General features: G+C 69.8%; 54 protein-coding genes (2 of these 54 only partly in view). 20 read left to right on the forward strand and 34 right to left on the reverse strand.

The window, feature by feature from the left end; translation table 11 throughout:
• The 4 genes from ACXIZN_RS13310 to ACXIZN_RS13325 form a co-directional block, all read right to left on the reverse strand.
• Positions 1-253 carry the 5' portion of a phosphoribosyl-ATP diphosphatase gene (locus tag ACXIZN_RS13310; RefSeq protein WP_034306611.1) on the reverse strand. It extends 11 nt beyond the left edge of the window, so the window shows 253 of its 264 coding nt (coding positions 1-253); its start codon is at positions 251-253; its stop codon lies beyond the left edge, outside the window.
• A gap of 72 nt (positions 254-325) precedes the next feature.
• The gene (locus ACXIZN_RS13315; RefSeq protein WP_457954680.1) at positions 326-817 is read right to left on the reverse strand and encodes a methylated-DNA--[protein]-cysteine S-methyltransferase; all 492 of its coding nucleotides are present in this window, start codon (positions 815-817) and stop codon (positions 326-328) included.
• 15 nt (positions 818-832) lie between these two features.
• Positions 833-2,296 (reverse strand): AlkA N-terminal domain-containing protein, encoded by a 1,464-nt coding sequence (locus tag ACXIZN_RS13320; RefSeq protein ID WP_457954681.1) that lies wholly within the window; start codon positions 2,294-2,296, stop codon positions 833-835.
• Between the two features lie 56 nt (positions 2,297-2,352).
• Positions 2,353-3,033: an HAD family hydrolase gene (locus ACXIZN_RS13325; RefSeq protein ID WP_457954682.1), complete on the reverse strand. Its 681-nt coding sequence runs from the start codon at positions 3,031-3,033 to the stop codon at positions 2,353-2,355.
• A gap of 179 nt (positions 3,034-3,212) precedes the next feature.
• Here ACXIZN_RS13325 and ACXIZN_RS13330 point away from each other — a divergent pair, with 179 nt between their 5' ends.
• Positions 3,213-4,112, forward strand: a complete 900-nt coding sequence (locus tag ACXIZN_RS13330) for a PAC2 family protein (protein WP_457954684.1) — start codon at positions 3,213-3,215, stop codon at positions 4,110-4,112.
• 283 nt (positions 4,113-4,395) lie between these two features.
• Here the strand turns inward: ACXIZN_RS13330 and ACXIZN_RS13335 are convergent, their stop codons facing one another.
• The 3 genes from ACXIZN_RS13335 to ACXIZN_RS13345 are packed head-to-tail and all read right to left on the reverse strand — an operon-like array spanning position 4,396 to position 7,055.
• Positions 4,396-5,220: a metallophosphoesterase family protein gene (locus tag ACXIZN_RS13335; protein ID WP_457954686.1), complete on the reverse strand. Its 825-nt coding sequence runs from the start codon at positions 5,218-5,220 to the stop codon at positions 4,396-4,398.
• Between the two features lie 15 nt (positions 5,221-5,235).
• Entirely contained in the window at positions 5,236-6,480 is a 1,245-nt protein-coding gene (locus tag ACXIZN_RS13340; protein WP_457954688.1) for an MFS transporter, read from the reverse strand.
• Positions 6,477-7,055 carry an ArsR/SmtB family transcription factor gene (locus ACXIZN_RS13345; protein WP_457954689.1) on the reverse strand — a complete coding sequence of 193 codons (579 nt, stop codon included), beginning with the start codon at positions 7,053-7,055 and terminating at the stop codon, positions 6,477-6,479. Before ACXIZN_RS13345 ends, ACXIZN_RS13340 begins: the two co-directional genes overlap by 4 nt.
• Before the next feature lie 151 nt (positions 7,056-7,206).
• Between ACXIZN_RS13345 and ACXIZN_RS13350 the strand changes: the two genes are divergently transcribed.
• On the forward strand, positions 7,207-7,677 hold the full coding sequence (locus ACXIZN_RS13350) for a MarR family winged helix-turn-helix transcriptional regulator (RefSeq protein ID WP_457954690.1): 471 nt from the start codon (positions 7,207-7,209) through the stop codon (positions 7,675-7,677).
• A 148-nt stretch (positions 7,678-7,825) separates the two neighbouring features.
• Positions 7,826-9,433: an ABC-F family ATP-binding cassette domain-containing protein gene (locus tag ACXIZN_RS13355; RefSeq protein ID WP_457954692.1), complete on the forward strand. Its 1,608-nt coding sequence runs from the start codon at positions 7,826-7,828 to the stop codon at positions 9,431-9,433.
• 49 nt (positions 9,434-9,482) lie between these two features.
• On the opposite strand, the gene mshC is transcribed toward ACXIZN_RS13355, so the two are convergent.
• The 4 genes from mshC to ACXIZN_RS13375 all read right to left on the reverse strand — a co-directional run bounded on the left by mshC (position 9,483) and on the right by ACXIZN_RS13375 (position 14,932).
• Positions 9,483-10,721 (reverse strand): cysteine--1-D-myo-inosityl 2-amino-2-deoxy-alpha-D-glucopyranoside ligase, encoded by a 1,239-nt coding sequence (gene mshC / locus ACXIZN_RS13360; protein ID WP_457954694.1) that lies wholly within the window; start codon positions 10,719-10,721, stop codon positions 9,483-9,485.
• Positions 10,722-10,795: 74 nt separating this feature from the next.
• Positions 10,796-11,560, reverse strand: a complete 765-nt coding sequence (locus tag ACXIZN_RS13365) for a MerR family transcriptional regulator (protein ID WP_457954697.1) — start codon at positions 11,558-11,560, stop codon at positions 10,796-10,798.
• A 19-nt stretch (positions 11,561-11,579) separates the two neighbouring features.
• A complete protein-coding gene (locus ACXIZN_RS13370; protein ID WP_457954699.1) occupies positions 11,580-13,538 on the reverse strand; it encodes a vWA domain-containing protein in 1,959 nt (652 codons plus the stop codon).
• Positions 13,535-14,932: an ATP-binding protein gene (locus ACXIZN_RS13375; RefSeq protein ID WP_457954700.1), complete on the reverse strand. Its 1,398-nt coding sequence runs from the start codon at positions 14,930-14,932 to the stop codon at positions 13,535-13,537. The genes ACXIZN_RS13370 and ACXIZN_RS13375 overlap by 4 nt, the downstream gene beginning before the upstream one ends.
• Positions 14,933-15,063: 131 nt before the next feature.
• Here ACXIZN_RS13375 and ACXIZN_RS13380 point away from each other — a divergent pair, with 131 nt between their 5' ends.
• Entirely contained in the window at positions 15,064-15,861 is a 798-nt protein-coding gene (locus tag ACXIZN_RS13380) for a hypothetical protein (protein WP_126732024.1), read from the forward strand.
• A 4-nt stretch (positions 15,862-15,865) separates the two neighbouring features.
• Here the strand turns inward: ACXIZN_RS13380 and ACXIZN_RS13385 are convergent, their stop codons facing one another.
• Positions 15,866-16,501 (reverse strand): VC0807 family protein, encoded by a 636-nt coding sequence (locus ACXIZN_RS13385; RefSeq protein WP_457954702.1) that lies wholly within the window; start codon positions 16,499-16,501, stop codon positions 15,866-15,868.
• Positions 16,483-17,367 carry an alpha/beta fold hydrolase gene (locus ACXIZN_RS13390; RefSeq protein ID WP_457954703.1) on the reverse strand — a complete coding sequence of 295 codons (885 nt, stop codon included), beginning with the start codon at positions 17,365-17,367 and terminating at the stop codon, positions 16,483-16,485. Before ACXIZN_RS13390 ends, ACXIZN_RS13385 begins: the two co-directional genes overlap by 19 nt.
• A gap of 87 nt (positions 17,368-17,454) precedes the next feature.
• Here ACXIZN_RS13390 and ACXIZN_RS13395 point away from each other — a divergent pair, with 87 nt between their 5' ends.
• On the forward strand, positions 17,455-18,027 hold the full coding sequence (locus tag ACXIZN_RS13395) for a TetR/AcrR family transcriptional regulator (RefSeq protein ID WP_457954705.1): 573 nt from the start codon (positions 17,455-17,457) through the stop codon (positions 18,025-18,027).
• A gap of 385 nt (positions 18,028-18,412) precedes the next feature.
• Here the strand turns inward: ACXIZN_RS13395 and ACXIZN_RS13400 are convergent, their stop codons facing one another.
• Positions 18,413-19,459 carry a ferrochelatase gene (locus tag ACXIZN_RS13400; protein WP_457954707.1) on the reverse strand — a complete coding sequence of 349 codons (1,047 nt, stop codon included), beginning with the start codon at positions 19,457-19,459 and terminating at the stop codon, positions 18,413-18,415.
• An 85-nt stretch (positions 19,460-19,544) separates the two neighbouring features.
• Between ACXIZN_RS13400 and ACXIZN_RS13405 the strand changes: the two genes are divergently transcribed.
• From ACXIZN_RS13405 to ACXIZN_RS13415, 3 genes are all read left to right on the forward strand, one after another.
• Positions 19,545-20,129: a TetR/AcrR family transcriptional regulator gene (locus ACXIZN_RS13405; RefSeq protein ID WP_457954709.1), complete on the forward strand. Its 585-nt coding sequence runs from the start codon at positions 19,545-19,547 to the stop codon at positions 20,127-20,129.
• 69 nt (positions 20,130-20,198) lie between these two features.
• Positions 20,199-21,380 carry a Cmx/CmrA family chloramphenicol efflux MFS transporter gene (locus ACXIZN_RS13410; protein ID WP_457954711.1) on the forward strand — a complete coding sequence of 394 codons (1,182 nt, stop codon included), beginning with the start codon at positions 20,199-20,201 and terminating at the stop codon, positions 21,378-21,380.
• 8 nt (positions 21,381-21,388) lie between these two features.
• Positions 21,389-21,790, forward strand: coding sequence for a nuclear transport factor 2 family protein (locus tag ACXIZN_RS13415; RefSeq protein WP_457954713.1), 402 nt, complete (start codon positions 21,389-21,391; stop codon positions 21,788-21,790).
• Here ACXIZN_RS13415 and ACXIZN_RS13420 read toward each other — a convergent pair.
• The 3 genes from ACXIZN_RS13420 to fabG all read right to left on the reverse strand — a co-directional run bounded on the left by ACXIZN_RS13420 (position 21,787) and on the right by fabG (position 23,805).
• Positions 21,787-22,197 carry a nuclear transport factor 2 family protein gene (locus tag ACXIZN_RS13420; RefSeq protein WP_457954715.1) on the reverse strand — a complete coding sequence of 137 codons (411 nt, stop codon included), beginning with the start codon at positions 22,195-22,197 and terminating at the stop codon, positions 21,787-21,789. The two genes, ACXIZN_RS13415 and ACXIZN_RS13420, sit on opposite strands and share 4 nt — an antisense overlap.
• Before the next feature lie 83 nt (positions 22,198-22,280).
• Positions 22,281-23,048: an enoyl-ACP reductase FabI gene (gene fabI / locus ACXIZN_RS13425; RefSeq protein WP_061986623.1), complete on the reverse strand. Its 768-nt coding sequence runs from the start codon at positions 23,046-23,048 to the stop codon at positions 22,281-22,283.
• A gap of 52 nt (positions 23,049-23,100) precedes the next feature.
• On the reverse strand, positions 23,101-23,805 hold the full coding sequence (gene fabG, locus ACXIZN_RS13430; protein WP_016334125.1) for a beta-ketoacyl-ACP reductase: 705 nt from the start codon (positions 23,803-23,805) through the stop codon (positions 23,101-23,103).
• 191 nt (positions 23,806-23,996) lie between these two features.
• Here fabG and ACXIZN_RS13435 point away from each other — a divergent pair, with 191 nt between their 5' ends.
• From ACXIZN_RS13435 to ACXIZN_RS13460, 6 genes are all read left to right on the forward strand, one after another.
• On the forward strand, positions 23,997-25,355 hold the full coding sequence (locus ACXIZN_RS13435) for an MFS transporter (RefSeq protein ID WP_457954717.1): 1,359 nt from the start codon (positions 23,997-23,999) through the stop codon (positions 25,353-25,355).
• Positions 25,356-25,371: 16 nt separating this feature from the next.
• Complete coding sequence (locus ACXIZN_RS13440) at positions 25,372-26,034, forward strand: response regulator transcription factor (protein WP_457954718.1); 663 nt, start codon at positions 25,372-25,374, stop codon at positions 26,032-26,034.
• Positions 26,035-26,037: 3 nt separating this feature from the next.
• Positions 26,038-27,441 carry a sensor histidine kinase gene (locus ACXIZN_RS13445; protein ID WP_457954719.1) on the forward strand — a complete coding sequence of 468 codons (1,404 nt, stop codon included), beginning with the start codon at positions 26,038-26,040 and terminating at the stop codon, positions 27,439-27,441.
• Entirely contained in the window at positions 27,438-28,379 is a 942-nt protein-coding gene (locus ACXIZN_RS13450) for a TAXI family TRAP transporter solute-binding subunit (protein WP_457954721.1), read from the forward strand. Before ACXIZN_RS13445 ends, ACXIZN_RS13450 begins: the two co-directional genes overlap by 4 nt.
• A gap of 145 nt (positions 28,380-28,524) precedes the next feature.
• Positions 28,525-29,811 (forward strand): alpha/beta hydrolase family protein, encoded by a 1,287-nt coding sequence (locus ACXIZN_RS13455; RefSeq protein WP_457954722.1) that lies wholly within the window; start codon positions 28,525-28,527, stop codon positions 29,809-29,811.
• Positions 29,812-30,226: 415 nt separating this feature from the next.
• On the forward strand, positions 30,227-30,658 hold the full coding sequence (locus ACXIZN_RS13460) for an acyl-CoA thioesterase (protein ID WP_457954724.1): 432 nt from the start codon (positions 30,227-30,229) through the stop codon (positions 30,656-30,658).
• Here ACXIZN_RS13460 and ACXIZN_RS13465 read toward each other — a convergent pair.
• Positions 30,646-32,241: an alkaline phosphatase D family protein gene (locus ACXIZN_RS13465; RefSeq protein ID WP_457954726.1), complete on the reverse strand. Its 1,596-nt coding sequence runs from the start codon at positions 32,239-32,241 to the stop codon at positions 30,646-30,648. The two genes, ACXIZN_RS13460 and ACXIZN_RS13465, sit on opposite strands and share 13 nt — an antisense overlap.
• A 111-nt stretch (positions 32,242-32,352) precedes the next feature.
• Between ACXIZN_RS13465 and ACXIZN_RS13470 the strand changes: the two genes are divergently transcribed.
• Complete coding sequence (locus tag ACXIZN_RS13470; protein ID WP_457954728.1) at positions 32,353-32,814, forward strand: tRNA (cytidine(34)-2'-O)-methyltransferase; 462 nt, start codon at positions 32,353-32,355, stop codon at positions 32,812-32,814.
• Positions 32,815-32,928: 114 nt separating this feature from the next.
• Here the strand turns inward: ACXIZN_RS13470 and ACXIZN_RS13475 are convergent, their stop codons facing one another.
• From ACXIZN_RS13475 to ACXIZN_RS13495, 5 genes are all read right to left on the reverse strand, one after another.
• Complete coding sequence (locus ACXIZN_RS13475) at positions 32,929-33,909, reverse strand: VWA domain-containing protein (RefSeq protein ID WP_034306538.1); 981 nt, start codon at positions 33,907-33,909, stop codon at positions 32,929-32,931.
• The gene (locus ACXIZN_RS13480) at positions 33,906-34,790 is read right to left on the reverse strand and encodes a DUF58 domain-containing protein (RefSeq protein WP_221473007.1); all 885 of its coding nucleotides are present in this window, start codon (positions 34,788-34,790) and stop codon (positions 33,906-33,908) included. Before ACXIZN_RS13480 ends, ACXIZN_RS13475 begins: the two co-directional genes overlap by 4 nt.
• A 66-nt stretch (positions 34,791-34,856) precedes the next feature.
• On the reverse strand, positions 34,857-35,927 hold the full coding sequence (locus tag ACXIZN_RS13485) for an AAA family ATPase (RefSeq protein WP_034306533.1): 1,071 nt from the start codon (positions 35,925-35,927) through the stop codon (positions 34,857-34,859).
• Positions 35,928-36,043: 116 nt separating this feature from the next.
• Positions 36,044-36,586 carry a molybdenum cofactor guanylyltransferase gene (mobA, locus tag ACXIZN_RS13490; protein ID WP_457954730.1) on the reverse strand — a complete coding sequence of 181 codons (543 nt, stop codon included), beginning with the start codon at positions 36,584-36,586 and terminating at the stop codon, positions 36,044-36,046.
• Between the two features lie 2 nt (positions 36,587-36,588).
• A complete protein-coding gene (locus ACXIZN_RS13495) occupies positions 36,589-37,944 on the reverse strand; it encodes an NlpC/P60 family protein (protein ID WP_457954731.1) in 1,356 nt (451 codons plus the stop codon).
• 341 nt (positions 37,945-38,285) lie between these two features.
• Between ACXIZN_RS13495 and acnA the strand changes: the two genes are divergently transcribed.
• The gene (gene acnA / locus ACXIZN_RS13500; RefSeq protein ID WP_457954733.1) at positions 38,286-41,093 is read left to right on the forward strand and encodes an aconitate hydratase AcnA; all 2,808 of its coding nucleotides are present in this window, start codon (positions 38,286-38,288) and stop codon (positions 41,091-41,093) included.
• Positions 41,094-41,169: 76 nt separating this feature from the next.
• Complete coding sequence (locus ACXIZN_RS13505) at positions 41,170-41,973, forward strand: alpha/beta fold hydrolase (protein WP_457954734.1); 804 nt, start codon at positions 41,170-41,172, stop codon at positions 41,971-41,973.
• Positions 41,974-42,008: 35 nt separating this feature from the next.
• On the opposite strand, the gene ACXIZN_RS13510 is transcribed toward ACXIZN_RS13505, so the two are convergent.
• Both ACXIZN_RS13510 and ACXIZN_RS13515 read right to left on the reverse strand, forming a co-directional pair.
• Positions 42,009-42,485, reverse strand: coding sequence for an MgtC/SapB family protein (locus ACXIZN_RS13510; RefSeq protein ID WP_457954735.1), 477 nt, complete (start codon positions 42,483-42,485; stop codon positions 42,009-42,011).
• Positions 42,486-42,620: 135 nt separating this feature from the next.
• The gene (locus tag ACXIZN_RS13515) at positions 42,621-43,574 is read right to left on the reverse strand and encodes a LysR family transcriptional regulator (protein WP_126732047.1); all 954 of its coding nucleotides are present in this window, start codon (positions 43,572-43,574) and stop codon (positions 42,621-42,623) included.
• A 144-nt stretch (positions 43,575-43,718) separates the two neighbouring features.
• Between ACXIZN_RS13515 and ACXIZN_RS13520 the strand changes: the two genes are divergently transcribed.
• Entirely contained in the window at positions 43,719-45,137 is a 1,419-nt protein-coding gene (locus ACXIZN_RS13520; protein WP_457960509.1) for an MFS transporter, read from the forward strand.
• A gap of 19 nt (positions 45,138-45,156) precedes the next feature.
• On the forward strand, positions 45,157-45,504 hold the full coding sequence (locus tag ACXIZN_RS13525) for a darcynin family protein (protein ID WP_457954737.1): 348 nt from the start codon (positions 45,157-45,159) through the stop codon (positions 45,502-45,504).
• Positions 45,505-45,788: 284 nt separating this feature from the next.
• Here the strand turns inward: ACXIZN_RS13525 and ACXIZN_RS13530 are convergent, their stop codons facing one another.
• The 7 genes from ACXIZN_RS13530 to ACXIZN_RS13560 form a co-directional block, all read right to left on the reverse strand.
• A complete protein-coding gene (locus tag ACXIZN_RS13530) occupies positions 45,789-47,393 on the reverse strand; it encodes an alpha/beta hydrolase (protein ID WP_457954738.1) in 1,605 nt (534 codons plus the stop codon).
• A 156-nt stretch (positions 47,394-47,549) separates the two neighbouring features.
• Complete coding sequence (locus ACXIZN_RS13535; protein WP_457960510.1) at positions 47,550-47,972, reverse strand: nitroreductase family deazaflavin-dependent oxidoreductase; 423 nt, start codon at positions 47,970-47,972, stop codon at positions 47,550-47,552.
• A 46-nt stretch (positions 47,973-48,018) separates the two neighbouring features.
• Entirely contained in the window at positions 48,019-48,996 is a 978-nt protein-coding gene (gene egtD / locus ACXIZN_RS13540; protein ID WP_457954739.1) for an L-histidine N(alpha)-methyltransferase, read from the reverse strand.
• Positions 48,993-49,757, reverse strand: a complete 765-nt coding sequence (gene egtC / locus ACXIZN_RS13545) for an ergothioneine biosynthesis protein EgtC (RefSeq protein ID WP_457954740.1) — start codon at positions 49,755-49,757, stop codon at positions 48,993-48,995. Before egtC ends, egtD begins: the two co-directional genes overlap by 4 nt.
• A gap of 5 nt (positions 49,758-49,762) precedes the next feature.
• Positions 49,763-51,112, reverse strand: coding sequence for an ergothioneine biosynthesis protein EgtB (egtB, locus tag ACXIZN_RS13550; protein ID WP_457954741.1), 1,350 nt, complete (start codon positions 51,110-51,112; stop codon positions 49,763-49,765).
• Entirely contained in the window at positions 51,109-52,371 is a 1,263-nt protein-coding gene (locus ACXIZN_RS13555) for a glutamate-cysteine ligase family protein (RefSeq protein ID WP_457954742.1), read from the reverse strand. The genes egtB and ACXIZN_RS13555 overlap by 4 nt, the downstream gene beginning before the upstream one ends.
• Positions 52,372-52,486: 115 nt before the next feature.
• Positions 52,487-53,425 carry a LysR family transcriptional regulator gene (locus ACXIZN_RS13560; protein WP_192744463.1) on the reverse strand — a complete coding sequence of 313 codons (939 nt, stop codon included), beginning with the start codon at positions 53,423-53,425 and terminating at the stop codon, positions 52,487-52,489.
• A gap of 161 nt (positions 53,426-53,586) precedes the next feature.
• On the opposite strand from ACXIZN_RS13560, the gene ACXIZN_RS13565 reads away from it, so the two are divergent.
• On the forward strand, positions 53,587-54,774 hold the full coding sequence (locus tag ACXIZN_RS13565) for a Glu/Leu/Phe/Val dehydrogenase dimerization domain-containing protein (RefSeq protein WP_457954744.1): 1,188 nt from the start codon (positions 53,587-53,589) through the stop codon (positions 54,772-54,774).
• 69 nt (positions 54,775-54,843) lie between these two features.
• Here ACXIZN_RS13565 and pip read toward each other — a convergent pair whose 3' ends face one another.
• Both pip and ACXIZN_RS13575 read right to left on the reverse strand, forming a co-directional pair.
• Complete coding sequence (gene pip, locus ACXIZN_RS13570; RefSeq protein WP_457954746.1) at positions 54,844-55,791, reverse strand: prolyl aminopeptidase; 948 nt, start codon at positions 55,789-55,791, stop codon at positions 54,844-54,846.
• A gap of 148 nt (positions 55,792-55,939) precedes the next feature.
• Positions 55,940-56,110: the final stretch of an ESX secretion-associated protein EspG gene (locus ACXIZN_RS13575; protein WP_457960511.1), read on the reverse strand. It continues 561 nt past the right edge of the window; 171 of the gene's 732 nt are visible here — the last part of the coding sequence; its start codon lies beyond the right edge, outside the window; the stop codon is at positions 55,940-55,942.

The following is a 56,110-nucleotide window of genomic DNA, read 5'->3' on the forward strand; positions in this document are numbered from 1 at the left end:
GGTACACGTCCTCTGTCGACAGTCCTCGGCCGAGCATGAGCACCTGTACGCGGTACAGCAGCTGTGAGATCTCCTCGGCGAGCCTGTCGTCGGATTCGTGCTCGGCGGCGATCCACACCTCGCCCGCCTCTTCGAGCACCTTCTTGCCCTGCGCGTGCACTCCCGCGTCGAGCGCGGCGACGGTGCCGGAACCGTCGGGCCGCGTGCGGGCGCGGTCGGCAAGCTCGGCGAACAGCTCATCGAAGGTCTTCACAGTCTGGAGATCCTTCCATCCGCGCCCGCGCCGCGCTGCCCCGGGCCGGTGTGGTGCCGGTCGCGTCACACTTCAGAACAGCGCCGCGCCACCTCGCTCGAAGTCGAGCAGCCGCCGCTTCCGTTCGACGCCGCCGCCGTAACCGGTGAGATCGCCGGTGGAGCCGATCACCCGATGGCACGGCACGATGATGCTGATCGGGTTCTTCCCGTTCGCGAGGCCGACCGCGCGCGACGCGGTGGGCCTGCCGAGCCGGTCGGCGAGCTGCCCGTAGGAGACCGTCTCGCCATACGGGATCCCGAGCAGACCTTCCCAGACCATCCGCTGGAACGCGGTGCCGCCGAAGCTCAGCGGGAGATCGAAGTCCTTACGCTGACCGGCGAAATACTCCTTCAGCTGTTTCTCGGTGTCCACGAAGATCGGCGAGCCCGGATCCGGATGGCCGAACGTCTCCTCGGGCGGGCGATGCCGCTGCTGGACCATGTAGACCCCGCAGAGGCTCTCGCCGTCCGCGACCAGGGTCAGCTTGTCGTACGGGCTGTCGATGAAGGTGTGCGTGCGCATGGCGCTCCTCGGGACTCAGGCGGCGGGCAGCCGGTTGATGGGGTGATCTCCGGTCGCCCAGAGGTGTTGCACGGCGTAGGCGCGCCACGGTCGCCACCGTTCGGCGTGCGCGGCGAACGCGGCCGGGCCGAGCCCGAGACCCTTCGCGGCGACCTTGACGCCGAGGTCGGTCGGCAGGAAGGCGTCCGGATCGCCGAGCGAGCGCATCGCGATGCTCTCGACGGTCCACGGGCCGAAGCCGGGCAGCGCGTGCAGTCGCTCGCGGGCTCGCTGCCAGTCGCTACCCGCGCCGAGGTCGAGGTCGCCTTCGTTCAGTTCGGCCACGAGGCCGAGCAGGGTCCGCTTGCGGCTCTGCGGCATAGCGAGGCTTTCCGGGTCGATGTCCGCGAGCGCGGCGGCGTCCGGGAAGACGTGCGTGAGGCCACCGTCCGGGTCGTCGATGGCGGCACCGTGCGCGAGGACCAGCCGGGCGGCGTGGGTGCGGGCCGCGGCGGTGGACACCTGCTGGCCCAGGACGGCGCGTACGGCGAATTCGTCGCCGTCGACGGTCCTCGGCACCCGCCTGCCCGGCGCGGCGGCCACGAGGGGCGCGAGCAGCGGGTCCGCCGCCAGCGCTTCGTCGACCGCGACCGGATCGGCGTCGAGGTCGAGCAGGCGGCGGCAACGGCTGATCGCGGTCGAGAGGTCCCGCAGGTCCGACAGGGTGAGCCGGCAGCCGATGTAGCCGTCCTCCGGCTTGAGGGCGACGACGGCGGGGCCGTGCGGGAGCCGCAGGGTGCGGCGATACGCGCCGTCGCGCCATTCTTCGACGCCGGGGACACCTGTCGCGACGAGATGCCCGAACAGGTTGTCCGGGAACAACGGCTTCCGGTACGGCAGGCGCAGGTTCAGCGTCCCGGGCGCGGTGGCAGGCGCGGTCCGGACACGGGCCCGCAGTTCCGTCGGGGACAGCGCGAAGACCTCGCGGACGGTGTCGTTGAAGGTCCGGACACTGCCGAACCCCGCGGCGAGGGCGACGTCGATCATCGACAGCCCGGTCGTCTCGATCAGCAGCCGCGCCGTCTGCGCCCGCTGGGCGCGGGCGAGGCTGAGCGGGCCGGCGCCGAGTTCGGCGCGCACATGCCGCTCCACCTGCCGGACGCTGTAGCCCAGCCGGGCGGCCAGCCCGCGCACGCCGTGGGTGTCGACGACGCCGTCGGCGATCAGCCGCATCGCCCTGGCCACCAGGTCCGCGCGCTCGTTCCACTGCGGCGAACCCGGGCTCGCGTCCGGGCGGCAGCGCTTGCACGCCCGGAACCCGGCCTCCTGCGCGGCCGCCGCGCTCGGATAGAACGTCATGTTCTCCGGTTTGGGCGGGACGACCGGGCAGCTCGCCCGGCAGTAGATCCGCGTCGTCAGGACCGCGGTGAAGAACCAGCCGTCGAACCGGGCGTCGTTCGACTGGACCGCCCGGACACAGCGCTCGAAATCCTCATGCACCCGGCAAGCATCACCGACCGCACCGGGCGGGGTCTAGCGGAAATGCGACATGGCGGTCAGGGCAGGAGCGCGGTCAGCGCGGGCACGTCGAGACCGACCAGCGACGAGCGGAACACGCGCCGCTCACCCGGTTCGACGTCGACGTCGTTCGGGACCACCACCACGGTGCAGCCCGCCGCGGCAGCGGAAGCCGCGCCCGGTGGCGAATCCTCGACCGCGACGCACCGGGAAGCCGGGACTCCCAGCAACTCCGCGGCCAGCTGGTACGGCCGGGCGTTCGGCTTGTTCAGACCATCGACCTCGTCACCGCAGACCGTGGCGGCGAAGTACTCGCGGCCGATCGTGTTGAGCGCGAGTTCGGTCAGCGAGCGTTCGGTGGAGGTGACCAGCGCCATCGGGACACCGTTGGCGCGCAACAGTTCGAGCAGCTCCTGAGCGCCGGGGCGCCACGGGAGCGGGCCGTCGAAGAGGTTGGCCGTGCGGCGGCGGATCCACACCCCCATCTCCGCGATCGACTCGGGCGTCACGGGCTTGGCGCACACTTCGAGGAGGAACGCGGCCGTGTCGTCCATATTGGACCCGACGAGACTCAGGCGCTGCTCCTCGGTCAAGGTGCCGCCGAGGCTTTCGACGGCCTCGTAGAGCGCGACGTCCCACAGCTTCTCCGAGTCGACCAGCGTGCCGTCCATATCCCACAGCACGGCGGCGAGTCCGTCCAGTGTGGACGGTTCGGTCACGGTTCCCCCTCACGTTCGGATGGGCCTTCTCCGACCCCACGGTAGCCGAGACGGATTCACGTCGGCGGTGAGGTCACTGCCCGAAATGTCGCGTTACGTCGGCTCGGTGCGGTTCACCCCGGCGAAACGCCACCGGACATGCCCAACGCCACCTGGCCGCCTGGTCGTAGGCTGGTCCGGTGAGTGAGCCCGTCGACGAGACCCAGCGGCCCGGCCGCGACCACCCGGATGACAGCAAGCCGATCATGATCGTCGCCTTCGAAGGATGGAACGACGCAGGTGACGCGGCCAGCCGGGCGGTCGAGCATCTCCAGCTCAACTGGGATGCGACCCCGCTGAGCGAGCTGAGTCCTGACGAGTACTACGACTTCCAGGTCAGCAGACCGACCGTGCGCATGGTGGACGGCGTCACCCGGAGGGTCGACTGGCCGACCACCCGGCTCTCGGTGTGCCGCCCGGAGGGCGTCAACCGGGACATCGTGCTGGTCCAGGGGCCCGAGCCCAATATGCGCTGGCGGGCCTTCTGCGCCGAACTGCTGGAGCACATCCAGCAGCTGGAAGTCGCCACGGTCGTCACCCTCGGCGCGCTTCTGGCCGACACCGCACACACCCGTCCCGTCCCGGTCACCGGGACGGCGTACGACAAGGACACCGCTTCGCAGTTCGGCCTGGAGCTGAACAACTACCAGGGGCCGACCGGCATCGTCGGGGTCCTGCAGGACTACTGCGTGCAGGCGGGCGTCCCGGCGGTGTCGATCTGGGCCGCCGTGCCGCACTACGTCTCGCATCCGCCGTCGCCCAAGGCCACGCTGGCGCTGCTGCACAAGCTCGAAGACGTCCTCGACGTCGAGATCCCCCTCGGCGCCCTGCCCGAGCAGGCCGAGGAGTGGCAGCGGACGGTCACCGAGATGGCCGAGGAGGACGAGGAGATCAGCGAGTACGTCCGGGGGCTCGAGGAGCGCGGAGACGCGGAGACCGAGTTCACGCTGGACGACGTGAGCGGGGACAAGATCGCGGCCGAGTTCGAGCGGTACCTGCGGCGACGGCGTCCCGGCCAGGACGGTCCCGGTCGGGGCTGAGCCAGCCCGAAGTCCGTGAAGGCCTCATTGAGGGACTCTGGGTCCCTCAATGAGGCCTTCACGGACTGGGAACACAAGGTATGCGGCGTGTGTCAAGGCGTAACTCGCGTGATCAGGCGCGTAACTCGCGTGTCTGGAAGCGACACTCGCGAGTTACGCCGCTGATCACGCGAGTTACGCCTTCAAGCACGCGAGTTACGCCTTCAAGCACGCGAGTGCGGCGCCACCGCACGCCTCGTGAGTGGCTAGGACGGTTCTAACCGTCCTAGCCACTCACGAGGCGTCAGAAGATGCGCCGCAGCGGAATCGGCCCCCGCGACCGCTTCCGCCACTCACGCGGATAGCCGAGCGAAACCTCCTCGAAGCGCACCCCGTCCGCCTCCGTGGAGCGCGGGATGTGCAGGTGCCCGTAGACGGCGACCTCCGCCCGGAAGCGCCGGTGCCAGTCCTCGGTCTCCGTCGTCCCGCACCACAGCGCGAACTCCGGGTAGTACAGCGGCTCGGTCGGGTGGCGATGCAGCGGCCAGTGCGACATGAGGATCGTCCCGTGGTCCTCGGGGATCGCCTCCAGCCGTTCCGTGCTGATCTTCACCCGGTCGGCGCACCACGCCTGCCTGCTGGGATACGGGTCCGGGTGCAGGAAGAACTCGTCCGTGCACAGCACGCCTGCCTCCCGCGCCTGCTCGATGGCCGCCAGCATGGGCAGGCCGTCGGCCGAAGGGGTGCGCCAGCTGTAGTCGTACAGCACGAACAGCGGGGCGATCGTCAGCGGCTTGTCCTGGTGTTCCCACACCGGGTACGGGTCCTCCGGGGTGAGGACGTCGATCTCGCGGCAGCGTTCGACCAGGTGCTCGTAGCGCGCCAGTCCTCGTAGCTGACATTCATCCTTCTGGGTGGTCCACAGCTCGTGGTTTCCGGGCACCCAGACGACCTTCGCGAAGCGTTCGCGCAAGGTCCTGAGCACCCCGATCACGGATTCGGCGCGTTCGGCGACGTCACCGGCCACGAGCAGCCAGTCGTCGGGGGTCCGGGGGACGACCTCGTCGACGAGCGGGGCGTTGCCCTCATGGGTGACGTGGAGGTCGCTGGTGGCGAAGAGATGCGGCACTCCACCACCGTAGCTTCACCCGGACCGGGGAACCGCCGGAATCGTGTCATGGCGCAACCTGCCCGACGCCGAGACACCCAGCACGACCAACGCCGAGACGGTGTGCAGGCCCGCCTGGACGTTCAGCAGGACGCCGGTGCCCAGCACGTCGAGCAGGACGCCCGTCAGCAATGCGCCCAGCGCCGTGAACCCCGCCGTCCCGGCGAAGACGGTGCTCAGGACGCGACCGGCGCGCTCAGGGGACGCGGCGGTCTGGACCAGCGAGAGCAGCCCGGAGCCGGCGAGCACACCGGGAGCGCCCACTAGGCCGAACAGTCCGATGAAGACACCCAGTGGCAGCGACACCGTGAGCGCCGGCAGATTCCAGATCACCGCCGAAAACAGGCCGAGCGCCAGCCCGCCCCAGCCGAGCAGGGCCACGGGCGCGACCTTGCGGGCGACGGTGGCGACGGCGAACCCCGCGGCCAGCCCGCCGAGGGCCTGCACGCCGCGCAGCAGGCCGACGTCACCTTCGGTTCCGTCGAGGATGTCGAGCACGAAGACCACGAACAGCACCAAGAACATCCCCTGCGCCAGGGACGTCAGCACCACGACGACACCGGCGAGCCGAAGGCGCCCTTCGCGGCCGATCTCGCGAAGCCCGTCGATCCAGGCTCGCACCACCGGTTCGTGCGGTCCGGCCGCTTTCGGCGCGGCGACACGCGGAAACGGGCGCGCCAGCAGGGCCGAGCCGATCACCAGCACGCCGAGATACGCCACCACGACCCAGCCCAGACCGCCGAAGCCGAGCAGGAGGCCACCCGCCCAGCCGCCGGCGAGGCGGGCGACGCTGCCGTTGATGCTCATCAGGCCGTTGGCGCCGATCAGGTCGCCGGGGGCGACCAGCTCGGGCACGAGCGCGTTGCGGGCGGGTTCGAACAACGAGGCCAGACCCGCCTGCGCGGCCATCACCCCGTAGATCACGAAAACCGGGCCGCCGGACGCGACGAACAGCAGCGGCAGCGCCACGAACGCCTGCCCCGCGCACACCACGCACAGCACCAGCCGCCGGTTCCAGCGGTCCGCGACCACGCCGGCGATCGGGCTCAGCAGCACCGCGGGCACCAGGCCGAGGACGATGCTCAACGCCGTGGTGGCCGCCGAACCGGTCGCCTGGAAGACGAACACCGGCAGCGCGATCTGCAGCATCCACTCGGCGGTCTCGGAGAAGAAGGCGGCGATCCACAACCGCGCGAAAGCGGGTTCTCTCAACGGTTTCATCTGCTCGGCTTCCCCTCGGCGTCGATGCGGAGGAACGCCCGCAGTCCCAAGTGGACCGGGAGGGCCTCCGCGGGAGCGTCATCACGGATCGCACCGACGTAGGGCCGCACGAGCGCGTCGATCGCCCGGACAAGTTCCTCCAGCTCTCCGGCGGTGACCCGCAGCGAGTAGTTGTTGATCCCCGACGCGTCCCGCCACTCCTTGTCGAGCCGGTCGGCGGCGTCGAGATAGCGCTCGGTCAGCTCCTTTTCCCGCGCGAGGGTGGTGCCGACGACCGCCAGCTGCGCTCCGTGCAGCTCCGGGTCGTCGCCGAACTCGATGCCGACCTGGCACGCCCGCCACGGCCGCTCGCGTCCGTCCTCCCCGTCGACCCGCTCCACGAGACCGTGCTGCGCCAGCTGGCGCAGATGCCAGCTGCAGTTCGACGCCGTCGAGCCGACGGCCGCCGCGCACTCGCTCGCGGTCCGCGGCCCGACCGCCATGAGGTGGTCCACCAGCGCCGAACGCAGCGGATGCGCCAGCGCCCGCATCAGCTCGACGTCTTCGATCCGCTTACGCGGCGGCAACCCGGTCATCGCCCGATCCAATCTGAAAGGACTCTTTCGAAAGTTCTCTTTCAGATTCACAGGTGGCCGACGGGATGTCAAGTAAGCATCGATACCCTTGCCGGAGAAGCTGCTGCACAGCACAGTAACTGCACAGTTCAACTACTGAGCGAGGAAACACATGCCTGACCAGCGAGAACTCGCCACCGCGGCGGCCTTGGAGATCCCCCGGTTCGTCAGTGCGACCGTCCTGTTCCAGACGGCCATGGCGGAGCGGCTCGGGATCAGCGCCACCGAACTGCACGGGCTCCAGCTGGTCATCAGCGGCGCCGCGGCCTCGCCGACCGGCCTGGCGCGAGCACTCGGCATGACCACGGGCGCAGTGACCCGGATGCTCGACCGCATGGAGGCGCAGCGCCTGATCGAACGCGTCGCCGATCCCGCGGACCGCCGCCGGATCGCGATCCGGCCGCTGCCCGACCGGCTCGACGACGTCGCCGAGCTCTACTCCCCCATGGCCCGCTTCTTCGGCGACCGCCTCGGCAGGCTCGACCGCCGCCAACTGGCCGCGCTTCTCGGGGTCATGACCGACGGGCGCGCGTTCGCCGAACAGGAGGCCGCTCGGCTGCGATCCGAAAAGGGGGTTGACTAACGCTACATAGGTTGCGTTAGACTGCTCGCATCATGGACAACTGACATCACGCCTTCCCCGCTCCGAGGCGGCTCCGGTCGAGCACCGCTCCCGTAAGCCACGAGGCCCGGCGGGGTTCCCTCACGCCCGAGAAGCGCGGTGATGTCGTATGTCTCTTTCCCTGATCGCCAAGGACCTCGTCCACTCCTACGGTGCCCGCGTCGTCCTCGACGGCGTCGACCTGACCGCTTCGGCCGGACAGCGGCTCGGCCTGGTCGGTGAGAACGGCGTCGGCAAGTCCACGCTCCTGCGGCTGCTGGCCGGGGTGGAAGAGCCGCACGGCGGCGAGGTGCTGCGCGGCGACGACGTCGGATTCCTCTTGCAGGAGCTGCCTTTCGCGCTCACCGCGCGGTTCTCCGACGTCATCGACGACGCGCTCGCCGAGATCCGGCAAGCGGCGGCGAGGCTCGACGAACTGACCGCGGCGCTCACCGATCGTCCCGACGACAAAGCCGTGCTCGACGAGTACGGCACCGTCCTCGAATGGGCCCAGGCACATGACCTGTGGGACGCCGACCGGCGGGCCGAGGTCGTGTGCGCGGGCCTCGGGCTCGCCGGGATCGACCCGGCGCGCGAACTGGGCACACTGTCGGGAGGGCAGCGGTCGAGGCTCGGGCTGGCCGCACTGCTGATCCGGCGGCCGGGCACGCTCATCCTGGACGAGCCGACGAACCATCTCGACGACGCCGCGATGGAGTTCCTGGAGCAGCATCTCGCGTCGCTGACCGGGGTTCTCGTGCTGTCGTCGCACGATCGCGTGTTCCTCGACGCGGTGTGCACCGACATCGTCGACCTCGACCCGGCGCTGGGCGGCCCGACCCGGTACGGCGGCACGTATTCCGACTACCTGGACCAGAAACGGGCCGAACGGGCGCGCTGGGAACAGCGCTACGCCGAGGAACAGGACGAGCTCAAGGAACTGCGCGAATCGGTGGCCGTCACCGCGCGCAACGTCGCCCACAACCGCCCGCAGCGCGACAACGCCAAGATGCTCTACGACTTCAAGACCGGGAGGGTGCAGAAACAGATCTCACGCCGGGTCCGCAACGCCCAGCTGCGCCTCGCCGAACTGGAACGCGACCAGGTGCGGAAACCGCCCGCGCCGCTGCGGTTCCAAGGCGGTCTGACCGGCGAGCCCGGAGAGGGCAAGACGGCGATCTCCGTGCGGGACATCGAGATCGCCGGACGGTTGCGGCTGGCGACCTTGGACGTCACCACGACGTCGAGGCTCCTGATCACCGGCGGGAACGGCGCCGGGAAGTCGACGCTGCTGTCCGTCCTCGCGGGCTCGCTGACGCCCGACTCCGGAACCGTCCTTTCCGGACGCGGTGTGCGGATCGGCATGCTGGCTCAAGATGTCGTGTTCGCCGAACCGGAGAAGACAGCGCAGCGGACCTATGCCGAAGCCCTCGGCGAGGACGCTCCCCCGTTGCGCGGTCTGGGTTTGCTGGCTCCGCGCGATCTCGGGACCCGCGTGGGCGCGTTGTCGGTCGGGCAGCGGCGGCGGCTCGCGCTGGCGTTGCTGATCGCCGACCCGCCGGAGGTGCTCCTGCTGGACGAGCCGACGAACCACATCTCGCTCACGTTGGCCGAGGAGTTGTTCGCCGCGCTCGATTCCGCGCCGGGTGCCGTCGTCATCGCTTCGCACGACCGGTGGCTGCGGCGCGACTGGGCGGGCGACCACCTCCGGCTGGAAGCCGGCCGCGTCGCCGTGTAGGGCGTTATACACAGTGCCGGGGCGGGGGTTCCCGCCCCGGCACTGTTCGTCAGAGCTCGATGCCGAGCAGCGCGTCGACGGCGTTCCGGATCAGCCCGGGCGCGGCCGGGTCGGTGCCGGAACGGTCGAGCGCCTGCTCCGCCCAGGCGTCGACGGCCGCGAGCGCCTTGGGCGTGTCGAGGTCGTCGGTGAGGTGGTCACGCAAGCGTGCGACCGTGTCCTCCGCCGCCGGGCCGGTGCCGAGGGACACGGCTTCGCGCCAGCGCGCGAGGCGTGCTTCGGCGTCCGCCTGCAGCTGCGCGGTCCACGGCCGGTCTTCGCGATAGTGGCCGGCGAACAGCGCGAGCCGGATCACGCCGGGGTCGACCTTGTCGGCCCGCAGCCGCGAGACGAACACGAGGTTCCCGCGCGACTTCGACATCTTCTCGCCGTCGAGGCCGATCATCCCGGCGTGCACGTAGTGCCGCGCGAACGGCCTGTCCCCCGCGACGGCCTCCGCGTGCGCGGCGCTGTACTCGTGGTGCGGGAAGATCAGGTCCGAACCACCGCCCTGGACGTCGAAGCCGAGGCCGAGCCTGTTGACCGCGATCGCGCTGCACTCGATGTGCCAGCCCGGCCGTCCCGCCCCCAGTTCGGACTCCCACGACGGCTCACCCGGCCGCGCCATCCGCCACAGCAACGCGTCCAGCGGGTGCCGCTTGCCGGGACGGTCCGGGTCGCCGCCGCGTTCGGCGAAGAACTTCGCCATGGTCTCGGCGTCGTAATTCGACTCCGAACCGAAATGCCCGGTCGCGTTGTGCTCGAAGTAGATGTCCGGGTACTCCGCGTCGTCCGCACGGTAGGCGCTGCCGTTCGCCACCAGTTTGGCGATGACCTCGACGATCTCCGGGATGCTCTCGACCGCGCCGACGAACTGCCGCGGCGGCAGCACCCGCAGCGCGGTCATGTCCTCGCGGAACAGCGCGGTCTCGCGCATACCGAGGACGACCCAGTCGTCCTTGTCCCGCTCGGCGCGCTCCAACAGGGGCTCGTCGATGTCCGTCACGTTCTGCACGTAGTGGACCTCGTGCCCGGCGTCCCGCCACAGGCGGTTCACCAGGTCGAATGTCAGGTACGTGGCGGCGTGCCCCAGATGGGTGGCGTCGTACGGCGTGATGCCGCAGACGTACATCCGGGCGGTCGACCCGGGCGCCGTGGGGCGGATCTGCCCCGTCGCCGTGTCGTGGAGCCGCAGCGGACGGGGGGTGCCGGGGATACGGGGCACGTCGACCGATGACCAAGTCTGCATACCCCGACTGTAAGCGGAGCCGCCGCGCCGTTCCCGTCCGGTGGGAGACGAACACGGCCGGAGTAATCGATTCGCTATCCGGTGACCCGTCCGGCGTTGGCGTGGATCGCGTCGCGGATGTACTCGCCGAGGCCTGGCCGCTGGTCCGGCTCGCGCACCAGGAAGCCGAGCTGGACCGGCTCGGTCGCGTACAGCCTGGCGAGCTCCCGGTGCGTCGCGAGGTCGCAGTCCCCCATGAACGCCGAGAGCATCCGCCGGTGCTCCTCGGCTAGGTCCATCGCCTCAGGGCTGTCCGCGGGCGCGCCGGAGTCGAAGACGGCGAGCAGCCGCCGGACCCACTCCTCCCGGACCTTCTCCGCCTCGACCCATTCCTGTTTGGTGCGCGGTACGGCTGCCGCCCGCCAGTGCGGGGTGTCACCCCACCGGCGGACGGCCTCCTCCGCGTAGCCCTCCGGCTCGCGAAACTCACCGAAGACCTCGAACCGCTCCTCCGGGGTCAGCGCGGCGCCGGCCTCCTTCGCCACGATCACCCGCTCGACGGTTTCGGCCATCCGCGTCAGCTCACCGATCCGGTCGGCGAGCAGCGACCGCTGGCGCCGCAGGTGCTCCAGCGCGTCCACCGCCGGGTCTCCGGTCATCTCCGCGATCGTGTCGAGGCCGAACCCGAGTTCGCGGTAGAACAGGACGCGCTGCAGGCGGTCGAGATCGTCGTCGCTGTAGCTCCGGTATCCCGCCGCCGTCCGCCCGCTCGGGCTCAGTAGCCCGATCTCGTCGTAGTGATGCAGCGTGCGCACGGTGACCCCCGACAGCGCCGCGACCTTTCCGACCGAGTACCCCATCGGGCCAGCGTAAGGGAGTTCAGCGCTTCCTGGTCCGCAGGTAGTCGCCGACCACGGCGGCGCCGAGCCCGTCCAGATCCGGAGCGACGACCCGTCCGCCCGAACGGCGCGCGATGACGTCGACGAACTCGGTCAGGCGCGGATCGTCCCCGAGCCGGAACACCGTCACCGAGGCGCCCAGCTTCGCCATCCTGTCCACTTCGGACAGGGTTTTGAGCAGGGTCCTCGGCTGCGGCGGATAGTCGAACTCGGCCGTGCCGTCGGGTTCCAGATGCGCCGTCGGCTCGCCGTCGGTGACCATCAGGACCACCGGCTGCGCGTCGGGGTGCCGCCGCAGATGGCGTCCGGCCAGGAGCAGCGCGTGGTGGGCGTTGGTGCCCTGTTCCCAGGTTCCCTCCATGCCCACCAGCTCGGCCAGTTCGACCGACGTCGCGTAGCGGCCGAAGGTGATCAGCTGGAGCGCGTCGTTGCGGAACCGGGTGCTGATCAGCTGGTGCAACGCGAGCGCCGTCCGCTTCATCGGCAGCCAGCGGCCCTCCTGCACCATCGACCACGACGTGTCCACGAGCAGCGCCACCGCCGCGCGCGACCGATGTTCGGTCTCGACCACCTCGACGTCGGAGACGTCCATCCGGACCCGTCGCTCGCCCACCGAAACCGAGCGCAGCACCGCGTTGCGGACCGTCCTGGAGACGTCCCACGGCTGCATGTCCCCGAACCGCCACGGCCTGGTGGCGCCGGTCGGTTCGCCCGCGGCCCCGGCGGACTCCGTCTCCCGCTGGCCGGTCTTGCCGCGCAACGCGTTCACGACGTCGGCGAGCGCCGTCTCCCCCAGCCGCCGCAAAGCCTTGGGCGACAACCGGAGCGTGCCGTCGGGCGCACGTTCGAAGATGCCCTGGCGCCGGAGCTCGCGTTCCAGTTCGGACAGCCGTCGCGCGTCGACGCCCGCGTCCGGACCCAGCTGCCTTTCGAGCGCCTCGACGTCGATGTCCTCCAGCCTCGCGCCGGGATAGGACTGGCCGAGCTGTTCGGCCAGCGCGTCCAATTCGGCGAGATCGGACATCGCCCGGGCGCCTTCGCCGAGGCCGAGCGGATCGTTGCCCCGAAACCGTTCCGACGACGTCCAGTCCTCGCCCGGCCGCAGCGCCCGCAACTGGGCGTCCAATGTGGACAGCTGCTGCGCGAGCCGGGGGTCGCCGAACGCCTGCTGCGAGAGTTCGGCCAGTTCGGCCCGCTGCTCCGGCGTCATCGAGTTCAGCATCCGTTGCGCGGCCGCGGCGCGGGCGGCGAGCACGTCGATCAGCTCTTCGACGTTCTTCGGGTTCTCCGGGAAGAACTCGCCGTGCTCACGCATGAACTCCGCGAACCGCTCCGGGACGTCCTCGCGCCCTTGGGCGTGCGCGGCCAGCAGCGCGTTGAGGTCGGCCAGCATCCGGTTGACCTGCTCGGCCTGTTCCGGCCCGGCGTTCCGCAGCGCCTCCTTCATCCCCTCGAAACGGGAATCCAGCAGTTCACGGCCGAGCAGGTCGCGGATCTTCTCGTAGTTCTCCCTGCCCTCCCGCGAGCGCCAGTCGTACTCGGCGAGCTCGCGCACGGCCGCCGCAGTCCCCGGCGGCAACGCGTCCAGCTGAGCCTCGCGGAAGCGGGCGTCGTCGTCCGGATCGGGGAACAGCTCCCGCCGCTCGGCCTCCAGTGCCTGGTCGAGCAGCCGCTGGACCTCCTGGAGCGTGCCGTCGAGCCGGTGCCGGCGCTGGATCTCCGACCGGCGCTGCCAAAGCCGCCTGGTCAGTTCGTCGAGCCCGGCGGTGCGCGGGGTGCCGCGGCGCAGCAGTTCTTCCAGCGCGGACCGGGGCGAAGCGCCCGCCATGACGTCGCGGCCGATCTCGTCGAGCGCGTCCCGCAGATCCGCCGGCGGCGCCAGCGGATCCGGGCCGTTGTCCCACGGCCCGTACGAATAACCTTCCGGGAGGAGGCTCATCGGCCGTAGACGGTCGTCGAGTCGTCGGAGTCCTTGGCGAGTTTCCGCGACAGGAACAGGGATTCCAGCGCCAGTTCGACCGCGGCCGCGATCCGCCCGGCAGGCTCGTCCGGGCCGACGCCGGCACGCGCGGCGACGTCGTGGAGTACGGGCAATTCGGGCAAGGCGGCGAGGACGTCCTTGCCGGGAACGCGTTCCCCCGTGGCCACCAGATGCCCGGACTCGACGGCGTCGGCCAGCGGCAGCAGATCCAGTCCGGCGAACCGCGAACGCGCCGTCTCCGCGACCGCCCGGCGCAGCAGGTGCACGAGATGCTCGGTCTCGCGTCCCTCCTCCCCCGGCTCGAATTCGAGCTTGCCGCGCAGGACGCCGGGAACCGCGTCGAGATCGACCGGGCGGGCCACGGCGGGTTCCTCGCCGGTCAGCGCGGACCGGCGCAGTGCCGCCGCGCCGACCGTTTCCGCCGCCGCGACGGCGAACCGGGCCGAGACACCCGACCGCTGGTCGATCACCGGGGATTCGCGCAGGTTCCGGACGAACCGCGCGAGCACCTCCAGCAGCGGCTCACCGACTTCGGCGACCAGGTGGGCCTCCTGCCGGACGACGGCGATCTCCGCCTCGACGTCGAGCGGGTAGTGCGTGCGGATCTCGGCGCCGAACCGGTCCTTGAGCGGGGTGATGATGCGGCCGCGGTTGGTGTAGTCCTCCGGGTTGGCCGTCGCCACCAGGAGTACGTCCAGCGGCAGGCGCAGCGTGTAGCCGCGCACCTGGATGTCGCGTTCCTCCATCACGTTCAGCAGCGCGACCTGGATGCGCTCGGCGAGGTCCGGCAGCTCGTTGATCGCCACGATGCCGCGGTGGGCGCGCGGGACGAGTCCGAAGTGGATGGTCTCGGGGTCGCCGAGGCTGCGGCCTTCCGCGACCTTCACCGGGTCGACGTCACCGATCAGGTCACCGACCGAAGTGTCCGGTGTGGCCAGTTTTTCCGTGTACCGCTCGTCGCGATGACGCCAGGTCACCGGCAGCGCGTCACCGAGTTCGGCGGCACGGCGGCGCGATTCCGGGGTGATCGGGTCGAGCGGGTGCTCGGCCAGCTCGGCACCCTCGATGACGGGCGTCCATTCGTCGAGAAGCCCCGCGAGGGTGCGCAGCAGGCGGGTCTTGCCCTGGCCCCGTTCACCGAGGAGCACGACGTCGTGCCCGGCCAGGAGCGCGCGTTCGAGTTGCGGCAGCACGGTGCGCGAGAACCCGACGATCCCCGGCCAGGCGTCTTCCCCGGCACGGAGCTTGGCGAGCAGGTTGTCGTGCAGTTCTCGGCTGATCGACCGCGGCAGGTGACCCGCCGCGCTAAGGTCCCCGGCGGTCCGGGGCAGGTTTGCGGGAACATCGTTCACCCGTTCGACGCTACGTCGCGAGTCTGGCCCTGTCGACGTGAAGCAACTCCAGCTCCGGCGATCGCGAACGGCAAGCCGGGGTTAACCCTCCCATAGCCGGGTTTCGCCGGAGCACGACTAAAATCAATCCGGTGTGCCGTCCTAGTGCGACCCTCGCGGTCTGGTCTTCGGCGTGGCTGAACGGAGCCGCCGCCTCCGACGACGTCCTTGACGCCCTGCAGGTCTGGGGCGAAGCCCACGACTTCGTCGCCGCGGACGCGGCGGCCGCCGAGGCGTTCGACCTGCCACTCGCGTTCAACCGCGCCGCGACCCCGGTCCAGCTGCTGCTCGCCCTGCGCGCGCAGGGGGCCAAGAGCATGCAGCTCCTGCTTCCGGTCCCCGGCGACGTGCGGGGCCTGGGTGGCGGCGGGCCGTTCACCGAGGCCGCGTTGCGGATCGGAGAGGCCGTCCTGCTGCCGGACCTCGGCTACGGAGTGGTCCCCGAGGCGATCGCCGAAGGACTCATGCGGTGGACGGTGTACTCGGTACCGATGCCGGGCGTCCTCGAGTACCGTCCGCTGGGCGAGGCCGAACACGGCCTGACCGACGCGATCCGCGCGAGCGCGGGGGCCCTTCAGTCACTGGACGTCGCCAGCGAGCGGCCAGGGGTGCGGGCGGAACTCTCGGCGCGGCTCCGGGCCGCCACCGACGCCCCGTGGCCCGCCGGGATGCCCAGCCGGGCGCTGCGAGTGCTCCAGCGTTCCCAGGAGATCGCGGCGATCCTCGCCATCGCCGAAGCCGACGATCCCGGCGGCGCGCTCTCTTCGTCGGCGGCGCTCCGGCGGGCGGAGGCGCTGCGGCCGCTGACCGAAGCGGTCCGCAACGCCCGATACGCGGCGATCAACGAAGCGGTGCGAGTGTTCGCCGAGCAGGCGGACAGGCACCCGTAGGTCGTTACGTGGCCACCGTGTGCTTTTTCAGGACTTTCTCGGCATAACGGACGGACCATAGCGAAAGCCCGCCGATGACGGCGAGGAGCAGCACCACGCTGAGCGCGTTCATCACGTCGGCCGACAGGGTGTAGACCAGCGGTACCCGGATCGCGGCCTCCAGCAGCAGCGCCACGCCCCAGACCGCCGACATCCGGGTGAACGCCCGCCGGAAACCGGGGACGTCGTCGCTCAACCGGTCGATCTCCGCGCGTTTCGCCCCGCTGGATCCGGCCCGTACAGCGACGAGCACCATCGGGGTACGGCTGAAGCAGCTGAGCAGCAGGACGATCGCGGCGGTCGCGGTGGCGAAGGATTCCTTCAGCAACAGGAATTTCGCGTCCCCGGTGACCAGCGAAAGGACCAGCCCGACGCCGAGCACACCGGCCAGCAACGCGGCGAAACCGTCGAAGGCACGGTCCCGGACGGCGACCCACGCGATCCGGGCCGCCGCCACGCCCGCCCCGGCCAGGAGCGAGACCTGCTCGCTCTGCCCGGCGAGCCGCAGCCCGTAGTAGGCGGCCAGCGGGAGCGCGACGTCCCAGAGCAGCAAGGACAGCGTGGGGTTCTTGCCGCGCGCGCTCACGAGTCCCTCTCGCATTCGGCCAGGAACTTCAGGACGCGCGCGTTGACCTCGGCAGCGGATTCGCCGGCGATGGCGTGGGTCGCCGACGGCCACAGCTCGACCTGACCTCGCGACAGGAACTCACGGGCGCGGGCCGCCGCGCGGTCCGGGTTGTGGATGACGCTGCGCCCGGCGATGAGGGCCAGCACAGGCAGCCGCAGGGAGCGCAGTTGCTCGTCGGTGAACAACCTTGGTGACGGCAGGGCAATGCGGTACGTCCGCATCCCCTCGTCGATCACCCGCGCGACCGGATCCGTGGCGTCGACCTCCGCGCCGCCGGAGATCCATTCGAGGAACGATGGGCGCGCCCATCGGCCGATCCCGGGGATCGCGGCGAGCGTCGCGCGGACGACCAATCCCGCGGTCAGCCCGCCGAACGTCAGCACGGGGTCGATCACGGTGAGCGATTTCAGCCGTTCCGGCGCCCGGACGGCGAGGTTGGTCGCGAGCCAGCCACCGAACGAGTACCCGATCAGGTGCACGGACGGCAGGTCGAGTTCGGCGAGCACCGTGCTCAGCCACGCGGCCTGGTCCGCGCCGTCGCGGATCGGGGCGGTCTGTTCGCTGCGGCCGGCTTCGCCGATGAGGTCCACCGCGAAGACCTCGCCGTGCGCGAGCAGCGCGGCGAGGTTGGGTTCCCACATCACCGCGGTCCCCGCGCGGCCCGGCAGCAGCACGATCGGCGTCGCACCCGGCTGCCCGAACCGGTACACGCGCGCCACCCCGAACGCCGTCCGGACGTCGTGGATCCCGGCCGGCGCGGGCAAGGCCGCCATACCTCGTTCGTAGACGGCCTCGTACTCGGCGCGCGCCTCCGGCGAGGCGAATCCGCCCACCTTCATTCTCACCCCTCCTTTTTACGGTACGATCGGATTGTAAACAGTTGGTGAGAAGTTTGCAATCCGATCGGACTGCGAAAAGGAGTACGGGTGCCCAAACGAGTCGATCACGAAGACCGACGGCGGCAGATCGCCGCGGCCGTTCGCCGCATCGCGGCCGACCGGGGACTCGAAGGGGTGAGCCTGACCGAGGTCGCGGCCGAAGCCGGCATCTCGAAGGGGTCCGTCCAGCACTACTTCTCGTCGCGGGACGAGATGCTGCGGTACTCGACGACCACCCTGCGGGGTGGCATCGAAGAGCGCATCGCCACACCGTCCGAACCGAGCGTCCGGGACCTGCTCGTCGCTCTATTGCCTCTCGATGAAGCGGGCCGGGACCACGCGCTCGTCGCGAACGCCTTCGTGGTGCGCGCGCTCAAGGATCCGGAGATCGCCGGACACTTCCGGACCGGGCACGGTCAGCTCCGCGACGCGGTGGCGGCCCTGCTTTCCGTCGCACGGGAGGCGGGCGACCTCCTGCCCGCCACCGACCCGGTCAGGGAGGCCGACCTCCTGCTCGCGCTGGTGTCCGGCCTCGGCGACGCGGTGCTGCTCGGCTACCAGTCCGGCGACGAGGCCATCGCCCTCATCGACCTGCACCTGTCTCGGATCGCGGCCCGATGACGATCGGCCGGTTACGACTAAGGGGCCTGAGGTATCTCCCGGACGCGGCCTTGGTCGAAGGTCCGTGAAGGCCTCCTTGCCTACCCTCAAGGTAGGGAAGGAGGCCTTCACGGACCTTCGCGACGCCATCCGAAGGGTCCGGCAACACCACCTGTCCCAGCAGCCACAGCGGTCACACCTGAAGGGCCCCCTCTCCTCGACTCGGCCGAAGGAACTCGACCTTCACACCTCGCCAAGTACGTGAAGGACCCCTTCACTGCGCCTAGCGCAGTGAAGGGGTCCTTCACGTACTGCCGGAGGAAGGGCAGCGGTGGTGCGGTGGGGCTCGGCCTCGTGAGTGGTAATGACGGTTAGAACCGTCATTACCACTCACGAGGCCGATCGCTTAAGAGCGCCTGGGCCTCTTCGCGGGCTCGCAGCATCCGATCGCGCAAGGCGCCCCGTTGATCGTGCATCCCGCCGACGGGAACGGCGACAGCTTCCGCGCCGGCAGCCCCTCGGTGTGCTCCCGGACCAGTTCCACGACGAGTTCGGCGAAGCGCGGGTCGGTGTCCGGCGTCGCGGCCCGCGCGAAGCCCATGCCGTGCTCCGCGGCCCGCTCGGCGGCCTCGTTGTCGAGGTCCCAGATCACTTCGAGGTGATCGGAGACGAAGCCGACCGGGCAGACGACCACCGAGGTGACACCTTCCGCGTGCAGCGCGTCGATGTGGTCGACGATGTCCGGCTCCAGCCACGGCACCTGCGGCGGGCCGGAGCGCGACTGCCAGACGACGTCGTAGGTCTCGATCCCCGCTTCGGCGGCGACGAGGCGCGCGGCCTCGGCGATCTGACGCGAGTAACGCCGTCCGCCTTCCGACGGCGGCCCCGACGCGGTGTCGGCGGACTCGGGGACCGAGTGGGCGCAGAACACCGTGCGGGTTCCGGGCTTGTTGTCCAGCTTCGCGTGCGCGGCCCGGACCGCGTCGGCGAAGGCGGCGATGAACAGCGGGTGGTCGAAGAACTGCCGCAGCTTCACCAGTTCCGGCGCGCCGTCGCCGACCGCCGCACGGGCACGCTCGATGTCCTCGTCGTACTGACGGCAGGCGGAATAGCCGCCGTACGCGCTCGTCGGGAAGACCAGGACGCGCTGAGCGCCCGCCTCGGTGATCTCGGCGAGGGTGTCCTCGACCATCGGCCGCCAGTTGCGGTTGCCGAAATGGACGGGCAGATCGATTCCGGCGGCCGCGAGCTGCTTCTCCACCGCGGAGATCGCGTCCCGGTTGAGCCGGTTGATCGGCGAGACCCCGCCGAAGTGCTGGTAGTGCTCCGAGACCTCGAGCAGTCGTTCCCGGGGGACCCCACGGCCCCGCGTGACGTTCTCCAGGAACGGCATCACCTCGTCGGGCCCCTCGGGACCACCGAACGAAAGCCAAAGCAGCGCGTCGTAACCCACCCTGCCATCTTGCCGCTGTGGCGCCCCGCACGCTGACCCGGCCCATTTTGAACCGACCGATCCAAAACCTGGTACGGTCGTATCCATGGCCAGGCCGAAGGAATTCGACGAGCGCGCCGCGGTCGGGCGCGCCATGGACGCGTTCTGGGCACGCGGCTACGAGGGCACGTCGACACAGGCCCTCTGCGAAGCCACCGGCTTGGGCCGCAGCAGCATCTACAACACCTTCACCAGCAAGCATGAACTGTTCGTGCGCGCGCTCGATCACTACGCCGAACGCGGGATCGTGGCCAGGACGGCCCTGCTGGAGGAATCCGGTACCGGCGTCGAGCGGTTCCGCGCCCTGTTCGCGTACACGATCGACGAAGAAGCCGAACATCCCGGACGAGGCTGCCTCGTGGTCAACACGGTGGCCGAGTTCGGCGAGCGCGACGCCGAGATCAAGGCGCGGATCGACGCCGACACCCGGCGGCACCTCGCCCTGCTTTCGGCCTGCGCCAAGGAAGGGCAGCTCGACGGGACGATCGACCGCGGCCGCGACCCCGGTGCGATCGCCGAGTTCGCCCACAGCACCGTCGCCGGCCTCCGACTGATGTCCCGCCGAGGTGCCGGCCGAGCGGCGATGGAGGCCGTCGCCGCCATCGCGATGGACGCGATCGCCGCGAAGTAGACCGAAACAACCCCGTGCGCAACGCTGCCCACATTTTGGACTGATCAATACAAAACTGGAGGAAGTTCCGTGCCTTTGGCAGTCTGCGTACTCGGACTGAGCGTCTTCGCGCTCGGCACGTCCGAGTTCATGATCACCGGCCTGCTGCCGGGGATGGCGGCCGATCTGAACGTCGGCATCCCGGAGGCCGGGCTGCTCATCTCGGCCTTCGCGATCGGCATGGTCGTCGGCGCTCCCCTGCTCGCGATCGCGACCTTGAGGGTGCCGAGGCGCGCCACCCTGATGGCCCTGCTGGTCGTCTTCGGGCTCTCGCACGTCGTCGGCGCGCTGGGCTCGGGGTACGCCCTGCTCTTCGCGACGCGCGTCGTCAGCGCGGTCGCCTGCGCCGGTTTCTGGGCGGTCGCGGCGGCCACCGCCGTCGCACTGGTCCCGGTCGAGCGCCGTGGCCGCGCGCTGGCCATCCTGGTCGGCGGCCTCACCGTCGCGAACATCGCCGGCGTTCCCGCCGGGACCTTCCTCGGCCAGCACGCGGGCTGGCGGGCGGCCTTCTGGGCGGTCACGGCGCTGACCGTCGTCGCGTTGATCGGGGTCTTCGCGCTGGTCCCGGAGACACAGAACGGTCAGGACAAGACCGACGTCGCGACCGAACTGCGGCTCTACCGCGGCGGCCGGTTCTGGCTGGCACTCGGCGTGATCGCGCTCGCGCAGGCGATGATCTTCGCGACCTTCAGCTACCTCGCGCCCTTGCTGACCGAGGTCGCCGGCCTGCCGGAGAGCTGGGTGCCGGGAGTTCTGTCCCTGTTCGGGCTCGGCGCGCTGATCGGCATCACCGCCGGCGGCAGGCTCGCCGACGCGAGGCCCTTCGCGACGCTTTACGGCGGCCTCGCCGTCGCACTGGTCGCCCTGATCCTGCTCGCGCTCTCGGGCCCGGCGACCCCGCTCGCGATCTTCGCCGTGTTCCTGTTCGGCGTCGCCGGATTCGGGGTCAATCCCGCCTTGAACGTCCGCGCCTTCGCCGTGGCGGGCAACGCGCCCACCCTCGTCGGCGCGAGCACGACCGCCGCGTTCAACGTCGGCAACACGGTCGGCCCGTGGCTCGGCGGCGAGTCGATCGACGCCGGTCTCGGCTATCCCAGCGTCGCGTGGGTGAGCGTCGGGCTCGGCGCCGCCACTGTCGTCGCACTGACCTTCGCCGCCGGTGTCCAGCGCACCGACGACACCCGCCTGCTCCGTGAACCCGTTACCCAGTAAGGAGAATCATGTCCGAACGAACCCGATCCACCCTTGCCGAGTTCTTCCGCCGAATGTCCAAAGGAGACACTGACGGCGCCACTGAACTTTTTGCCGACAACGTCGCGTGGGACATCCCCGGTGCCACCGAACTCGTCCCGTGGATCGGCCCGCGCCGGAACCGGGCGGAGATCCGCGAGTTCTTCGAGCTGCTCGACAAGGGGCTCGTCAAGGACCGGTTCGACGTCGAGCGCGTCCTCGTCGACGGGCCGCACGCGGTCGCGATCGGCCGCCTGCGCTCGACGATCCGCAGCACCGGCAAGGTGATCGAGACGGCCTTCACCATCGAGTTCGAGGTGAACGACGACGGCCTGATCACCAAGTACCTGCTGCTCGAAGACTCGTGGCACGTCGCGAACGCCGTCCTCTAGCCCGCCGCCGCGGGGATGGCAGCGTCCATGATGCCGGTGGCCTGCGAGTACCGGCACCGCCACTGCCCGTCTTCGGCGCGGATGTAGGTGTCGATGTGCCGGCACTCGTGGGCGGGGATGTCGGTGCCGTCGACGCTTAGGGCGATCAGGCAGCGGTAGCGCAGCACGGCGAGCGTCTCGGACGCCAGGACATCGATCTCGGAGGTCGTTTCGAGCCGGCTGTAGGCCAGTTCGCCGGTGGTCAGACGGCGCCGGTACTCGGCCTTGTCCCAGACCGTCCCGGTCGGGTTGCACAGCTGGTAGGCGGGGTCGTGCAGCGCGTCGAATACGGCCGTGTCGACGGCGAGCAGCGCCTCGACTCGCTGCTGTTCCAGCTGGGCGAGGTGGCTTGTGAGACTTTCGGACATGGCCGCAACCCTAGTGCCCCCGCCGATGAAGGCCTCTTCCCTCGGCTGAGCCGAGGGAAGAGGCCTTCACGGGCTTGAAAGACCTAGAAACCGGTGGCGTGCAGGCCGCCGTCGACCATGATCATCGAGCCGGTGGTGGCGGGCAGCCAGTCCGACAGCACGGCGCAGACGGACTTCGCCGTCGGGTCCGGGTCGGAGCTGTCCCAGCCGAGCGGCGCGCGGTCGCCCCAGCCGTTCTCCAGGTCGGCGAAACCGGGGATCGACTTCGCGGCCATGGTCTTCATCGGGCCGGCGCTGACCAGGTTGACCCGGATGCCCTGCGGGCCCAGATCCCGCGCCAGGTACCGGTTCACCGACTCCAGCGCCGCCTTCGCCACGCCCATCCAGTTGTAGGCGGGCCACGCGACGCGCGCGTCGAAGTCCATGCCGACGATCGACGAACCGCGCGAGAGCAGCGGCAGCGTCGCGACCGCGAGCGCCTTGAAGGAGTACGCCGAGACGTCGACGGCCACCTTCACGTCCTCGCTCGGGGCGTCCAGGAACGGCGCGCCGAGGCAGGACTGCGGGGCGAACCCGATCGAGTGCAGCACGCCGTCGAGCCCGTCGACGTGCTCACGCACGCGGTCGGCGAGCGAGTCGAGGTGCTCCTGGTTGGTGACGTCCAGCTCCAGCACCGGCGCCTCCTCGGGGAGACGCTTGGCGATGCGCTCGACGAGCGACAGCCTGCCGAAGCCGGTGAGCACGACCTTCGCGCCCTCCTGCTGCGCGATCTTGGCCGCGTGGAACGCGAGCGAGGCGTCGGTGATGACGCCGGTGATCAGCAGGCGCTTGCCTTCGAGCAGTCCTGGCACGGGACCTCCAGTCCGGAGTGGGTTTGCGATCGGTACGGGAAAAACGGGGACGTCAGTGGCCCATGCCGAGGCCGCCGTCGACCGGCAGCACCGCGCCGTTGACGTAACCGGCCTCTTCGGAGGCGAGGTAGCGGACGGCGGCGGCGATCTCCGACGGCTCGGCGTACCGGCCGGAGGGGACCTGGGCGAGGATCTCCTTCTTGCGGTCCTCGCCGAGCTCGTCGGTCATGTCCGTGGCGACGAAGCCCGGCGCGATGACGTTCGAGGTGATGTTGCGCGAGCCCAGCTCACGCGCGAGCGAGCGGGCGAGACCGACGAGACCGGCCTTGCTCGCCGCGTAGTTGACCTGACCGGCGGACCCGGTGAGCCCGACGACGGACGAGATGAAGATGTAGCGTCCCCACTTGCCGCGCAGCATGCCGCGGGAAGCGCGTTTGGCGACCCGGTACGCGCCGGTGAGGTTGGCGTCGACCACGCGGGTGAACTGCTCCTCGCTCATGCGCATGAGGAGGGTGTCGTCGGTCATGCCGGCGTTCGCGACGAGGACCTCGACCGGGCCCTGGTGCTCCTCGACGAGCTTGAAGGCGGCGTCGATCTGCTCGGCGTCGGTGACGTCGGCCTGCACCCCGAAGAGGCCTTCGGGCGCGCCGGAACCGCGGTGCGTGATCGCGACCTTGTGCCCCTGCGCCGCGAGGTCCTTCGCGATCGCCAAACCGATGCCGCGGTTGCCGCCGGTGACCAGTACCGACCGTCCCACAGAGCTCTCCTCGCCTCGTCTTTTCGCGCTGACGGCACTGAGGTTATCGGCTCGCCAGGTTCGCGCCGGAGCCGCGCCACCCCTACCTCCGGGTAACCGCGACCGTCCTAAGCGGATGTTAGGAAGCGCGCCGAAACCTTGCCCGGCCGTCACGGATTGTTCACCGTGAGCCGGAACACAGGAGGTCAAAGATGACAACCCGGATCGGCGAATCCACGCCGCCCGTGAGCGAACGTCGAGTCGTCGGCAACGTGCTGCGCGGCTCGATCGGCAACCTGGTCGAGTGGTACGACTGGTACGCCTACGCCGCTTTCACCACGTACTTCGCCAAGTCCTTCTTCCCCACCAAGGACACGACGGCGGCCTTCCTCGGCACCGCGGCGGTGTTCGCCGTCGGCTTCCTCATGCGGCCGCTCGGCGGCTGGATGCTCGGCCGGTTCGCCGACCGGTTCGGGCGACGAAGCGCACTCGTGCTTTCCGTCACGTTGATGGCGGCGGGGTCGCTGATGATCGCGCTGACCCCGACCTACGCCACGATCGGGATCGCCGCGCCGATCCTGCTGCTGGTGGCCCGGCTCATCCAGGGCCTCTCGGTCGGCGGCGAGTATTCGACCTCCGCGACCTATCTGTCCGAAGTGGCCACGCCGGGCAAACGCGGTTTCTACTCCAGCTTCCAGTACGTGACGCTGTACGGCGGCCAGTTGCTGGCGCTCGGCCTCCAGCTGCTGCTGCAGGCCATCCTGACCGAGCAGCAGCTGACCTCGTGGGGCTGGCGGATCGCCTTCGTCGTCGGCGCGCTCGCCGCCGTCGTGGTGATGGTCCTGCGCCGCGGGATGGACGAGTCGGCCAGCTTCGAGGAGGCCAAGGCCTCCGGCACCGGCAAGGACGCGGGCGACAAGGGCACGCTGCGGGCGCTGATCAAGTACCCCAAGGAGATCGCGCTCGTCGTCGGCCTCACCCTCGGCGGCACGGTGTCGTTCTACACCTTCGCCACCTACAGCCAGAAGTTCATGGAGAACACCGCGGGCATCCCGCGCCGGACGGTGACGCTGATCCTGTTCTGCGCGATACTCGTCGCCGCGATCCTGCAGCCGTTCGCGGGCAAGCTGTCCGACCGGATCGGCCGTCGCCCGCTGCTGATGTTCTTCGGGATCGCGGGCACCCTGCTGACCGTCCCGATCATGACGCTGATGGGCGGGACGAAGGAGCCGGTGCTCGCCTTCCTGCTGATGCTGGCCGGCCTGGTGATCGTCACCGGGTACACCTCGATCAACGCGATCGTGAAGGCCGAGCTGTTCCCGACGAAGATCCGCGCGATCGGCGTCGGCCTCCCCTACGCCCTCACCGTGGCGATCTTCGGCGGCACGGCCGAGCTCATCGCGCAGGCACTGAAGGGGGCCGGCCACGAATCGGTGTTCTTCTACTACGTCGCGGGCTGTGTCCTGGTGTCGCTCATCGTGTACGGCACAATGCGGGAAACCTCGAAGACCTCGGAGCTGGACAAGAAGAAGCAGCCCGAGCCCGAGCTCGTGTCCGGCCGCGAAGGCTAGGCGGGAAGGTGTGGCCGTGCGGGTGCTGCTCGTCGAGGACGACGCCGGTGTCGCCGACGCGCTCGCCGAAGCGCTGCAAACGCGCGGCCACACCGTCTCCCACGCGATCCGCGGCAGCGACGCGCTGCACCGGCATCGCGCGGCCGACGTGATCCTGCTGGATCTCAACCTGCCCGACATGCACGGGCTCGACGTGCTCAGGAAGGTCCGGCAGGTCTCGCCGGTGCCGGTGCTCGTGCTCACCGCGAGCGGGGACGAACGGTCCGTGGTGCGCGGGCTTCGGCTCGGCGCCGACGACTACCTGACCAAACCCGTCCGGCTGGCCGAACTGCTGGCGCGGATGGACGCGGTCGTCCGCCGCGCCGCCGTCTCCGCCACGCCGCAGGACGGCGTCGTCCGTGTCGAGGACGTCGAGATCGACCTCGGCGCGCGGCGCGTGCTGGTCGGCGGGACCGACATCGGGCTCACCGCCAAGGAGTTCGCCGTGCTGGCCGTGCTCGCCGCCCGGCCGGGCACCGCGGTGAGCCGTCAGCAGCTGATGGACGAGGTCTGGGGCGACGCGTACCTGGCCGTCTCCCGTTCGCTCGACGTGCACCTGACCCAGCTGCGCGCGAAGCTCGACAGGCCGGGATTGCTGACCACGATCCGGGGTTTCGGCTACCGGCTCGGCCGGGACTGACCGGTGCGCACCCGGCTGCTGGTCGTCCTCGTCGCGCTCGCGCTGACCGTGGTCGCCGCGTTCGCGATCCCGCTGTTCGGGTCGACCGCCGCGCAGCGGACCCAGCAGTTGGTGATCGCCCGCAACGCCGACGTCGACAGGTTCGTCGTCCTCGCCCAGCAAGCCGTCGACGCCGCCGATCCGGCCGCGCTGGCGGTCGACGCCCAGCGGTATTCGTCGTTATACGGCGAGGCCGTCGTGGTGGTCGACGCGCGCGGGGTGCCGCTGGTGGAGACCGGCGGGATGACGGCCGCGGAACCGGTGGTCCGCTCGCTCGTCGAGGCCGCGCTGCGCAACCAGCCCGCCAAAGGCCCCGAACAGCTGAGCCCGTGGTCGGCCGATCCGGTCCATTTCGCCCGTCCGGTCGGCACCGGGACCCGGGTGGCCGGCGTGGTGGTGCTTCGCGCGTCGGTGACCACGGCGGCGGCCGACGTCGCCGCCCGCTGGTCCGCGATCGTCGCGGGCGCGGTACTGGTCGCGGCGGTGTTCGTGCTGCTCGCGGTCCTGCTGGCGCGCTGGATGGTGCGGCCGCTGCACGAACTGGAGACCGGCGTGCAGGCGGTGACCGAAGGGCATCGCGCCCAGGTTCCCGACCGGGCCGGGCCCCGTGAGCTGCGTTCGCTCGCGACGTCCTTCAACCGGATGTCCGACGCCGTCGTCGAAGCGTCCGAACAGCAGCGGCGGCTCGTCGCGGACGCCTCGCACCAGCTGCGGAATCCCATGGCCGCCCTGCGGTTGCGCGTGGATTCGCTGGCCGCGCAGGTCGACGGGGACGGCCAGCGGGCCTACCGCGCGACGGTCGCGGAGGTCGAACGGCTGGAGTCCCTGCTCGACGGCCTGCTCGCGCTGGCACTCGCCGAAAGCGCCGCGACCCGGCTCGCCGCCGGTGAATCCGGTGACGAACCCTGCGATCTCCCGGCCGTGCTGGCCGAACGGGTCGACGCGTGGCGGCCCTCCGCCGAAGACGCGGGCGTGAGCCTCGCGGCGTCGGAAGGCCACGACGAGCCGGTGACGGTGCGGTGCGAGGAAAGCGAACTGGCCCAAGTGCTGGATGTCCTGCTGGACAACGCGGTGCACTACGCCGGACGCGGCGCCACGATCACCACCGGCTACGAAACCGGCGACACGACAGCGACACTCTTCGTGTCCGACAACGGTCCCGGGCTGTCCGAAGAGGACCGGGAGCGCGCGACCGAACGGTTCTGGCGGGCCGGGGGCGACGGCGCGCCACGCGGCACGGGCCTCGGCCTCGCGATCGCGAGCCAGCACGTGCTCGCCAGGGGCGGGAAGCTCGAACTGCGTGAGGCGAAACCGCACGGGCTCGAGGTCCGCGTCGAACTTCCTCTCGCGGCAGGGGAAAAGGCATGACGGTCACCAGGCGCACCGCGCTCCTCGCCGGGCTCGCGACGATCGCCGGATGTTCGGCCACGGGCTATCAGGGCCCGGAGCGTGAGGTCTTCATCGCGGCGGGCGAGAGCGGCGGGTTCTATCTCGCCTTCGCGGAACTCCTCGCCCAGCGACTGAACCGGGCGGAACCACGGCTGCGGGCGACCGCCGTCGCCACCGAAGCCAGTGTCGAGAACCTGCGGCGGCTACGGGACGGCCGGGCCGATCTCGGACTCGTCCTCGGAGACGTCGCCGAGTCCGCCTTCGCCGGCGCGGAGCCGTTCTCCGTGCCGATCGCGTTCTCGGCCATCGGCCGCGTCTACGAGAACTACCACCAGCTCGTCGTCCGGGTGGACGGCGGCGTGCGCTCGCTCGCCGATCTGACCGGGCGGCCGGTCGCGATGGGCGCGAGCGGATCCGGCGTCGCGGTGTTCAGCACGCGCCTTTTCGCCCGCGCCGGGGTCCCGGTGAGGGCCAGGAACCTGCTTTTGGGTGAAGCGATCAACGCTCTGGCGGCCCACGAGGTCGACGCGCTGCTCTGGTCCGGCGGGATCCCGACGCCCGCGCTCACCGAACTGAACCGGACCACCCCGATCACCCTTCTCCCCCTCGACACCCATCTGCCCGCCCTGCGCGCCGGCTACGGCCCGGTCTACGACCAGGTCCACGTCCCGGCGCAGGCCTATCAGGGCGTGGGCGAGCTGCGGACGATCGGCGTCGCGAACCTGCTGCTGGCGGCCCCTTCCCTGCCCGACGACGTCGCCGCGGCGGTGACGCGGGTGCTGGCCGGGCACGCCGCCGATCTCGTCCCGGCGGCCGCGGTGGGGACGCAGTTCCTCGACGTCCGGACGCTGATCGGCACCGGCAAGGTCCCGCTGCATCCCGGGGCCGCCTCGGCCTACCGTGCCCTGCACGGGTGATCCGGGCTCCATCTTCAGAGGGATGCGCGTCGCACCGGGGCGCTGCCATGGTCGGAAACAGGCGGCCGTCGGGCCGCCCCGATCCGGAAGGTCTCCAGCAGTGGACGAATTCATGCGGTCGTCGCGACAGGGTCCAGTGGGGACAGTGTCGTCGAGACGCACCAGGCTGGCGCGGGGTTCGGCGCTGATCGCGGGCCTCGCGCTCGCGGGCGGGCTCGCCACGGCGGCCCCCGCCGTCGCGGCCGACCAGGCCGAACTCACCGCACCGGCCCTCACCGGCCACCACGAGGTCGGCACGACCGACCTCCACCTCGTCGACCCGTCCCGGCCCGACCCGTGGAAACCGGAGCGGCGCCGGGAACTCATGGTCACCGTCACCTATCCGGCGGACCGGTTCGCCGACGGACCGCGCGCTCCGTGGCTCACGCCGGGGATGAGCGCCGTCATCGACCAGGCGCTGTCCGGCGACGACTATCTCGGCCTCCCGGTCGGCTCCATCGACTGGGCGTCGGCGAAGCGGCGGGCCGAGATCGGCGTCCCCGCGGCGCACGGCGCGCCCAAGCCGGTCGCGCTCTTCTCCCCCGGTTTCGGCGGGCCGCGGGAGACGTATACGGCGATCGTCGACGATCTGGCCAGCCGCGGCTACGTCGTCGTCTCGCTCTCGCACACCTACGAAAGCGCCGCTGTCGAATTCCCCGGCGGTCGGCTCGAAACGGCTCTCCCGCCGGGCGAGGGACCCGAGTTCATGAAGAAGGCGCTCGACGCACGCGTCGGTGACTTCCGATTCGTTCTGGACCAGCTCGCGAAGATCACCCGTGGCGAGAATCCCGACGCGGAGAAGCGGCAGCTCCCCCGCGGCCTCGGCTGGTCGCTCGACCTGTCCCGGGTCGGTGCCTACGGGCACTCCTACGGCGGATTCACCTCTGGCGAAACGATGGTGCACGACCGCAGGATCGACGCCGGGATCAACTTGGACGGCGCGATGGCGACCGCGTTCGGCTACCCGCCGGGCAGTGCCTACGTGCCCGGCGAAGTCACGAAACGCGGTCTCGACCGGCCGTTCCTGCTGATGGGCGCCGAGGGTGTCGACGAGAACGGCAAACCACTCGAGCACACGCACCGGCAGCCCGACTTCGACCGCAGCTGGGCGGATTTCTGGGCCAACCAGCGAGGCTGGAAGCGGGACCTGCTGCTGCGCGGTGGAAGCACGCACATGGCGTACAGCGATCTCCAGGTCGTGGTGCCGCAGCTCGGCTCGCGGGTGGCGCCGGAGAAGCGTGAGGCGGTCATCGGCACGATCGATCCCCGCCGTTCGCTGGCCGCGCAACGGAACTACATCGGCGCGTTCTTCGATCTGCACCTGAAGGGCCGCGACCGGCATCTGTTCGACGGCGAGTCGCCGCGCCACCCGAACATCGACTTCATCGAGTGAGCCGGGACGATTCGGGCGTCTTGCGAAGGGTCGTGCGTGGTTGGAACCAGGGGTGGCTTGGTTTCGGCTGCACCAGCAGCCACGACAATGGCGCGTGAAGGACTCCAGTCAGGCGCTCACGTGATGTCGTGAAGGGCCCCTTTGAGACGATGAAGGTCTCAAAGGGGCCCTTCACGACATCACGTGAGCGCCTGACTGGAGTCCTTCACGCGCCATTGTCGTGGCNCGACAATGGCGCGTGAAGGACTCCAGTCAGGCGCTCACGTGATGTCGTGAAGGGCCCCTTTGAGACGATGAAGGTCTCAAAGGGGCCCTTCACGACACAAGAGCTCGACGCCAGGCCATCGGAATCACCGAACGAGCCGCCCACTCATCCTCGAACCAAGGGAAGAAGCCCTTCACGTAGGTTGGAACCGTGACCGAGCCACGGAAACCGATCGTCGAAATGCCGCTGCGCGTGCGCTATCACGAATGCGACGGGCAAGGCATCGTCTTCAACGCGCACTACCTCGCCTATGTGGACATGGCCATGTTCGAAGTGGAGAAAGTCCTCTTCGGCTCACACCAGGAAGCGCTGGCCCGCGGTGTCGACGTCGTCGTCGCCGAATCCAGCCTCCGCTACCGCGCGCCCTGCCGCTACGACGACGAACTGGTCGTGGCCGTGTACCTGGACCACCTCGGGACGACCTCGCTGATCATCGACTTCGAGATCACCCGCGGCGGCGACCTGTGCACCGAGGTGAAGACCCGGTACGTCTTCGTCGATCCGAAGACGCTCAAGAAGGCGGCGCCACCCGCGTCGGTGCGCGAGGTGTACGCCGCCCTCCTGCCCGCTCAGGCGGACTGAACGCCGGGCCGCCGGTCTTCGACGACGTAGCTGGCGCGCGTGCTGATCGGCGCGCCGGGGGTGTTGACGAACGGCACCACCCGGAAGTCGCTCCGCCAGCGCTGCCGGTTGACGTTGACCCGGACGTACCCGCGCTGGCTGTTGAAGAACTTCATGTGGGGGTTGGCCTTCAGCAGGTTCTCACCGGCCGGCGTCATGTCGGCGCCGTTGCCGCCGCTGGTGATCGACGTCCCGACGAACTCGCTCGCCACGGTGGGCGAATCGGGGTCGGTGAAGTCGCGCTTGAGGTCCCAGGCGTAGTTCTGGTGCCGGTCGCCGGTGATGACCACCAGGTTCCGCACCCCGCGGTCCTGCGCCGCGGTGAGCACGCGGTCGCGGTCGGCGACGTAGCCGTCCCACGGGTCGAGGTGGACGTTCGTCGCCTCGCCCGCGTCGGTGTCGGTCTGGCCCATGGGCGCCTGGTTGCCGAGGATCTGCCACCGCGCGCGGGACCGGGAGAAGCCGTCGAGCAGCCAGTTCCGCTGCTCCGAGCCGAGCAGGGTGCGGTTCTCGTCGAACCGTTCCGTGCAGTTCGCCGACTGGCCGTCACCGCACGGCTGGTCGTCGCGGTACTGCCGGGTGTCGAGCATGGTGAAGTCGGCCAGCGTGCCGTAGCTCAGCCGCCGGTGGAGACGCGCGTCCGGCCCCTTCGGCAGCTGGGCGATGCGGTACGGCAGGTGCTCGTACATCGCCTGGAACGCCTCGGCCCGCCGCTGCCGGAACACTGCGCGGTCCTGGTCCGGTTCCTTGTCGATCTGCGAGATGTCGCCCGCCCAGTTGTTCTCCACCTCGTGATCGTCGTTGACGTGGATCCACGGGAAGGCGGCGTGCGCGGCCATCAGCGGCGCTTCGGACTTGTAGAGCGCGTACTGGAGCCGGTAGCGGGCCAGGTCGAAGGTCTCGCCCTTGAACTGCGGCCCCACCGGCGTTCCGCGGCCGACACCCGTGACACCGCTTTCGTAGAGGTAGTCGCCAAGGTGCACGACCAGGTCGAGATCCTCCGCCGCCATGTGGTCGTACGCGGTGAAGTGCCCGGCCTCCCAGCTCTGGCAGGACGCGAACGCGAAGTTCAGCTCGCGCGGCGACGACCACGCGACCGGCGCCGTGCGGGTGCGCCCGACCGGCGAGATCTCGCCACCCGTGCGGAAACGGTAGAAGTACTCGTGGTCCGGCGCGAGGCCGTGGACCTCGGGGTGCACGGAGTGACCGAGTTCGGGCGTGGCGACCACGGATCCGCGGCGGACGACGGCGCGGAAACGCTCGTCGAGCGACACTTCGTACTCGACACGGACCGGCGTCCGCGGCATACCGCCGAAGCCGTCGGCCTCGTACGGCTTCGGCGCGAGCCTGGTCCAGAGCACGACACCGCCGGGCAACGGGTCGCCCGAAGCGACACCGAGGGTGAACGGGTTACCGGCACCGCTCGCGAGCGGCATCGCGCCGGCGGCGTTCCAGGCACCGGTCCCCAGCAGGACTGCGGCCGCGCCGGCGGAGCCATATCCGAGGAAGCGACGCCGCGACAGGGGGTGAGGGAGCGAAGGCATGAAGCCCTCCTGTGGTGGGATGGTCACGGGCGGGCCTCATGCTCGTCCGGCTTGATGGCCGCCCGGCCGCGCTCAGGCGAAGCGCCCGTGAACGAAAGACGATCAACCCTCGTGTTCCGCATCCTGTTCTACCGCCCGGAAATCCCGCCCAACACGGGTAACGCGATCCGCTTGACCGCGAACACCGGCTGCGAGCTCCACCTGGTGAAGCCGCTCGGTTTCACGCTGGAGGACAAGCAGTTGCGGCGAGCCGGGCTCGACTACCACGACCTCGCACGCGTCCACGTGCACGCGGATCTCGACGCGGCTTGGGCGGCTTTGCTGCCCGCCCGGGTCTACGCGTTCAGCGCTTCGGCGACGCGGCTGCACACCGACGTCGCGTACCAGCCCGGGGACGTCCTGATGTTCGGGCCGGAGTCGGCGGGGCTGCCCGCCGAGATCCAGGAGTCCCCGCAGGTGACCGACCGGGTGCGACTGCCGATGCTGCCGTCGAGCCGGTCGCTGAACCTGTCGAACACCGCGGCGATCAGCGTCTACGAGGCCTGGCGGCAGAACGGCTTCGCGACCCCGTAGCTCCCGGCTCTGGCGCACCGCCGTGCCGCGAAAGCCACTTTCGGGACATCAGACGTCGCGAAAGTGGCTTTCGCGACGTCGACGCGCGGCCGCCGGCCAGTCTGGGGCAAGACACTAAGGCAGTCTCTGCCCCAAGAACAGCGAAGCCGCGGCACCGATCATCAGCACCAAGGTCCCGAGAATCACCCAAGGACGGCTCGCGTCCGCGTCCTTGAGCTCGTACCCGATCTGCTCACCGAGGTCGTCGTACACGCGTTTCAGTTCTTCGGCGCTGGCCGCCTTGTAGAAGTCGCCACCCGAAAGCCGCGCGATCTCCTCCAGCGACTCGACGTCGACCTTGACTTCCTGCGGTTTGCCGTCGATGTCGACCGAACCGTGCGTGGTCCCGAACGCGATCGACGAGATCGGCACCTGGGCCTGCTTCGCCGCCTGCGCCGCCGTGTAGCCGCCTCGCGGGGCGTACAGGTCGTCCGGAACGGTCTGCTTGCCGTCACTCATCAGGACGATCCGGGCGGGAGGCGGACCCTCCGCGCCGCCCACGATCGCCGAGAAGCTCTCGATCGACTGCAAGGCGGCGAAAATCCCTTCACCGGTGGCCGTCGACTGCGCCAGCTTCAGATTGTCGATCGCCTTCACCACGCCGCCGCGGTCGGTGGTCGGCGCGACCAGCACGGTCGCCGTCCCCGCGAAGGAGATCAGCCCGAGGTTCACCCCCGGCGTCATGTTCTGCGCGAACGAACGCGCCGACTCTTGGGCCGCCTTCAGCCGGGTCGGGGCGACGTCGGTCGCCTCCATCGACAGCGAGGTGTCGATCACCAGCATCACGGTGGCCCGGTTGCGGGGCACCTTCTGCTCGGCCGTCGGCCCGGCGAGCGCGACGGTGAGCACCAGCAGCGAAAGCACGATCAGGATGGCGGGAACGTGCCGCACCCACCCCTGGCTCTTCGGCGCGACCTTCTCCAGCAGTTCCAGGTTGGCGAACCGCATGGTGCGCTTGCGCCGTGCGCGCTGGGAAAGCACGTAGCCCACGGCCACCGCGGCGACCACCAGCAGCAGCAGGAACCACCACGGCGAGGCGAATCCGGTGAGGCTCACGCGACACCACCGGACCAGCGGCGCTTGCGGGCCACCACGAACCGGACCATGTCCGCGATCCAGTCCGAATCGGTGCGCAGCACCAGATGCGCGGCACCGGCGCGGCGCAGCGCGGCCGCGACCTCCTGCCGGTGAGCGTGCGCCGCGGCGCCGAATTCCTTGCGCAGCAAGGCCGAAGCGTGCACTTCGCGCTGTTTCCCTGTCTCCGGGTCGGCCAGCACGACGGTGCCCACGTCGGGCAGGTCGATGTCGCGCGGGTCGAGGACTTCGATGGCGATGAGGTCGTGGTGCCCGCCGAGCGCGCGCAGCGGCCGCTGCCATTCGGTGTCGCCGAGGAAGTCGGAGATCACGACGGCGAGCCCGCGACGGCGGGGCGGGCGCCGCAGCTTCTCCAGCGCCGCGGCGAGATCCCCGCGGACACCTTCTTCGGCACGCGGGGTCTCGGCGAGCTTGCGGACCAGCCCCCGCGCGTGCGGGAGCCCGCCGCGCGCCGGGATCCGCGTGATGCTGCCGGCCCCGTTGGAGACGAGCGCGCCGATCCGGTTGCCGCCACCGCCGGTGAGGTGGGCGACCGCGGCCGTCGCGCAGACGACCAGGTCGCGCTTCTCGCACAGCGCGGTGCCGAAGTCGAGGCTCGCGGACACGTCCGCCACCAGCCACGTCTCCAGTTCACGGTCGGCGACGGTCTCCCGGATGTGCGGGCTCGTCGTCCGCGCGGTGACCGCCCAGTCCATCCGGCGGACGTCGTCACCGGGCTGGTACGGCCGGGCCTCCCCCGGTTCCGAGCCGGGCCCGGGCACCAGGCCGAGATGGTTTCCCTGCAGCAGGCCGTCGAGACGGCGGCGCACGTCGAGTTCGAGCGTGCGCAGGCCCGCCTCCATCCGCTCCCCGCGGAGTACCGGCGGAGCCCAGGAAGGACGTTCGCCCTTCTCGTTCTTCACGCTTCCCTACCTGACCGGCGCGCCGGCCGGGACCGGGCCGCCCTGCCCGGCGCCGCCCTGCGGACGGGCCGAGACCTGCGGCAACGGCACGGTCTGCAGCACCCGCGTGATGATGTGGTCGATGGGCACGCCGTCGGCGAGCGCGTCGTAGGACAGCACGAGCCGGTGACGCAGGACGTCCGGGACGACGTCGACTACGTCCTGCGGCAGCACGTAGTCCCGGCCGCGGACCAGTGCCAGCGCACGGGCGGCGGCGATGATGCCGAGGCTGGCGCGCGGCGAGGCACCGTAGGACACCCAGCCCGCGACGTCGGCGAGGCCGTGGTCGTTCGGCGTACGGGTGGTGAGCACGAGTCGGACGACGTAGTCGACCAGCGCGTGGTGCACGAAGACCTGCGAAGCGACGTTCTGCAGCCGCACCAGTTCGGCCGGGGTCAGCACCTCTTGCGGGGTGGGCGGGGTGACGCCCATCCGGTAGATGATCTCCCGCTCCTCCTCGGCCGTCGGGTACTCGACGACGATCTTGAAGAGGAAGCGGTCACGCTGCGCCTCGGGCAGTGGGTACACACCCTCGTTCTCGATCGGGTTCTGCGTGGCGAGCACGAGGAACGGGTCGGGCATCGGGAAGGTCTGGCCGCCGATCGACACGTGCCGCTCGGCCATCACCTCGAGCATCGCCGACTGCACCTTCGCCGGCGCGCGGTTGATCTCGTCGGCGAGCACGAAGTTCGCCACCACCGGACCGAGTTCGACGTCGAACCGCTCCGCGCCCTGGCGGTAGATCCGGGTGCCGAGGATGTCGGCGGGGACGAGGTCCGGGGTGAACTGCACCCGCGAGAACGAACCGCCGACCACGCGCGCGAAGGTCTCGACGGCGAGCGTCTTCGCGACACCGGGAACGCCTTCGAGCAGGAGGTGCCCCCTGGCCAGCAGGCCGACCAGCATCCGCTCGACCAGCCTGTCCTGGCCGACGATGATCCGCTTGACCTCGAACACGGTCCGCTCAAGCAACTGGGCGTCCCGCGCCGGCGTTCCGGGCTGCTGCTGCGCGCCGTCGGCGTAGCCGGGCTCGGTCACTGTGCCTCCTGTGTTCCCCGCTTGCGTACATGCGTCCGGATGTGACCGTAGTGGTCGGTGACACAGCCGTTCGTGACGGTAGCCAACCCGATCAGCGGTATGACGGCTGTGAAGCTCTAGGAGAGCCGGTCCAGATCCTCGGGCGTGTCGATGTCGTCGCTTTCGCCCGGTTCCTCGGGCACCTCGACGATTTCCAGCCCGCCCAGCGTCCGCCGCAGGGACGCGTTCTCCACCGTCTCCGGCAGAGCGCCGCGCAGTGCCTCCGCACGCCAGGCGCCGAGCAGCCATTGCCGCTCCCCTGAGGCGTCGACAAGCACCGCGCCCGCGGCCGGCCCGAGGCCGGCCAGCAACCTGTCCACAGTGGACTTCCGGACGCCCGCGAGATCACCGGCCAGCACCACGACGAGCTCCGTGCGCACCAACGCGAGCCCGGCGGCCAGCGCGGCCACCGGTCCCGTTCCGGGCGAGGACTCCCTTGTCCAGACGACGTCGCCGAATCCAGGCCGTTCCGGGCCGACGACGATCACCGGATCGGCGTCCGCGAGCGCGGCCAAAGCCCTGGCCAGCAACGGTTTTCCGCCGACGGGGAGCGCGGGTTTGTCCACACCGGACAGGCGGCGCGCGGCGCCGCCCGCCAGCACGATCCCCGCGTAGGGCACGCTCAGCCGATCAAGCGGGTCGCGTACGGCATGATGCCGCCGTAGCGCACCGGCGCGATGCGGACCCGCAGACCGGACTGCGGCGCCTCGACCATCTGCCCGTTCCCGAGGTACATCGCGACGTGGTGGATGCCCCGCGCGCTGCCGCCCCAGAAGAGCATGTCACCGCGGCGCATCTGGGACAGCGGCACCTTCCGCCCGGCGTTGTACTGATAACCGCTGTAGTGCGGGAGCGACTTCACCCCGGCGAACGCGTAGATCATCAGGCCCGAGCAGTCGAAGCCGATCTTGTTGTAGTCGCCGTAACGGTCCGCCGTGCCACCGTCGCGGATACCGCGCGTCGGCCCGGACGTGTTGCCACCGCCCCAGGCGTACACCACTCCGAGCTGGGACAGGGCCCGCCGGACGACGGCTTCGACGCTCGCCCCGGCGGGGGCGGACTGGACGGGCCTGCCGGTCGGACGCCCACCGCCGCCCTGACCGGGGCTGGGCCTCGACGCGGCGAGAGCGGCCTGACGGGCACGTTCCTCGTCCTCGCGGGCCTTCTGCGCCTTCCAGTCCTCGTAACGCTGCCGCTGCCCCTGCAGGCCGCTGACCTTCTGCTGCGCTTCGAAAAGCTGCTTCTCGACGCTCGCCCGGTCGGCTTCGAGCTTCTGGTTCTGCGCGGCCTGGGTGTCCTGCGCGTGCTGCGCGGCGCTCTGCGCGTTGTCGGCCTCGTGCTTGGCCGCGTCGGCCGCGCGCTTGCGCTCCTGCGCGATCTCCAGCTTCTTGCGCGCGGTCGCGTCTTTGTTGGACTTGTCCGTCTGCGCGCGCTTCATCGTGTCGAGCGCGTTGAGCCTGCTACCGCCGACCGCGTCGAGCATCTGGGCGCGGCCGAGCAGCTCCTTCGGGCTGTTGGCCGTCAGGTAGGCCGAAACCGAGCCGATCTTGCTGCCCTGCTGGAAGCTGGCGGCGGCGAACCGGTCGAGGTCGGCGCGGGCCTTGTCGATGGCGGCCTGCGCGGCGTCGGATTCGGTGCGCGCGGCCTTCGCGTCGCGATCGGCCTGGGCGGCTTCGTCCTGCGCGGTCTCCGCGTCGACCCTCGCCTTGTTGGCCTCTTCCATCTTCAGCTGGACGTCGTCGTTGAGCTGGGCGAGCTTCGACTCGGCCTGGGCCAGCTGGTTCGTGAGCCTGCCGACGTCACCCGCCTTGGCGTTGGCCTCGGCCTTGCTGGAGTTGATCTCGGAGTCGCTCGGGTTCGGCGGGGGCGGCGGTACCGCGATGGCGGTACCCGTCACCCCGAGCAACAGGGCGATTCCCAGCGCACCGATGGTCGCGCCACGGCGGGCACCGGCCCCAGACCCGGTTTCACCACGCACGATCCACCCACCTCCCGATCTTGAACAACGACCTCACTGTGCCACTGCCGTCACAGCATTACCAGAAGCACCACCAGGAACTTACACACCGTAGGCACCATTTCCCCTCAACGGGGGACGAACAGACGAACGCTTCGTCACTCGAACGGCCGCAGGTGGATGAGACCTTCGTGACGCGCGTGTCGGCTTGCCAGGTAAAAAGGACGGGCGTACTGTTTGAAGAGACGAACGAGGTGTGCCATCCCGCGTCCGGACCTACGGTGGGGGTGCGCAAGACTCGCTCCCGGCCGACCCGAACGGCCTGGAGAACTCACCGAACTGACCCGCCACTGGAGTTAGAAGTGACCGCACCCGCCAGCAAGGACAGCTTCGGCGCCAAAGACACGCTGAAGGTGGGCGACGCCTCGTACGAGGTGTTCCGCCTGAACAAGGTCGAGGGCTCCCAGCGCCTTCCCTACAGCCTCAAGATCCTGCTCGAGAACCTGCTGCGGACCGAGGACGGCGCGAACATCACCGCCGACCACATCCGCGCGCTCGGCAACTGGGACGCCAAGGCCGACCCGTCGATCGAGATCCAGTTCACGCCCGCCCGCGTGATCATGCAGGACTTCACCGGTGTCCCCTGTGTCGTCGACCTCGCCACCATGCGCGAGGCCGTCACCGACCTCGGCGGCGACCCGGACAAGGTCAACCCGCTCGCCCCCGCCGAGCTGGTCATCGACCACTCCGTCATCATCGACGTCTTCGGCCGCGCCGACGCCTTCGAGCGCAACGTCGAGATCGAGTACGAGCGCAACCGCGAGCGCTACCAGTTCCTGCGCTGGGGCCAGGGCGCCTTCGACGAGTTCAAGGTCGTCCCGCCGGGCACCGGCATCGTGCACCAGGTCAACATCGAGCACCTCGCGCGCACGGTGATGGCCCGCAACGGCCAGGCGTACCCCGACTCCTGCGTCGGCACCGACTCGCACACCACCATGGTCAACGGTCTCGGCGTGCTGGGCTGGGGCGTCGGCGGCATCGAGGCCGAGGCCGCCATGCTGGGCCAGCCGGTCTCCATGCTCATCCCGCGCGTCGTGGGCTTCAAGCTCACCGGCGAGATCCCGACCGGCGTGACCGCCACCGACGTCGTGCTCACCATCACCGAGATGCTGCGCAAGCACGGTGTGGTCAGCAAGTTCGTCGAGTTCTACGGCGAGAGCGTCGGCGCGGTGCCGCTGGCCAACCGCGCCACCATCGGCAACATGAGCCCGGAGTTCGGCTCCACCGCGGCGATCTTCCCGATCGACGAGGAGACCGTCCGCTACCTCAAGCTCACCGGCCGCTCCGAGGAGCAGGTCGCGCTCGTCGAGGCCTACGCCAAGGAGCAGGGCCTCTGGCACGACCCGTCGCACGAGCCGGAGTACTCCGAGTACATCGAGCTGGACCTGTCGACGGTCGTCCCGTCGATCGCCGGCCCGAAGCGCCCGCAGGACCGCATCGAGCTCACCGACGCGAAGAACTCCTTCCGCAAGTCGATCCACGACTACGTCGGTGGCGAAGAGGTCCCGCACACCAACGTGGACGAAGCCGTCGAAGAGTCCTTCCCGGCCAGCGACCCGGCCGCCCTCTCGTTCAAGGACGAAGGCGCGGTCGACATCCAGTCGGCGGCGAACGGCCACAGCGGCCGCCCGACCAACCCGGTCAAGGTCAGCACTCCCGACCGCGGCGAGTTCATCCTCGACCACGGCGCCGTGGTGATCGCCTCGATCACCTCCTGCACCAACACCTCCAACCCGTCGGTCATGCTCGGCGCGGCGCTGCTCGCCCGGAACGCGGTCGACAAGGGCCTCGCGGTCAAGCCGTGGGTCAAGACCTCGATGGCGCCGGGTTCGCAGGTCGTCACCGACTACTACGACAAGGCCGGCCTCTGGCCGTACCTGGAGAAGCTGGGCTACCACCTGGTCGGCTACGGCTGCACCACCTGCATCGGCAACTCCGGCCCGCTCTCGGACGAGATCTCCGCGGCGATCCAGGAGAACGACCTCACCGCGGTTTCGGTGCTCTCGGGCAACCGGAACTTCGAAGGCCGCATCAACCCCGACGTGAAGATGAACTACCTCGCGTCGCCGCCGCTGGTCATCGCGTACGCCCTCGCCGGCACGATGGACTTCGACTTCGAGAACCAGCCGCTCGGCCAGGACACCGACGGCAACGACGTCTTCCTGAAGGACATCTGGCCGTCGGCCAAGGAGATCCAGGAGACCATCGACTACGCGATCACGCAGGAGATGTTCACCAAGGACTACGCCGACGTCTTCGACGGTGGCGAGCGGTGGAAGTCGCTGCCCACCCCCGAGGGCAAGACCTTCGACTGGGACGCCGAGTCCACCTACGTCCGGAAGCCCCCGTACTTCGAGGGCATGCAGGCGGAGCCCGCCCCGGTCACCGACATCTCCGGCGCGCGCGTGCTGGCGAAGCTGGGCGACTCGGTCACCACCGACCACATCTCCCCCGCCGGCGCGATCAAGCCGGGCACCCCGGCCGCGCAGTACCTGACCGAGCACGGCGTGGAGAAGAAGGACTTCAACTCCTACGGCTCGCGTCGCGGTAACCACGAGGTCATGATCCGCGGCACCTTCGCGAACATCCGGCTGCGCAACCAGCTGCTGGACGACGTGCAGGGCGGCTACACCCGCGACTTCACCCAGGACGACGCCCCGCAGGCGTTCATCTACGACGCGGCGCAGAACTACGCGGCGCGGGACATCCCGCTGGTCGTCCTGGGCGGCAAGGAGTACGGCTCCGGTTCGTCCCGTGACTGGGCGGCCAAGGGCACGCGCCTGCTGGGTGTGCGCGCGGTGATCACCGAGTCGTTCGAGCGCATCCACCGGTCGAACCTGATCGGCATGGGTGTCATCCCGCTGCAGTTCCCGGCGGGCGAGTCGGCCTCGTCGCTCGGCCTCGACGGCACCGAGACGTTCGACATCTCGGGTATCACGAAGCTGAACGACGGCGAGACCCCGCGCACGGTCCACGTCACCGCGACGAAGACCGACGGCACCAAGGTGGAGTTCGACGCGGACGTCCGCATCGACACCCCGGGTGAGGCGGACTACTACCGCAACGGCGGCATCCTGCAGTACGTCCTGCGGAAGATGACCCAGGCGTAAGCACGGCACACGAAGGGCCCCTTTCCCCGCACTTTGGGGAAAGGGGCCCTTCGTCGTTCTTCGGTACCGTGCGGGCATGACCACGGGGAGAGTTCAGGTCGAGAACGGCGAATTGGCGTACGAGGTCAGAGGTGAAGGCGATCCGGTGATCCTGCTGCACGGCGGGATCCTCGACTCCCGGATGTGGGACGCCGAGATGACGGCGCTCGCACCACACCACACCGTCATCCGGTACGACGCGCGCGGGCACGGCGATTCCTCGACACCGACAGCGCGATTCAAGCACTATGAGGATCTCCGCGAGCTGATGACCGCGTTGGGGCTCCCCCGCGCTTCGCTGGTCGGGTTGTCCGGCGGCGGGCGGATCGCGGTCGATTTCGCGCTGACGTACCCGGACCTGGTCGAAAACCTCGTCCTGGTCGCCACCGGCCTCAGCGCGATGGCGACAAAGGATCCCTTCGTCCTGGAGCAGACCGAGAAGCTCGAAGAGGCTGGCGCCCGGGGTGATCTTCCCGCCGCCATCGAGTGCATCCTCCGTATGTGGGTGGACGGGCCGAAGCGCGCGCCCGTGGACGTCGATCAGCGAGTCCGGAGCCTGTGCCGGGACATGTACACGCAGACGGTCGTCCGGCACGGACTGTCCGGCTTCACGCAAATGGACGAGCTACGCGCGATCGAACGTACCGGCGAGCTGGCCCCGCGCACGCTGACCTTGGTGGGAGACCTGGATTCCACGGATATCGCCGCCATCGCCTGCCAGATCGAAAGCGAAGCACGCGACGCCCGGAAACTGGTCGTCCCCGGGGTCGCGCACATGATCAATCTGGAGAAACCCGCCGAGTTCTCCCGGATACTGCTGGATTTCCTGGCGTGCTCGTGAGTGGTGCCGCTGGGAGCCCGCGCACCTGGCCGCCGTCATGCGGCCTCGCGGTCTTCCTGCTCCGAGCAGTCTTCCCGGTGCTCCGGGCGGCGGTCGACGACGCGGCCGAGCGGGCGCAACAACACGTTGACCCCGACGATCACCACGGTCCCGGCGAGCGCGACGCCGTAAAGCCCCGCTCCCGCAAGGGATCCGACGGCCGCCGAGCACCACAGCGTGGCGGCGGTGTTGAGCCCGCGCACGTTCAGCCCGTCCCGCAGGATCACCCCGGCGCCGAGGAAACCGATACCGGAGACGATCTGGGCGGCGACGCGTGTCGGGTCGGCGTCACCGCTGGTGTTCAGCCCGCCGAAACCGTGGGCGGACAGCAGAACGAAGAGGGTCGCGCCGACGGCGACGAGGGCGTTGGTGCGGAGTCCGGCCATCCGGGCGCGGTACTGGCGCTCGATGCCGATGACGGCGCCGAGGCCGACGCCGGTGCCGACCCTGAGCAGCATTTCGAAAGTGTTCATGATTCCGGCTCTTTTCTGGCGTGCGTACACAAAGCCAGACAGGGAAAGGAGGCCGGAGAAGGTCAGCGCACCGCGCACACGGGTGAACGGCGACCATTTCCGGCCGGTCCAGGACTGTCTTCCGGCATGTGCCGCTCACCTCGCTTTCGTACTCGATCGGTGTTGATCAACCTTCGGGACTTTACCACCGGACGCCCCGAGCGCGGCGTGGATCGTGTCACGTAGCCAGCGCTGGGCCGGGTCGGCGTCGAGCCGCGCGTGCCAGAGCTGGCAGACCTCGATCGGCGGGAGATCCGCGGGGATCGGGAACCAGCGGATGCCGAGCGACCGTCCGTACTGCTCGGCGAGCCGCTGGGGCGCGAGGCCGATGTAGTCGCTCGACGCGACCAGGAACGCGGCGACGGCGGAGGTGGGGACGACCGCCGAGACCCGGCGCTGGAGACCGGCCGCCTCGAGCACGTCGTCGAGCGGTCCCCTGCCCCGGCCGCGCCGTGAAGCGGACACGTGCGGATACCGGCAGAGCTGGGCCAGCGTCGGTCGGCGCACGCCGCCGAGCGGCCCGTCCGCCCTGACGATCGCGACCACTCGTTCGTGATACAGCAGCGTCGAGCGGATGTCTGGCGCGGTGACGTCGCCCGCACCGATGTCGAGATCCACTGAGCCGTCTCGCAATGCCTCGGCACTTTCGCTGCCTTCGGCGACGAAACGCAGCACGACACCCGGCGCGACCGCGGCGGTCGCCTCGGCGGCGGCCGTCACCAAGGTCGCGGCGACACCGTCGTTGATGCGGATGGTGAAGGTGCGTTCGAGGTCGCCGATCGCCAGCTCGCGGTCGGCGCTGATGAGGGCCGACGCCTCGTCGAGCAGGGACCGCACCCGCGGGGCCGTCCGGAGCGCGAACGGCGTCGGCACCATCCCGCGGCCGGCGCGCACCAGGATCGGATCGCCCATGGCCCGCCGCAACCGGCCGAGCGCCCGGCTGGCCGCCGGGATCGACAGATGCAGCCGTTCGGCCGCCGCCGTCACGCTGCCCTCCCGTAGCAACGCGTCGAACACGCGCAAAAGGTTGAGGTCCAGCTGGTCGGCCATGGTTGCATCGTACGCAACTCTGGCTTGCCAAAGTTGCGTGGCACGAAGTACCGGCAGGCCCATAGCGTCGTGGACATGCCACTCCGACTTCAAGCCCGCGACATTCCCGAAGCCGCGACGGACCGGCGCGGCCTGCTGGCCGTCATGTGCGCCTGTGTCGTGCTCATGGTCGGCATGGTCGCCGCGATCAACCTCGCCGTCCCGATGCTCGCCGCGAGCGACCTCCATCCGTCCGCGTCGGCACTGATCTGGATCGTCGACACCTACGTCGTCTTCTTCGCCTGCCTCGTGATCCCCGGCGGTGCGGCCGGCGACCGCTTCGGCCGCAAGGGCGTCCTGCTCGCCGGTCTGTCACTGTTCGCGCTCGGCGCGCTGCTGTCGGCGCTCGCGCCGAACGTTCCTTTCCTGCTTGCGGGCCGGGCGATCACGGGGATCGGGGCCGCCGCGGTGCTGCCCAACACGCTCGCCGTCCTGCTGCACGCCGTCCCCGCCGAACGCAAGGGCGTCACCATCGCGACCTGGGCTTCGATGACGGGCATCGGTGGTGTGGCGGGCAATGTCGGCGGCGGCGCGATACTGGCGGGCGGATCGTGGCGCTGGCTGTTCGCGGCCGCCATCCCTGTCTCGCTGACGCTCGTCGTGCTCGTCGCCCGGATCGCGCCGGTGTCTCCGAGGCACGACCGTCCGCTCAGTCCGCTCGGCGCCGTCCTGCTCGTCGGCGCGTCCGTCGCGTTGCTGCTGGGCATCGTCGAGGGTCCTGAAGCGGGTTGGGGCAGCCCGATAGTCCTGGCCGGATTCGCCGGTGCGGTTGTGCTTTTCGCGCTGTGGACGTTCGTGGAACTGAAGACCGAGCACCCGCTGCTCGATCCCCGGCTGTTTCGCGTGCCCGCGTTGCGCAGCGCCTGTCTCGGCATGACCGCGATCTTCTTCGGGATGTTCGCGCTGTTCTACGTCAACGCGTCCTTCCTCCAGTACGGCAAGGGTTTCGGTGTACTGCTGACCGGACTCGGGATCATCCCGCTGACCGTCCCCGTCGTCCTCGGCGCACGACACGTTGGCAAGCTCGTCCAGCGCTTCGGAGTCGACACTGTCATCGCCATGGCGTTCGCCTTCTGTGGCGGCGGCCTGGTCGGACTGTCCACAAGCGACGCTTCGACGCCGTATCCGGTCTACGCGGCCTGGCTGGTGGTGACCGGCGTCGGTGTCACGCTGGCCCTTCCGACCCTGTCCGCCGCGATCTCCGGTTCGCTGCCGCCGTCGCAGGCCGGTGTCGGCGCCGGCCTGCAAGCCACCACCCGCGAATTCGGCAGTGCGCTCGGGGTCGCGGTCATCGGCACCGTCCTCACCGGACGGTTCGTCACCGCGCTGCCGTCCGACATCCGCGCGGACCACGATCCGCACACCGTCGCGCAGGCGCTGGCGGCCGTACCCGGCCGATCCCCCGAAGTGCTCTCCGCGTTCGTCACCGCCGCGAGCACGGCGCTGCGGGTGATCGGCGTGAGCGTGCTCGTCCTCGGGGCGCTCGTCGTCCTCCAATCACGACTTTCCCGCGGAACCAAGTAGCTGACAGAAAGGAATCATCATGTCCGAAGTGACCGCTTTCATGCTGGTGAAGACCATGCCGGAATGGCTCGGCCTCACCGTCGAACAGCGTGTGAAGGCCTTCAAGACCGAAATTCTTCCGGTGATCGAGAGCAAGGTGAAGGGTGTCCGGTCCCGGTTCTTCGACACGGAGTTCTACTCCGCGCGAGTGACCGACGTCTGGGTGTGGGAGGCCGACGACCATCACTCGTATCAGTTGCTCATCGAGGCGCTGCGTGAGACGCCCTTCTGGGACCGGTACTTCGAAGTCGTCGACCTTCTGGTCGGAGTCGAGAACGCGTACGCGGCCAATTACGGTCTCGACGCCTACGCGAGCGTCAACGTCTGAAGCCGGCCGGAGACTTGCGGCGACCCGCCGCGCGGTCGAGCATCGCGGCGCCCCTCGCCGCAGAGGTGCAGCAGCCGGGCGATGGGTGAGCCAGGCGCACCGGCGGCCGCGACCAAGCCGAAGCCGGTGCCCTGGTTACCCACCCGGATCTCCTGGACGAGCAGTTCGTCCGGCCGATCCGGCCCTCCCCGTCCGGAACACTAGGGCCGGGCCTTCGGGACCGGTCCCGAACGCCACGAAGGCCACCGCCGTGGGCGGTGGCCTTCGTGTTCATCAGCCCTGGATCAGGCGGTTTCGAACGGCTGGACGTTCGGCTGGAAGACCTGGCCGTTGGCAGGCACCTTCAGGTCGATCAGGTAGTCGGCCGTCACCTTGTCCACCCCGAGCGAGTCGCCGAGGATGCAGTGCCCGAAGGCGTCGACCGAGAGCAGGCGGGCGTTGCCCAGCTGGTCGGCCATCCGCTTCGAGAACAGGTACTGGGTCGCCGGGTCGTAGTAGTTGCCGATGACCAGCACCGGGGTGTCGGTCTTGGCCTGCCACGGGCCGCGGTAGGCGTCCGGCTTCTTCGCCGGCCACACCGGGCAGCCCGCGATGTCCGAGAACGCCTGGTAGCGACCGAAAGTGGGCGATTCCTTCTCCCACTTCGCGGCGATCTCCGGAACCTTCTCCTGCTTGATCGTGATCTTCTTGTCCGAGCAGTTCACGGCGAAGTAGGAGTCGTCGCCGGTGTAGGGGCTGTCCGGGTTCGCGTCCGCGCGCCCGTTCGCCCCCGACCGCAGCACCTTCAGCTCGACGGCCCGGGCCGTCTGCGTCTGAGCCGCGGGCGGGTGGACGATGTTGTACAGCGCCTGCAAGTCGTCGGCCAGCGGCGGGAACGACGTCGGCGAGTACAGCACCCCGGCCACCGTGCTGGTGAACGCGTTGATGTCGTAGCTGCTCCCGTCCGGCAGTTTGATCGGCTGCTGGCGCAGGTAGCCGCGGACCTCGTCGAACTTCTCCCGCGGCGTACCGGCGCTGAAGGAGCACTTCGGCCCGACCTGCGCGCACTTGCGCAGGAAGCCGTCCAGCGCGATCTCGAAGCCGCGAGCGCGCTCGCGGTCGTACTGCACGCCGTCGCTGGTGCGCAGTGCCGGGTCGACGTTGCCGTCGACGACGATCGCCCGGCTCTGCTTCGGGAACATCGACGTGTAGGTCGACCCAATCAGGGTCCCGTACGAGAAGCCGACGAAGGTCAGCTTCTGGTCGCCGACGGCCGCCCGCATCTTGTCGAGGTCGCGCACGACGTCCTTGGTGGACATGTGGTTCAGCAGCGCGCCCGCGTTGTTCTTGCAGAACTGGCCGTAGTCGCGGTACGAGGCCAGGGTTCCGGAGATCTCCTGCCGGGTCAGCGGCACGGGGATCTGCGCGGAGAAGACGTCGTCCGCGTCTTCCTGCGTGGTGAAGCACTTGAGCGGGTTGCTGGCCCCGACCCCGCGCGGGTCGAACCCGATCAGGTCGAACCGGTCGAGCACCTGCGGCTGGAAGTAGTTCGCCGCGCCGATCGGCATCCGGAACCCGGAACCGCCGGGACCGCCCGGGTTGAGGAACAGGGAGCCGACCTTCTTGTCGGGCGTCTTCGCCGCCCGCTTCAGCATCGCGATGTCGATGGTGCCGAGCGCCGCGTTGTCGTGGTCGATCGGCACGCGATACCGCGCGCAGCTGTAGAACTTGGCCTGGTCGGCGGGAACACCGCGGATCTGGTCCGCCGTGCAGGTGCCCCAGTTCACCGGCGCCGTCGCGCCGACCTGGGCGGCGGGCGGGCCTGCGTCCGGCGCGGCCACCGCCGTCCCGGACGCCCCGGTCAGCGCGGCGCCGGCCACGAGTGCCCCTACCAGTGCGAAACCGCGCACCGGCCTCCTTGTGGATCTCGGCAAAACGACTCCTCCCTCGGCTGGCGACGTGACGGACCACGTCGCTCGGCGCGCCGTCGACGTCACGGCGCGTAACACCCAGCGAGCCTCGCACAAGCCGGTAACCCAGTCACCGGCCGAAAGGATGGTACGAACCTATCGAGTGGTTGTCTTCAACTCGAAAATCGGTAACACACGGCGAGCGGCTTGCTCCTCCATGGAGTAACCGGGCCAGAACTCCAGCAGCAGCTTCCACATCGCTTCGTACTCGTCTCCGCGTAGTTCCCTGGCCTGGACCGGGATCTCCTTGCCCGCCAGCGCGACGACGGCGCCGGGATTCGACCGCAGGTTGTGTGTCCACGCGGGATCGTTCGGCCTCCCCCAATTGGAGCCGACGAGCACGAAGTCCCCACCGTGCGGGAAGTACAGGAGATTGGTGCTGCGGGGCAGCCCGCTCTTGCGGCCGGTCGTGGTCAGGCGCAGGGAAGGGAGCCCGGCCAGCGCGACCAGGCTCACCTTCCCCTTGAACAACCGGTGGAGTCTCTTGTCCACCCAGATGATCCCGCCCGCGAGCCCCATCAGCCACGGTTTGGTGCCGAGGGCGCGGGCGAGCGACGTGAGAGGGTTAGGCACGGACAGATCTTGCCAGGCTCACCCCGAACCGCGATTCCGAGTCCGTCCACCATTTCTCCACCGAGAAGCCGGCGTCGGCCAGTTCCGCGGCGATCCCCTCCCGGCGGAACTTCGCGGAGATCTCGGTGCGGACGTATTCGCCCTCGTCGAACTTCACCCGCAGGTCTGCGCCCGGGACGTCGACGGTCTGCGGTTCGCGGGCACGCAGGCGCATTTCGATCCATTCGTTCTCCTCGTCCCAATACGAGACGTGGTCGAAGGCGGCCGGATCGAAGTTCGCGCCGAGACCGTTGTTGATCACGCGGAGCATGTTGCGGTTGAACTCGGCGGTCACGCCGGCCGCGTCGTCATACGCGCGTTCCAGGGTTTCCCGGTCCTTCACCAGGTCTGTCCCGAGCAGGAACCACTCCCCCTCGTCGAGCACCTCACGGACCGAGCGCAGGAAGGTGGCGCGGTCGGCGGGGAGGAAATTGCCGATCGTGCCGCCCAGGAAGACCACCAGCCGCGGACGGTCACCCGGCAACAGGTCGAGATGCCGGGTGAAGTCGCCGACCACGCCACGGACTTCGAGGGACGGGTAGTCGGCCGTGATGGCTTCCGCGGCTTCGGCGAGCGCGGTTTCCGAGACATCGAGCGGAACGAACTCCTTCAACGTGCCGTGGCTGGTGAGCGCGTCGAGCAGCAGCCTCGTCTTCTCGCTCGATCCGGAACCGAGTTCGACGAGGGTGTGCGCGTCCGAGCTTTCGGCTATCTCACCGCCACGCGCGGCGAGCACCTCCCGCTCACTCCTGGTCGGGTAGTACTCGGGGAGGGCGGTGATCTTCTCGAACAGTTCACTGCCGCGCGCGTCGTAGAACCATTTGGGCGGCAACCACTTCTGGTCCGCATCCAGGCCGGCGCGGACGTCCGCGCGCAGCTGCTCGGTGATATCCGATTCGCTGTGGTGTACGTCGAGGTCGACTTCGGTCATCGTGCCTCAGGGCTCCGATCGGCTTCGAGGGGAAGGATTTCCACGCCCGCGCCGGTGACCCGGACGGCGTGGCGGTCAGGGACGGGGGTCCAGCCGGGATCGTCGTCGCACGGTTCCGACGCGACGAGCACACCGCCTCCGGTGTCCCGATAGGACAGGGAATGCGTCCACGCGGTACCGACCAGCGTCCGGCCGTCGGTCAGCAGGAGATTGAGCCGCGAACCCGGCCCCGCCTCCTCGACCACTCCGGTAAGCCACGTGACGGCCGCGAGCGGGTCTTCGCCCGCTTCGAGCCGCTCACGCAGCAACGCCCACAGCAGTACCGAATCCGTGGTCGCTTCCAACGTCAGCAAGCGGGTGATCGGCAGTTTCGCGGCGAGCTCGGCCATCGAGTCCGGCCAGCCCCGCACCAGCCCGTTGTGGCTGAAGAGGTAGCCGCCGCCGGTGAACGGCGCGTTCGCCGCCTCGACCACGGGCATCGCCGTCGTACCGTTCCGGACCGCCGCCAGGAAGGCGTGCGACCGGACCGATCCGGCCAGCGCCGGCAGATCCCCGTCCGTCCACAAGGGAGCGGACCTGCGCAGGCGCAGCGGTTCGGTGCCGTCGGCGTACCAGCCGAGGCCGTATCCGTCGGCGTTGACCGAACCGCCGCCCCGCATGTCGCGCGGGGCGTAGGACTGCACGAGCAGCGAATGAGGGGCGTGAAAGAGCGTCTCGGCGGGTGAACGCGGCTCGCCGAGATACGCGAGGTGACGGCACATGCCCCTCAGGCCACCTCGCTCGGACGGGCGTCCCGGGCGCAGCGGAACCCGGAGAAGATCTGCCGCCGGATCGGGTGATCCCAGTTGCGGAACGTGCCGCGGATGGCCGCCGCGTCCGTGCCGAAGGAGCCACCCCGCAGGATCCGGTAGTCCCCGCCGAAGAACACCTCGGAGTACTCCTTGTACGGGAACGCGGCGAATCCCGGGTACGCCTCGAAGCCGCTGCTGGTCCACTCCCAGACGTCGCCGATCAGCTGGTGCACGCCAAGCGGTGAGACACCCGCCGGGTACGCGCCGACCTCCGCGGGCCGCAGATGCCGCTGCCCGAGGTTCGCGTGGTCGGGAGTGGGTTCCTCATCACCCCAAGGGAACCGGCGCGACCGGCCGGTCGCCGGGTCGAACCGGGCGGCCTTCTCCCATTCCGGCTCGGTCGGCAGGCGACGCCCCGCCCAGGCGGCGTATGCCTCGGCTTCGTGGAAGGAGACGTGGACGACGGGTTCCGCGGCGGGCACCTTCTCGTAGACGCCGAACCGCGTCCGCCACCAGCCGTCCTGCTCGCGTTTCCAGAAGCGCGGCGCCTGGATGCCGTGCTCGCTCCGGTACGCCCAGCCACGTTCGCTCCACCACTTCGGGTCTTCGTAGCCCCCGGAGTCGAGGAACTCGGCATACGCCCCACAGGTGACCGGTGTGGTGTCGATGAAGAACGCCTCCACCGCGACCTCGTGCGCCGGGCGCTCGTTGTCCAGCGCCCACGGCTCGGCGGAGGTGCCCATGGTGAAGACGCCACCGGGTACGAACACCTCCGGGGGCAGCGGCCCGGACCGCGACGGCGGAGGCGCGGGCGCGTGCAGCACCGGATCGCCCTTGCGGAGCTGGTGGGTGGCCAGCATCGTCTCGTCGTGCTGCTGCTCGTGCTGGGTGATCATGCCGAAGGCGAAGGCGTCCTCGGTGAGCCGCCTGCCTTGCAGCGGAACGGTTTCCAGGATGTCGAAGGATTTCTCCCTGACCTCGCGGACGTACTTGCGCGCCTCCTCCGGGCCCAGCAGCGGCAGCGCCGGACGATCCGCGCGGGCGTGCTGGAACGCGTCGTAGATGTCGTCGATGTCGGGCCGGAGCGCCTCACGGCCGCCCACGTCGCGCACCAGCCAGAGCTCCTCCTGGCTGCCGATGTGCGCGAGGTCCCAGACCAGCGGCGACATCAGTTTCGAATGCTGGCGGACCAGGTCTTCGTCGTCCACGTCCGTCAGCGCGACACTGCGCTCGCGGGCCCTGGTGAGCGCCTCGGCCGCGTGCGCCCGCAGGTCTTGCGGGCTCAGCGCGCGAAGCGGGTTGGTCTCGGTGCTTTCCACGCTCATGACTGGTGGCTCCTCGAACCGCGCAAGAGGGACTGCACGCCCTCGCTGATCTCCGTGATGGTCTCCGGCGGCAGACCGGTGGTGCCGAGTTCGGCACAGCCGAGGTCCACCACCTTGCTCGCGACGGTGGCGATCGCCGGGTCGGCCAGGCCGCGCCGGGCCGCGCGCTCCCATCCGCCCGCGACCGGTTCGCACAGTTCGAGCACCTTGTCCACTGTGGACGGTCGCGCGAGCAGTGCGGCCAGCAGGGCGACCGGGTGCAGCCACCTGGCGGCGGGCTGGGCGTCCAGGTACCGGATCTCCAGATACCCCTGTGGCCGGACCGGGGTGAAGAAGGTCGTCAGGTGATAGGCCAGGTCTTCCTCGGTCGGCCTGCCGAGCCCGGCGCCCTCGCCCCGTCCGTCGATCCAGTCGGCGAAGGTCAGGGAATCGGGCGCGTCCCAGCGGCCGTCGCCACCGGGGAGCACCATCAACGGGGTGTCCAGGATCCGGCGCGCCCATGCACCCGCCGGATCCCGGGTCGGTTCCGCCGACCGGGTGCGGACCTTTTCCGTCTCCATCACGGCCAGCCAGCGCGCGGACGCGTGGCCGGTGTCGCGTCCGGCGTGGACCCGGGAGTTGGCGAAGGTGGCCAGCAACGGCGGCCCGAGCGCGTGGACGGCGGCCCAGCGGTCGGCCAGGTCGCCGGCCTCGCCGGTGTCCACACAGACCTGAAGGCCCGCGGTACTGCACATCATGGTCGCGCCCCCGGCTCCCATGGGGGCGAAGCGGCGTTCCATCGCCGCGTAGCGCGGTGTGCCCAGTTTGCGGGCGGGGGCGCGATACCTGTCTATCCCGGAATCACCCAGGTACAGGCCTCGGGCGGCGAGAAGGTTTTCGAGGTGGGCCAGATCGGCCGAGACGACGGCGTCCAGCTGGCGCAGCGTGGTCTGTGGCCGGGCGGAGATCTCCACCTGACATCCGGGCTCGAGGCTCAGCGGCGAGCCTGCCGGAAGCGGGAGGGCGGGGCTGTCGGGGCGCAACGTCCGCGGGGTGTGCGGGCCGAGCGCGGAGGCGAGATCGTCGGGGTCGAGAGGCCGGGCGGGCTCGTCGGCGTAGTGCACGGTGAATTCCAGCTCTACGCCGAGGAGTCTCGGTGGGCCGTGTTTGAAGCACACGGAAGCCACATACGCCTCGCCCTCGGCGCGGTCCGAAAGGACCTTCGCCGTCGCGTTCGACGCGCTCCCGGACTTCTCGGGGAAATCATGAACAGTAGTCATCTTTCCGCCGTCCAGTCGGTTGTCCGATAACTGAGATACCTTGACTTCGGACGCTACACGCGGGGTCCGACAAATTCAGGCCGGTTCTTGCGAGGCAGGATCCCCCGACCACCTCTCAGGACCGGGCGATTCCGGGCAAAGCGGGCTCCGTGCCCAGCCCCAGCGCGGCTGCCGCGTCGCGGACCGCCTCGATCACCAGCTGCAGCGCCGGTCGCCGCGACGAGGTCGTCCGGTAGGCGATCGAAACCGTCCGGAGCAACGGTGTGGTCAACGCGACGACGTCGATCCCCGGCGGCCGGAGGCCGAGCCCGAGATCCGAAACGAGGGTCACCCCGAGCCCCGCCCGGACCATCGCCATGGCCGTCGACTGCTCCTCGACCTCGTGGTTGATCTTCGGCTCGAACCCGTGGCGGAGACACGCCGTGCGCACCGCGCGGCCGAAGTGGCTCTTCGGGCTGGCGAGGATCCACGGGTGCTCGGCCAGTTCGAGCAGCGACGCGCTCCCCGCGGGGACAGCGCCGGCGGGCACCGCGGCGTGCAGCCGTTCGACCGCGATCACCGCACGTTCCAGACCGGCGTCCCACGGCATCGGCGCGTCGGAGTAGTCGATCACGAACGACAGATCCAGCTCGCCGTCCCGGACGGCGTCGGCGGTGTCCTCGGGCGCCAGCTCGCGGGTCCGGACCTGGATGCCCGGATGCGCACCCGCCAACGCGGTCAGCGCGTGCGGGAGCAGCCCCGAAGCGACCGACGCCCACACCCCGGCCATGAGCCGTACCGAAACGGTCTCCTGCGCCTCTTCCAAGGCCAGCGTCGCCCGCTCGACGGACCCCAGGATCTCCTCGGCGTGCTCGGTGAGCAACAGCCCCAGCTCGGTCAGCTGCACCCGTCTGCCGAAGCGTTCGAACAGCTTCGCGCCCACGTCCCGTTCCAGCTGCGCCAGCTGCTGCGACACCGCCGAAGCGGTGTAATGCAGCGAAGCGGCGGCCGCCGTGACGGTGCCACGACGGCTCAGCTCGCGGAGCATCCTCAGGCGGTGCAACGAAAGCTCCATGACCCCAACGTAATCGGGCGCGGTCACGGACGCCGGATGGCGCGTTACACCAGTTTCTCTGCACGACATCGTTCAGATTCGGTAAATGGACGCCCGTGGCAGGCAGGGCGCACCCTCGGAAGTGGCGCAGGACGACCCCGAATCCCGAAGGAGGTGGCCGCATGGCCGCGAGGAACGCCGAACCGCTGATGAGGCTCATCTGGACCGACCCCGTCACCGGCGCCGCCGGCTACCTCGTAGTGCACAGCCTGGTCTCCGGTATCGCGACCGGCGGGACCCGGATGCGCGCGGGCTGCACGATGTCGGAGGTCGAGGACCTGGCGAGGGGGATGGCGAACAAGACCGCGACCTTCGGCCTGCCGGTCGGCGGAGCCAAGGGCGGGATCGACTTCGATCCGAAGGACGAGCGCGCTTTCGGTGTGCTGGAACGGTTCTGCGCGTTCCTGCGGCCGTGGATCGACAACCACTGGGTGACCGCCGAGGATCTCGGCGTACCCCAGCACCTGATCGACGAGGTGTTCGCGAAGCTCGGGCTCGAGCAGTCGTACCACGCGGCGATCCGCCGTTCAGCCGATCCGGCGCACACCCTTCGCCGCGTGCAGGCCGGGTTGAGCACTCCGGTCCCCGGCGGGCTCCTGCTCGGTGACGTGATCGGCGGGTACGGCGTCGCGCAGGCCTGCCTCGGTGTCGCGGACGCTTGGGAATGGGCCGCCGAGACCACCACGGTCGCCGTCCAGGGCATCGGCACCATGGGCGGCGGCGCGGCCTGGTACCTGCACGAAGCCGGGATGAAGGTGGTCGCGGTCGCCGACGTGGCCGGGACGCTGTACCGGCCCGAAGGCCTCGACATCCCGGCGCTGCTGGAGCTGCGGGACGCTTATGGCGAGATCGACCGCAGCCGGCTTCCCGCCGACGTCCGGCTGCTTCCGCGCGACGAGATCGTGGCGACGGACGCCGACATCCTCGTCCCGGCGGCGATCTCCTACGCGCTGCGCGCCGGGAACCAAGGCGCGGTCAAGGCGAAGGTCGTCATCGAAGCCGCCAACGCGGCGACCACTCCCGACGCCGAAGCGGGACTGGCGGCTCGCGGCATCCCGGTGATCCCGGACTTCGTGGCGAACGCCGGCGCGGCCGCCTGGGCCTGGTGGCTCCTGCTCGGCGAGGTCGGCGCCGATCCGGCCGATTCGTTCCTGCGCCTGCGGACCGAGATGCGGGCGAAGGTGGCGCTGCTGCTGAGCTCGTGGAATCTCGACCGGATCCCCCCGCGCACCACCGGCCTGCGGCTCGCCGAAACCACCCGTTCGGACGCCACCACCCCCGAGACTGCCCCCGCCCTGGTCATCCCCTGAGAATGCGCGTGAAGGCCCCCTTCCCTCGGCTGAGCCGAGGGAAAGGGGCCTTCACGCGCGATCCTTCGCTCAGGAGGCGAAGCGGTCCGTCGCGCCGATGAGGACCTCGCGCATCGGCTCGTCCTGGGTGCTGTGGCCGACCTCGTCGATGATCACCAGTTCGCTGCCGGGCCACGCGTGGGCCAGTTCCCATGGGGTGCCGATGAGGTTGCCCAGGTCGAGGCTTCCTTCGGCGAGCACGGCCGGGATGTGGGCCAGCTTCCCGGCCTCCCGCAGGACCACGCCGTCGTCCAAAAAGGATCCGTGGCTCCAGTAGTGGGTCACCAGCCTGGCGAAGGCGAGCCGGAACTCCGGTGTCTCGAAACTCTTGTAGGGCGGCGAAGTCGGAACGATCGCGTCCTCCCAGGCGCACCAATCCGCCGCGGCCTTCTCGTGCACCGCCGGGTCCGGGTCCATCAGCAGCTTCAGATAGGCCGCCGCCAGATCGCCGTCGCGATCCTCTTCGGGAACACCGTCGCGGAACTTCGCCCACGCTTCGGGGAAGACACCACCGAGGCCGCGGGTGAGCAGGTCGGTCTCGCTCCGGCGGCCGGTGGCCAAGCCCATCAGGACCATCTCCGAGACCCGGTCCGGATACCGCTGGGCGTAGACCAGCGCGAGCACCGAACCCCAGGATCCGCCGAAGAGCAGCCATTTCTCGATGCCCAGATGCTCGCGAAGCAGCTCCATGTCGGCGAGCAGGTGGTCGGTGGTGTTGGCGGTGAGGTCGACCTCGGGCTCGCCCGCGTGCGGCGTGCTCCGGCCGCAGCCACGCTGGTCGAAGAGCACGACCCGGTACTTGGTCGGGTCGAAGTACCGGCGCAGGCCGGTACTGCACCCGGTCCCCGGGCCGCCGTGCAGCGTGACGGCGGGCTTGCCCTCGGGGTTCCCGCAGACCTCCCAGTACACGAGGTGCCCGTCGCCGACATCGAGCATCCCGTGGTCGTACGGTTCGATTTCCGGATACAGCCGTGTCACGTTCTCGTCCTCCCAGACCGCGCCCAAAATACAACAGCGCTGTCACAATAGCCGGGACGGATCTCTCGGCGCGCGTGCTTTTAATACGTGAAGGCCCCCTTCACTGCGTCTAGCGCAGTGAAGGGGGCCTTCACGTATTTGCCTGTGACTAGCCTGGCAGGGTCCCGGAGACGTGCCGGAGCGCGTCGGCCAGCTCCGCCGGGCCCGCGGGTCCGATGTGGACCACCGCGTCGTTGCCGTGCCCGGTCGTGTAGCTGAGGTACCGGCCCCAGTCCGTGTCAGCGAAGTGGAGCGGATCTTCGACGGCCACATGCCTGCC

It is taken from the genome of Amycolatopsis sp. TRM77291, from assembly GCF_054166285.1.

What these genes read in the sequence shown, in the direction of transcription:
- ACXIZN_RS13315 (WP_457954680.1), bottom strand. Translation starts at nt 817, where the DNA reads ATGCGCACGCACACCTTCATCGACAGCCCGTACGACAAGCTGACCCTG.
- ACXIZN_RS13340 (WP_457954688.1), bottom strand. Translation starts at nt 6,480, where the DNA reads ATGAAACCGTTGAGAGAACCCGCTTTCGCGCGGTTGTGGATCGCCGCC.
- ACXIZN_RS13345 (WP_457954689.1), bottom strand. Translation starts at nt 7,055, where the DNA reads ATGACCGGGTTGCCGCCGCGTAAGCGGATCGAAGACGTCGAGCTGATG.
- ACXIZN_RS13350 (WP_457954690.1), top strand. Translation starts at nt 7,207, where the DNA reads ATGCCTGACCAGCGAGAACTCGCCACCGCGGCGGCCTTGGAGATCCCC.
- ACXIZN_RS13355 (WP_457954692.1), top strand. Translation starts at nt 7,826, where the DNA reads ATGTCTCTTTCCCTGATCGCCAAGGACCTCGTCCACTCCTACGGTGCC.
- mshC (WP_457954694.1), bottom strand. Translation starts at nt 10,721, where the DNA reads ATGCAGACTTGGTCATCGGTCGACGTGCCCCGTATCCCCGGCACCCCC.
- ACXIZN_RS13365 (WP_457954697.1), bottom strand. Translation starts at nt 11,560, where the DNA reads ATGGGGTACTCGGTCGGAAAGGTCGCGGCGCTGTCGGGGGTCACCGTG.
- ACXIZN_RS13370 (WP_457954699.1), bottom strand. Translation starts at nt 13,538, where the DNA reads ATGAGCCTCCTCCCGGAAGGTTATTCGTACGGGCCGTGGGACAACGGC.
- ACXIZN_RS13385 (WP_457954702.1), bottom strand. Translation starts at nt 16,501, where the DNA reads ATGCGAGAGGGACTCGTGAGCGCGCGCGGCAAGAACCCCACGCTGTCC.
- ACXIZN_RS13390 (WP_457954703.1), bottom strand. Translation starts at nt 17,367, where the DNA reads ATGAAGGTGGGCGGATTCGCCTCGCCGGAGGCGCGCGCCGAGTACGAG.
- ACXIZN_RS13405 (WP_457954709.1), top strand. Translation starts at nt 19,545, where the DNA reads ATGGCCAGGCCGAAGGAATTCGACGAGCGCGCCGCGGTCGGGCGCGCC.
- ACXIZN_RS13415 (WP_457954713.1), top strand. Translation starts at nt 21,389, where the DNA reads ATGTCCGAACGAACCCGATCCACCCTTGCCGAGTTCTTCCGCCGAATG.
- ACXIZN_RS13420 (WP_457954715.1), bottom strand. Translation starts at nt 22,197, where the DNA reads ATGTCCGAAAGTCTCACAAGCCACCTCGCCCAGCTGGAACAGCAGCGA.
- ACXIZN_RS13435 (WP_457954717.1), top strand. Translation starts at nt 23,997, where the DNA reads ATGACAACCCGGATCGGCGAATCCACGCCGCCCGTGAGCGAACGTCGA.
- ACXIZN_RS13450 (WP_457954721.1), top strand. Translation starts at nt 27,438, where the DNA reads ATGACGGTCACCAGGCGCACCGCGCTCCTCGCCGGGCTCGCGACGATC.
- ACXIZN_RS13465 (WP_457954726.1), bottom strand. Translation starts at nt 32,241, where the DNA reads ATGCCTTCGCTCCCTCACCCCCTGTCGCGGCGTCGCTTCCTCGGATAT.
- ACXIZN_RS13480 (WP_221473007.1), bottom strand. Translation starts at nt 34,790, where the DNA reads ATGGAGGCGGGCCTGCGCACGCTCGAACTCGACGTGCGCCGCCGTCTC.
- ACXIZN_RS13505 (WP_457954734.1), top strand. Translation starts at nt 41,170, where the DNA reads ATGACCACGGGGAGAGTTCAGGTCGAGAACGGCGAATTGGCGTACGAG.
- ACXIZN_RS13510 (WP_457954735.1), bottom strand. Translation starts at nt 42,485, where the DNA reads ATGAACACTTTCGAAATGCTGCTCAGGGTCGGCACCGGCGTCGGCCTC.
- ACXIZN_RS13515 (WP_126732047.1), bottom strand. Translation starts at nt 43,574, where the DNA reads ATGGCCGACCAGCTGGACCTCAACCTTTTGCGCGTGTTCGACGCGTTG.
- ACXIZN_RS13520 (WP_457960509.1), top strand. Translation starts at nt 43,719, where the DNA reads ATGTGCGCCTGTGTCGTGCTCATGGTCGGCATGGTCGCCGCGATCAAC.
- ACXIZN_RS13525 (WP_457954737.1), top strand. Translation starts at nt 45,157, where the DNA reads ATGTCCGAAGTGACCGCTTTCATGCTGGTGAAGACCATGCCGGAATGG.
- ACXIZN_RS13535 (WP_457960510.1), bottom strand. Translation starts at nt 47,972, where the DNA reads ATGGGGCTCGCGGGCGGGATCATCTGGGTGGACAAGAGACTCCACCGG.
- egtD (WP_457954739.1), bottom strand. Translation starts at nt 48,996, where the DNA reads ATGACCGAAGTCGACCTCGACGTACACCACAGCGAATCGGATATCACC.
- egtC (WP_457954740.1), bottom strand. Translation starts at nt 49,757, where the DNA reads ATGTGCCGTCACCTCGCGTATCTCGGCGAGCCGCGTTCACCCGCCGAG.
- egtB (WP_457954741.1), bottom strand. Translation starts at nt 51,112, where the DNA reads ATGAGCGTGGAAAGCACCGAGACCAACCCGCTTCGCGCGCTGAGCCCG.
- ACXIZN_RS13555 (WP_457954742.1), bottom strand. Translation starts at nt 52,371, where the DNA reads ATGACTACTGTTCATGATTTCCCCGAGAAGTCCGGGAGCGCGTCGAAC.
- ACXIZN_RS13560 (WP_192744463.1), bottom strand. Translation starts at nt 53,425, where the DNA reads ATGGAGCTTTCGTTGCACCGCCTGAGGATGCTCCGCGAGCTGAGCCGT.
- ACXIZN_RS13565 (WP_457954744.1), top strand. Translation starts at nt 53,587, where the DNA reads ATGGCCGCGAGGAACGCCGAACCGCTGATGAGGCTCATCTGGACCGAC.